We start from the raw sequence: 57,671 nt of genomic DNA, 5'->3' as shown, positions 1-57,671 counted from the left end.
AGATATTGGAGGATGTCGGGTTGTTGTAGCAAACGTAAGAGACCTTGATAAACTGACAAGGGTTTATACAAGTAGGTCGTCAAGAGGATTGAAACACGATCTATTTTCAGTTGATGACTATGTTTTTGTAAAGCCAAGGTTTACAGGCTATCGAAGTATTCATTTAGTTTATAAATACATAAGTGACAAAAATAAGGATTACAACAACCTTAAAATTGAAATTCAGCTAAGAACGCTTTTACAACACGCCTGGGCTACAGCAGTTGAAACAATTGATTCATTCACTAACCAGTCTCTAAAGTTAGGAGGTGGTGAGCAAGATTGGAGAAGGTTTTTTTCTTTAATAAGTTCAATCATTGCCCTCAAAGAGAATACTCCAATCGTACCAGACACTCCAGACCACTTTGATACACTTAGAAAAGAGATTATTCTCTTAGAAAAGAAACTCAAAGTAATAAATCTACTCGAGGGATTCAGTGCAGCTGTTCACTTTACGACAGATGTTGATTACCAAAAAGCAGGGTTTTTTCTTTTGGAGTTAGACCCATTGGAGAAAATAGTTAACATAATGTCATTTTCTTCTGGATCAAGAGGTCTTAATAAGGCATCTGAGCAATATTTAGAACTAGAAAAGAAGAATAAATTTAATCAAAAAAATATTGTACTTGTATCCTCAGACACTCTAGAAACTCTTAGGCTTACCTACCCAAATTACTATGCCGATACAAGTAGATTCATCTCCTTATTGCAAGAGACAATCGCCGGATCTAGACAGTTAAGCCTTTTTGATTGATAGGAGGCTGTATACTTAGCTTCTTGCTGTTAATAGTACTTTTCCAATATCGCATTAAATATGGGCCGAACGCAAGCAGATATAAAATATATTTAAAAGTCAAGAGTATGTGATATTTTTTTTACAAATTACTGTTTTACAGTGTGTTACAAAAAAAAACTTACATGCCTTTCATTTTAGCATAATAGCCTATTAGCCAATAAATTATAGATCATTAGTTAAACTATTACTTGATAGTAAAATGATTTTAACCAACTTTTAAGTCCTAATTTGTGGATAATTTATCGTAGCAATTCCATTACCTTTGCTTACGATGGATGGGAAAAAAGGGAGGGAGGTTACCTCCCTCCATACTAAGAATCATAAGACGTCAACAAGAGGTCAATCCATTGTCTCATCAGCATGCTTGAGATGGAGTTTAAAAAACTCTAACCCTTGTTTTTCCCTCCTAGCTACTGCCAATAGATACAGTCGCTAAGTTGTAAAAGTCCCGAGGCAACGGGCCAAACTGGGCTGGTTAACTTCATTGTTAGTCAGCTCTTTTGCATTTACTGACCAAAGGTAAGCATTTTTCCGTGTCCTACAATGCATGTCGGCGCCACCATATTCCCACTTTCCTACGTAGTATACACTGAGTTAAACAACACGTAATCTGTAGTTAGATCAGTACCCCAGCCGGTGGCTTCTGCCTTGCCTTCGTTCAAATCGAGATTAATATAGATATGGGACTCTCGTAGCACTCGCTTCATATAGTTGCGGTCGTAGTCGAGCGGCCTGCCTTTTTCCAGCACCTGTATCATCTCTTTGTCATCGCCCAGGTATAGGTCGGCTTTTTCGAAGTTGAATGGGACGTTGGCATTGCCTGCGGCGCACACAATTCGGCCCCAGTTTGGATCACGGCCGAACATGGCGGTTTTTACCAGCGTGGAGCTCGACACGGCCCGGCAGATTTTTCTGGCTGATACTTCATCTGTAGCATTTTTAACTGTGTACTCGAGAAACTTCGAAGACCCTTCACCATCCGAAACAATCAGCGTGCAGAGGTGCTTCATCATTTCTTCAAGCTTTTCTCTGAACACGTCATAGCCCTTGTCTTTTTCTGACTTCAGTATGTCGTTTTCAGCTTTGCCATTGGCCATTACTACCACCATGTCGTTGGTGGAAGTGTCGCCATCTACTGTGATCATATTGAAAGTACGATCCACTACCTCCTTCAGGGTTTTCTGCAATAGCTTCGACTCTATTGCTACGTCGGTGGCAATAAATGCCAGCATGGTGGCCATGTTGGGGTGGATCATTCCCGATCCTTTAGCAATGCCTCCCATATTGATCTCGTGACCATCGAGTTCAAACTCCAGAAAGCCTTCTTTGGGAAAAGTGTCGGTGGTAAGGATGGCGTTGGCGGCAAATGACCCAGCGTTTGACTTATTACTTAGTTTAGGGGCGGATTCGATAATGCCTTTTACCACATCCTCGGTTGGGAATGGTTCGCCGATAATGCCTGTAGAGGCTATGATGATGGTTTTTTCATCGATGCCAAGTGCTTCGGCTGCTGTTTTCAGCATAGCCTGGGCACCATCTGCACCTTGCTGACCTGTGCAGGCATTGGCGTTGCCGGCATTGATAACAATGGCTTGCACTATGCCTCCTTTAATGTTTTCCCGGGAAACTTTGATGGGTTCAGCCACTACTTTGTTTTGGGTGAATACGGCAGCTGCATTTGCTGGCACCACTGAGTAGATCAAAGCCAGGTCACGGCGCAGTGATTTGACACCGGAATGAGCGCCCCAGCATTTCATGCCTCTTACGTTGGTGATGTTTTTGATCATGATTATGGATTGACGGGTATTTGATTTAAACCTAAAGATTCTTCGAAGCCGAGCATAATGTTCATATTCTGAACAGCTTGCCCGGCGGCACCTTTCACCAGGTTGTCGATGGTGCTGACAAGGATGATATTGCCGGTTCGCTCGTCGAAGTCGGCGTATATATTGCAATAGTTGCTGCCCCGCACGTCTTTGATCGCCGGTGGCGTGTCGCAGATTCTTACGAAGGGCTTGTCTTTGTAAAAGTCCTGATAAAGCGCTTTCAGCTTGGCACCGCTTGTAGCACCCTTAGGCCTGGCGTAAGTCGTTGAAAGGATGCCACGATCTACCGGCAGCAGGTGAGGGGTGAATTGAAGTGTGACGCCAGCCGTTATCCCGCTGAGCACACCTTGAATCTCAATTGTATGGCGATGGTTCTTTAAACCATAAGCCCTGAAATTGTCGTTCACATTCGAAAAGTGCGTGGTAGCGCTGGCTTTAATACCAGCGCCGGTGATGCCAGACTTCGCATCGATGATGATGCCTTTGCTTTCAATGATACCATTTGCAAGCAACGGCGCCAGGGGCAAAATAGCGCTTGTGGGGTAGCAGCCAGGGTTAGCCACCAGGTCAGCGCCTTTGATTTTGTCGTAGAAAAGCTCCGGAAGCCCGTAAACAGCAGTATCGAAGCCTTCAACAAAAGTGTGTGGCTTGTTGTACCATTCCTCGTAAGTTTTCGGGGAGTCGAGACGGAAGTCACCTGAAAAGTCGACGATTTTGAAGCCTTTTCCTGCAAACTGCTTCACATACTCCATGGAGACGCCGTGCGGTAGTGCCAGGAAAACCAGGTCAAGGTCGAGCTCATTCACCTTATCTGCTTTGTGCAAAGGCTGGTCAACGATGTCTTTGAAAAACGGGTGGACGTCTGAAAATTTTTCACCCGCCCGGCTTTCTGATGTAATGACGGCAATCTCTATTTCCGGGTGGTTGGCCAGAATGCGAACAAGCTCTGAGCCTGTGTAACCAGTGGCGCCAACAACGCCTATCTTTTTCTTAGGCATGGGCTTTTATATTTATTAATGATTCTTTTAATACAGTAATGGCCTGCTCCATCTCGTCATAACCGATGGTGAGCGCTGGTACAAACCGCAGCACATTCCCTGCGGTGGCATTGGCTACCACGCCGTTTTTGAGCATTTCCACCACAAGGGGCTTGGTTTCAAAATCAAACTCAGCACCCAGCATAAGCCCCTTTCCCCTGACTTCCTTGAGTGAAGGCTCGTTCATGTCGATTAGCGCCTTTTTGAGCCAGGCACCTTTTTCTTTGGCCGCCGTCAGTAAGTTCTCTCCTTCAATCACTTCCAGTACCGCTAGCGAGGTTGCACAAACAAGCGGATTGCCCCCGAAGGTAGTGCCATGGTCGCCGGGTTTCATGACGGAGGCCATTTTCTCACTGCACAGGATGGCGCCGATGGGAATTCCGCCGCCGAGACCTTTGGCCAGGGTCATGATGTCGGGCTGCACACCGAAATGATCCTTAGCGAACCACTTGCCCGTGCGGCCGATGCCAGATTGGATTTCATCAAAAATCAGCACAATTTCTTCGTCGTCGCACAATTGACGCAGCGCTTTGAGGAATTCAAGATCAGCTACATTGATACCGCCTTCCCCCTGAATGGGCTCTACGATGATGGCGGATATTTGATGAGTGCCGCCTTTCGGATTATTGTCCTGCAAAGCCTTCTTCAGTGCGTCTATGTCGTTGAAGGGCACTTGCATAAAGCCCTGTGGAATGGGTTCGAAGCCATCTTGCATCGTTTTTTTGCCAGTGGCTATCGTGGCCAGCGTTCTGCCATGAAAGCAGTTTTTCATAGAGATGACGGTACCACCTTTTCCTTTGCTGTGGCCATACTTCCGGGCAATTTTTATGGCGCCTTCGGCCGACTCAGCTCCACTGTTGCTGAAAAACACTCTATCCATACCGGAGATTTCGCTGAGCTTCTTAGCCAGTAGCGCCTGGGGTTCGTTGAGGAAAAAGTTGGAGATGTGCATCAGCTTGCCTGCCTGCTCCCGTAGCGCTTTTACCACCGTGGGGTGACAATGGCCTACATTGCAAACAGCGATACCAGCCAGCATATCCACATACTCTTTGCCATCGGTATCCCAGAGCTTGGCACCTTTTCCCCGCTCGAAAGTAATGGGAAACCTGCCGAAGGTGGGGAGGTAGTGTTGTTTGTCAATGTCGTGAAGCTGCTGATTGTTGTATATACTCATGGGTAATAAATAGCTGCGACATGCTCTCCGGCATGTCAGATAATGTTAATAAAGTGAGTTGGTTAATGCTTATAAAAACAAGGAATCACCTCTGCGGCCTCGGGTAGTAAAGTGGAAGCGAGGGGCATGAAAAAAAACTGGCACTTGGGGTATTCTGATAATTCATTGTTTTTGGGGTATTAGAGGGAGATTCCTTCGAATACTTTTATTCTACTCACGTAAAGGTACACACTTCAGGCCGGAAATGTTCCATTTAAATCATTTAAAAGAGGGTTTTTGGTGTTGTTTGCGGAGGAAGGAGCTTATTTATTAACCGGCCATGCATTTATACCGCCGCTAACCTGTTCATACGGCCGCTTATTTCTTTTTCAGTAAGAATTCAAATGATGGAAGGAGGAAAATTGGGTAGGAGCGGTGAAAATAAGATTTGAATTACAACCGATACCATCAGCGATGATGGCCGGGTGCATCTCCGTTGTTACGTAATACTTTCTGCGCCGTCCCAATAATCCTCCTCTGACAGGTTTTGGAAATTCCCTATATTCGGCGCTTACCCAAACCAACCGTTTCAATGAAGAGATTTTTCTCACTTTTCCAGCTTTTAGTTTTGTTCATTTTCGTCACGAGCTGCCAGCCCGAACAGCCTAAGCAAGAGGTAGTCACCGCCGCTGCGCCGACCACCAAACGATACGAAGACCTGGTGGCGCTGTTCAAAGAGTGGAGGAGCTTCGAAACCCCACCCCTGAAGGATGGAGCGCCTGACTATACTGTAGCCACGTTCGAAAAGCGCTGGACGGAGTTTGAGCAGTTGCAGGGCCGGCTGATGGCTGTCGACACTGCGGGGTGGTCAGTTGAAGAAAAAGTTGACTGGACAGTTGTTTGGGCCGAAATGAACGGCTACGACTTCAATCATCACATATTGAAACCATGGGAAAGAGACCCGGCTTTCTACAAAGTGCTGTGGATGGATCGCAGCGACGTGCCTGCGCATGAAGGACCGACAAACCACGCCGCTTTGGATGTTTGGAAGTACAGTTTTCCGATTAACACAGAAGACAAGATTCAGTTCCTGGAAGAGCTGTCCGTCATTCCAGCTTTTAACGAACAGGCAAAAATCAACTTAACTGGTAATGCCAAAGACCTGTGGGTAGCGGGCATCAGGGATATCCGCACGCAAAGCGAAGACTTGAAGGGACTGCTGATGCTGCCTGGTGTAAAGGACGACGCTGGTCTGGTGCAAGTTATCAATGATGGTATTGCGTCTACTGAGGAATTGGTTGAATGGCTGGAAGAAAAGGCGGAGACTAAAACCGGGCCATCAGGTGTTGGGAAGGAAAACTACACCTGGTACCTGCAAAATGTTCATCTGGTACCCCTCACGTGGGACGATGAGGTGATGCTGCTGAAACGGGAACTGTCAAGGGCATGGGCTTCCCTTAAACTGGAAGAACACCGCAACCGTGACTTGCCTGAGCTCACTGCCGCCGACTCGCCCGAGGCATTCAAAAAGATGGCTGAGGAGGCCGCTGTCAGCATGATGAAATTTCTGGAGCAAGACGAAATCGTGACGGTGAAGCCGTATATGGAGCCAGCTTTGAGAGAGCACCTGGGCAGCTATGTGCCGAAGGAAAGGCGTAACTTTTTCCTGATCGGCATGCACTATGACCCACGGCCGCTGTACTCACATTTCTATCACTGGTTTGAGTTGGCCCGCATGGACAATGAACCACATGAAAGTGAAATTCGCAAAGGGCCTTTGTTGTACAATATCTTCGATTCCCGCAATGAGGGCACTGCCACAGCTGTGGAGGAGATGTTTATGCAGGCAGGCTTTTATGATGACGACCCAAGAGTAAGGGAAATTGTCTACATCATGATTGCGCAAAGGGCCGCCAGGGGACTGGGGTCACTTTACGCCCAGGCCAACGAAATGAACAGTGTAGAAGCCGGAGGCATTCACTCTGAATACACGCCAAGAGGCTGGATGAAAACTGAGAAAGAGCTACTCCTATTCGAACAGCATTTATACCTGCGCCAGCCGGGTTATGGCAGCAGCTACATCACCGGTAAGTATCTACTGGAAAATGCCATGGCGGAGTTTGCCAGAATGAAGGAGGCCAACAATGAACCTTTCAAGGTAAAAGACTTCTTTGACCAACTCAATGCCATAGGATGTATTCCAATTTCGTTGGGGCACTGGCAAATGACAGGTAATGATGATCATTTGAAGGCGATCAGGGAGTAATCCTCCAATTCCTCGGACAAGCATTTCCCGTTAAGCTTTTAATGGATTCTGACGAAGCGCCTAACGAAACTCCGTTAGGCGCTTAATGAGCACCCGCTAAGACCTTTTCAGAAATCGATCAAGCGCTTTACCGAAAACAAATATGCGCCTTACCAAAGTCAGCTGCTTTGATTACCAACTAAGCCCAATGCCAAAGGCAAGCATCACTGGAGGCGCACCGTTTCCCTTGAATACTTGCTTCTCAAATTCATCGTCGATGGACAGAATTTTTTGAATGCCAATTTGAGTGACGAGACCAAGGTCGCTGGATTTACTGAATACCAACCGACCTCCAAATTCCAAACCCAGGGTAGTGATTTGGCCAAAACCACCGTCTTTGTAGCTAAAGTTGAAAAAGGAGCTATTCTTTTCCGGGTTGGTGTGAATTTTCATTCCTGCGGTGAAGCCTGCCAGGCCACCTCCCAGGTGAACCCCAAAATAGTCGCTTGCTCTGATTTCATAGTCCACCCCTATCAGCGTTAGGCCGCCAATCTGATATCCTACCGCAGTAATATTTCTATTCTCCTTGTAGGTTTCAGTTGTTGCTTCTTCCTGTGATTCTGCAGGAACTTGTGCCGTCGAATTAGTCTTGCTTTCTGAGGCCTTGTAGTTAGGGTTGTCCCCGCTTACAGGTTGAGTGACTGAGTACAATGCGGCGTCGGATCCAGGCACTGTATTTCTGGAGGGTTGGGGCTTTTCTGTTTTGCCATGCATCACGGACACCCAATTGGAGTCGTCGAACGCAAAAAGGCTTTTTGCAATTGCTTCCCTTATGTTGGCTTCATGCAATTTGGTTACGTCGTTGCCAGTGACCTCTACATGCTGATCGGTGCTGAAGAGCTTAATTTCACCTGTGAAAAAGTCGACAGAAATGTCGGCGTACCCAACCTCGCCAACATTTGCCGGTTTTTCGGAAATCTCCAGTCGGTTAATCACCATCACTATAGGAATCTCCTGGGTTGTGGTTGGAAAAGCAGATTTCAAGTAGCCTTCCAGTGAGTTTTCCAGTCCGTACTCAAACTGGGCAAGGCGCTGGGTACCGTTGTGCACAATGCCAATCCTGCTTTTATCGGTTCGGTTGTCGACGACCTGGTCTATATAAAAACTTCTGTTGGGGACGTTGATATAGTCGGGATTCAGCTTTATCACGTAGGTTTTTTGAGCAAATGAGGTGCCTGAGAGCAGGCCAATAAAAAGAAGGCAGAGTAATAGCTGGTTTTTCATGGTGATAGGTTGGTGTTTCTTACCCAGCCTTTGCCGGAAAAAAATGTATTTAATTTACAATATCTGAAAATTAGTGTTTTATCTGCGGAGGCACGGGTGTAATCGTGTCAAAATTTTATACGCCTTTGAAAAAGACACACATTCGAATAATTCTGCTCTACCAGCTTAGACCAATGCCAATTGCCAACACAGCTGGTGGTGCATCTCTTCTTTTAAACAGCTTGTTTTCAAACTCTTCGTCAATGGAAAGGATTTTCTGAAGACCAATCTGACCCAAAAGACCAAAATCACTGGATTTACTAAGTATCAATCGCCCACCAAACTCAAGGCCTAAGGAACTCATCAAACCTAATCCAGCATCTTTATAGCTTAGATTGAAAAAAGGGCTGTTCTTCTTTGGGCCGGTATGGACTTTCATCCCCGCCGTGAAGCCTTTTATCCCTGCTCCCAAATGAACCCCAAAGTAGTTACTTACTCTGATCTCATAATCGAAGCCAATCAGCGTGTTACCGCCAATTTGATAACCCAAAGCCGTAATGTTTCTGTTTTTCTCGACCTCTTTTTTGTAGATGTCATCTCTATTTGCCGAGACCTCCGTGCTTTGCACAGGTTGCGTGAGTGAGTACAAATCTACATCTGAAGCGGGAACCAAATTTCCGGAGAGTTCGGACTTTTCATTTTGGTCACCCTTGGCGGCCACCCGATTGGATTCTTCAAACGAAACAAGACTTAGGGTTATCGCCTTTCGGATATTTGCCTCATGCAACTCAGTTACGTCAAGGCTGCTCACCCCAGTATACTGTTCGGTGCTAAACATTTTTATGTTGTCCTTAAAGAAGTCCACAGAAATGTCTGCGTACCCCATTTCGTTTGCTATTGTCATCTTTTCGGTGATCTCAAGTCGGTTAATTACCATTGTGATAGGTATCTGCCGAGTGTCGGTTTTTGATAACGAAATTCTGAGGTAGGTTATCATTGCGTTTTCCAGTCCGTACTCAAACTTCGCTTCGTGAGGGTCGTTGAATTTTCCGGTTTGAACAATTCCAATCCAATCTTTATCGGTGGCTCGGTTGTCGATCACTTCATCCACGTAAAAGCTCCTGTTGGGAATGTTTATTTTATCATTTCCCAGCTTTATGACATAGGTCTTTTGGGAATAGCAGGTGTTTGTGAATAGAGACAAAAGAAGTATACAGAGCAGAAGCTGATTTTTCATTTCGATTGATTACTGTTTTGTAACGTTGGTTCTCTGGGGTATTTCCGTTCTAAATATGTAGAAATAATTTCTTTCTAGGTATGTTTTTATAAGTAGATAAATAGGATTGGGTGAAAAAGGGTGTGGATGTATTATTTTAATATCAAATGATAGCTCCCTTAGTAGGGCTTCTGCAAGCTGCCACCTAGTTGTGGTAGCTACAGTAATAATTTGGCTATGGGGTATTTATAGTTTGGCTGCAACCTTTGATAGCTTTGCATTTATTCAAAACTTTAATATGTTTGCATCCCGTTTCGGAATGAGACACGAAACGTAGTTCCTTCACTTCAAGCCTGGGTGGCGAAATTGGTAGACGCAAAGGTCTCAAACACCTTCGGGGGCAACCCCATGCCGGTTCGAGTCCGGCCCCAGGTACTCTTTTCTTATTTCACTTCCCTAGTCTGCTATCGTAATAATTTCATTGGAAAACGCAATCGGCTTTTCCGCAAAAAGCACCCTTGTCTTCGCCCAGGTGGTTTTGAATAGCTCTGAATGCCTGTAGTTTTCAAGGTCCTCCGCAGTTTGCCAATGGCTGTAGGTGGTGAAAACGTTTGGTGTCTCTGTGCTTTGCCACAGCTCTAAATGCTGGCAGCCCTCAAAATGCCGGATTTTGCTTTTGGAATTGTTGAAGATCGTCAGGAACTCGCTGACTTTATCGGGATGAAAGGTCATGCGCACAATCCTAATAATCATAGCTACTCAGTTACAAAATTGATAAATACAGGAGAGTCGTAGTGGAGCCCCAGCAGGTCCGACCCATGGCCGTTGTTGATGCCAATTTCCAGCAAGCCCGATTGGTTGAAGATGAAGAAGCATTCGCCACCTTCTACAGAAAAGTAAGATTCATGGATTTCGGTAGAGCGCTCCCTTCCAAAAGATATTTCAAAACCTTTTTGCTGGTTCAGCTCCATGATGGTATCAAAGTCCTCTTTCGCAATATTGGTAATCAAATTGCCGTAATGGTCGATATGAATCACATGGCCGGTGATTTGTTTTTTAGTCGTTTTGCCCTTTTTCTTGATGAGGGTGTTGAGCTCCGGCACCATTTGCCCCAGGTCATGAATCGACTTGCCGCTGGCCAGGTAAGAGGCGGCTTGCGCATACATGTTTCTGGCCGGAAAAGTAGTTTTCTTTTTATTGATGAGGTCGAGCGTTACAATGGCCGTAGGCTTTTGCGTGGAAATCAGGCTAAAGATGCCATTGTCGGGCCCTACGAAGAAGTGATCCTCCAGCTTTACTGCCACTGGTTTGTCTTCTTTTTTTCCGGTCGAGTTCACAGCCACCATATGCACTGTGCCCTTGGGGAAATCACGAAAGACCGATTCCAGAAGGTAGGAAGCCTCAGCCAGGTTGCACGACGCCACCTCATGGGTGATGTCAACTATTTGCAGCCCGGGGTTAACGCTCATTATTGCTGCCTTCACTGCTGCCACGTAATGGTCTGACGTACCGAAATCTGACAGAAAAGTGATGAGAGCCATGTAGGAAGACGCAAATAATAGTTAGTTTTACAGGGGCAAAGTAAATAAAAATAAAGCACTTAGCTGATTACTAACAAAATCTAAAATAGATCATCATTTGATAGAAAAGGTCATCACACTGGAGAATATCTCCCTTCTCGATTTTCTTGGGATTGAGAACCAAAATATTAAGCAAATAGCTCAGGCATTTCCTCAAAGCAAGATCGTATCCAGAGGAAACGAGATTCGGATACAGGGAAGTACGCCCGAAATCATCAGGATCAACGATATCCTTAATTCGCTGATTCAGCACTACAACAAGTTTGGCATGGTAACAGAGGAGAACGTTACCAACTACCTGACGCAGGAAGACGAGACCGTGCTCGATGAGGACAAGGATGATGTGCTTATTTATGGCACCAAAGGGTTTAAGATCGTTCCGAAAACGCCCAATCAAAAAGCGCTTGTAACAGCCTCCCGAAAAAACGACCTGGTGTTTGCCATAGGGCCGGCAGGTACCGGCAAGACCTATATTTCGGTGGCGCTGGCCGTAAAGGCACTCAAGAACAGAGAGGTGAAAAAAATTATCATCACCCGCCCGGCAGTGGAAGCGGGGGAAAATCTGGGCTTTTTGCCGGGTGATTTGAAAGAAAAAATAGACCCCTATCTTCGTCCGATTTACGATGCGCTGGACGATATGGTTCCACCAGAAAAGCTGAAGTTTTATCAGGAAAACAGGGTAATAGAAATAGCGCCGCTGGCCTACATGCGGGGCCGTACCCTCAACCATGCATTTATTTTGCTGGATGAAGCGCAGAATACCTCAGCCATGCAGATCAAGATGTTTCTGACCAGGATGGGGCCAACCTCGAAAGTGATCATTACAGGCGATAAGTCGCAGGTGGATTTGCCCAAAAAGCAAAAGTCAGGCCTTATTGAAGCATTGAATGTGCTCAAGGACGTGAAAGGCATTGGCTTTGTGGAGCTGGATGGCAAGGATGTGGTAAGACATAAGCTGGTAAGAGAAATTATCAAGGCTTATGATCAGTTTGACGAAGGAGAAGAAGACCGCAAATGAGTGACATAGAGGTAATAAAGATCGCCTCGAACGAAGACCTGGAGCAAGCCTTTTACATTCGCCGCAAGGTATTTATGGAGGAGCAAAAGGTGAGTGAGGCGGACGAATATGACGGTTTGGATGAATCTTCAACCCATTTTCTGGCTTTTTATGGAAGTAAGCCTGCTGGCACCGCCAGGTGGAGATATGTAGAAAATAACGTAAAGCTCGAACGGTTTGCCGTACTTGTTAGTTTTAGGGGAAAGGGAGTTGGTAAAGAGCTCTTGAAAAAGGTAATGGGAGATGTGCTTGCGACCGTGCCGTTAGGAACCAGAGTCTTTCTTCATGCGCAAATCGATGTGGTGCCTTTGTATCAATCGCATGGGTTTGTGACCGTGGGAGAGGAGTTTGAAGAATGCAATATTCTTCACATTGAAATGGAATACGACCGCAATAGATGACTTTGGGAAAGTCGGCATTGAAATTGAGACCAGTTAAAGCTTAAACGATAGAGAATTGACAGCATTGGAAAGAATAACTCATTTTTTTGAGTTGGCAGGCGGCGATCTTCACCTTCTTAAGCACGATTATTTTGTTATTGGCAGCGCCGCCATGGTGCTGGCAGACTGTGAAATGTACAAGATAGGTGACATCAATCTGCTGACCTCCAGCGCTGACGCCAACTTTCTTAAAGAACAATGGAAAGACAGGGAAGTAAAAGACCATGTCTATTCCTATGACCGAATATTCAGGTCTAACTCAGGCAGGTTTCGCTTCAAAGGAGTTGACGCCGAGGTGATGGGAAACCTTGAAGTGAATGCTGGGCAACAATGGGTGCCGTTGCTTGTCAGGCAATTTATGAACGTGACAGTGGCGGGCATGCAGGTGAAAATACCCACCATCAAGGAACAGCATCGGATTTATCGTTTTTTTGGTAGGCCCAAAGATATCCAGAAGGCTGAACTGTTGTTGAAGCATTTATAAGAAGTTTTTCAGCATTATCTTTAGTACAATCTTTTCCAACTATAGCATCATAATTACTATTTTTAGAAAAATAGTAGCCGATTGATCCGCTGGAGTGCCATACCTTTTGTCAGAATTTTTCTTGCCTGTGCTGCTGGTATCGGCTGCCATGAGTTGTTTCTGAGAGGCACCTGGCTTCCGCCTTCGTATATAGCGCTTGTTTGGCTTGTGGTACTGCTTCTTTGGTTTTATTCCAGAAGAAACGCTGCACGAAGTCTGCGTTACCTTTTCGGTATAGTGTTTATGCTTTCGATCAGCTTCGTCGGCATCCTCAGAAAACGGTCGACAGAAGCCACATTTCAGGAGAATCATTTATATACCAGCAAGTTGCCGATAGATTTCTATAAAGGAATTCTGGTAGATGACCCTATAGAAAAGACAAATACCTGGGCGTTTGATATTCAGGTGGCTGCCATTAGGTCGGGTGATTCATTGCTGCGAAAGACCGGATTGGTGCAGGTTTACCTGAAAAAGGACTCCGCTAGCACGGCCAACCTGAGTGCACTGAAGTACGGCACGGTACTTTGGATCCACGGAAGCCCGGAAGAAATCAGACCGCTGCGTAACCCCGGTGGTTTTGACTTTAAGCAGTATATGGCCCGGAAAGGCGTTCATTTTCAGGATTATGTTGCCTTTCAAGATATACGCCTGGCCGGCTCAGCACCTCCTAATAGGTTAGTGGGCATTTCCATGAGCTGGAGGAGGGAGCTGTTACATGTGCTGAAGGAATACCTGCCCGATGTGCGGGAGCGGGGCATTGCCGATGCGCTGATCCTTGGCCAGAAGGATGAAATAGATATCGAACAACGCAGGGCTTATGCGGCCGCTGGTGCCATGCATATTCTGGCGGTGTCAGGTCTGCATGTGGGCATCATCTACATGATCCTGGCTTTCTTGCTGAAGCCACTCGAGAAGCGTAAATATGGCAAGCTGGTGCGATTTATCATTTTGTTTGCCAGCCTATGGGGCTTTGCGCTGATCACAGGCATGTCGGCTTCGGTGTTGAGAGCCGTTACCATGTTTTCTATTGTGATGGTAGCAGAAGGCTTGGGTAGAAAAACCAATATCTACAATTCGCTGGCGTTGGCTGCTTTTCTGCTGCTCCTTTACGATCCCAACTTCCTCTTTCATGTGGGCTACCAGCTTTCATTTCTGGCGGTGCTGGGCATTGTTTATCTTCAACCGTTTCTTTACCGCCAGTGGGCGGCACCTCATTGGCTGCTCGACAAAATATGGGCCATCACCTGTGTTTCCCTGGCTGCTCAGCTGGCCACAGGGCCATTGAGCATGTACTATTTCAATCAGTTTCCCAGTTGGTTTTTGTTGTCCAATTTGCTCGTCATCCCGGCGGCATTTCTGATCCTAAGCACCGGAGTGGCTTTATTTGTTGTTCATTATGTGTCATCATTTTTGGCGGGAGCAGTAGCCTTTATGCTGAAATGGATGGTGTTTGGCCTCAACTGGTTTGTGGAGTTTATAGAGCAGTTGCCAGCCAGCCAAATCTTCCCCATTTCCTTTTCGGCTGCACAAACCTGGCTGTTGTACGGCGCATTTCTGCTGATGCTGCTTTGGTGGCAGAGCCGTGAGTACCGGTGGTTTCAGTATATGGCGGCGTGTCTGCTACTCTTTGTTCTGTCGAAAGGACTTTTTGTAGCAGATAAACATCAGAAAAGGGAGCTGGTGATCTATGAAATGACCGGCTACACCGCCATGGACTACCAGGAAGGAGGGAAGGTGTTTCACTATTTTGATGAGGCCTTTAAGCAGGAGGAACGATTATTCAACCTCAATGTGAGACCCCACCTCATCCAGCAGGGCACAATGATCCCTTTTGTTTCCCATGCCGACAACTGGCTCCCCCAAACGGTTTTGATTAAAGACACCCTCGTTGCAATAAAAGTCGGCAGCTTGAAAGTACTTCATCTGCAGAACCCACTGCCGAAGCGTAAGGCTTTTTCCGAACCCCTGGCGGCTGATCTTTTGATTGTTTCCAACCAGAGTTTCTGGTCGACAGACCTTGGGAAGTACCTTGCTCCGCAGGAGGTCGTTTTTGACGGAACTAGCAGGTTCAACTACCTGAGCAGAACTTCGAAGGCGTTGCAGGGAACGGGCGTAAAAGTTTACATTATCCCATGGGAAGGTGCCTACGTAAGAGATTTGAGGCAGCGAGAATAGTAAAGCTCACTCGCTCGAGAGCAAGTGCATTTAGCCTGCAACCCTCCAAGGGTTCGCTTTTAGCTAGCCCCTCTCGGGCACATAACAACTGCCCTAAAAAGGACAAACCCTTGGAGGGTTTTACTACAAAACTTCCCTACGTGCATTTGTCTCAAGCGCACCTTCGCTGAATGCTTACCGCAAAAGAATCTCCCTGTCCACGTTTACTTGTTTCAGAAAATAGCTGTCGTGCGACACCACCAGCAGCGTGCCCTCATATTCGTTGATAGCCCCGGTCAAAATCTCTATGTTCTGAATGTCGAGGTTGTTGGTGGGTTCGTCAAGCACAATGATGTCGGGTGCCTGGTGGCTGATGGTAAGGCAGCAGAGCATCAGCCGCATTTTTTCGCCGCCGCTCAGCACGCCGCACGACTTGTCCCAGTCCTCTTTTGAAAACAGGAAGCGGGCCAGCCTTATTTTGACCTCGTGTTCCAGCAATGGTGGCTTCGAGGTGTTGAATAGCTGAGCTTGTTCATACACAGTGAGCTTGTTGTCGATCAGCGAGTAATCCTGGTCGATGTAGATGGCTGAGTTGTCCGCCCTGTAGATGGTGCCTGATTGGGGCTCTGTGTCGCCAAGTATTAGCTTAATCAAAGTAGTTTTTCCCGAGCCGTTCAGGCCTTTGATGGCTATTCTGTCGCCGCTGGTGATGCGGAAATCAATTCCCTGTGCCCAAAGTGCCTTTTCACCATACCCGTAGTTGAGGTTCTTTCCCTCCACCAACACCTTGCCTTTATGGAGGTTGGAGCTGTCGAAGCCAAACTTCATTGTGTCCCTGTCGGGCAGCTCTTTTCTAAGGGATGTCAGCGCTGTTGAAATGGTGCCGATTTTATCGGTGTGAACCCCCTTGAGGCGTGAGGTGCTTTTCTCCGCTTTGTCCTTCATGAGGTTCATCATCACTTTGGGCATCCCGGCTTTCTGCTGCTTTTTCTTTCCCCGGGCATCCTGCTTTTGCTTTCTTTCGGCGGCCTCTCTTTCTACTTCTTTCGCTTTGCGAAGGGCCTTCTCTTTGCTGTTCACGTCGTGCTGGAGTGCATGGCTTTCGATCTCCTTTTGCTCAGCGTAAAACTCGTAGTTCCCTCCGTACATGGTGATTTTGCCCCGGCTGAGCTCATAGACATTGTTAAGCAAGTTCAAAAGCTGCCTGTCGTGGCTTACAACAACCAGCGTTAGCGCATTTGACTGCACCAGCTGGTATAGCAGCTCCCGGCTGCCGGTGTCGAGGTGGTTGCTGGGCTCGTCGAGCAGTACGAGCGCCGGTTGATGGATGGCAATCCCTGCCAGAAACACCTTAGTCTTTTGGCCCCCACTCAGGGCGCTCATGCTGGTGTTTAAAGGCAAGTTGCCAAGCCCCCAATGAGCAAGGGCCTCGCTGCAGCGCTCCTCAATGCTCCAGTCGTCGTCGAGGATTGCCATGTTGACTTCCGTTACCTTACCTTCCAGTATTTGCTGAAGGGCTTCGATTTTGCCGTCAACTTTTAGCACCTGGGCAACAGTAAGGTCATTGAATTGCCCGAACAACTGGGGAACGTAGTAGGGTGCTGAGTCGGACTGCACTGCTCCGGCCGACGGCTCCAGCTCGCCTGCCATGATTTTCATAAGCACACTCTTTCCTTCACCATTGTTGCCAATCAGGGCAATTTTGTCGTGCCTGTTGACGGAAAGGTTAAGATGACTAAAGAGCACATCCTTGTTGGGATGCGTATAGGTAATATCTTGAAGAATAAGCATAATTTCTTTTCAGGTGGTGGAACAAATACAGCAAAGTCCCGGGGAGGGTGCTGTTTACTTTTTCTGAAAGAAATTAGATTTCACATGGAATATAACTGTCTGGATTTTTTTTGGTACGGAAGCAAAGACGATTTTGTTGCAATGGCCCGGCTTTCATCGAACCATTGCAACCAATCAAGAGCAAAATTATGTTGATTTCCACTTTAATCCGAATAGCGGCCTCAGGAATTTCACCCTTCTGATCACCTCATAAGTTGCAAAGCATCCCACGCCTGTGACCGCCAATACCATCAAAAACTGGAAAGGTGCCGCTACGTCGAGCTGGAAAATGTATTTCGAGCCGAGATAAAGAAACACCATGTGCAGGATGTATACAGGGTAAGCAGCCTGGCTCAGATAAGTCAGGGCTTTGCCGCCGTGATTCAGGTATTTGTAACCAAAGGCGAAAACTGAGAAGATCCAGAAGTTTGACTCTATCGACTGCAGGTAGTTAGGTGCTGCCTGATTGAAGACAACCATTCTGATAACGAACAGGGCAGTGGCAACAACAACAAACGCCCACCTCCACTTCAGGATCATGTCAAGAAAGGGCTGTCCGCTGAGCACGAAACAGAAGCCAAAGAAAAAGGCCAGCAGGCCGAGGTAGAATCCGTGCCATGTGGTGGCGTAAAGGGAGTAAATACCCGGATTCACCAGCCAGGCTTCAGCGGCGAAGACTACCAAAGTGACAAGGAGTCCAAGCGGCTTGCCAAATAGCCACTTTATCCCTTTGGCTAGTTTCCCTTCTTCGTGATGCTTCAGGTAGAAGAAGATGGGGGAGAGCACAAGCACATAAATAAAGATGTTGCCAAGAAACCACAAGTGACCCGGGTTGTACTCGTAGCCGGCTGTCATCTTGTAATAAGACTTCCACAGGTAGATATGGATAGGCACTATGGCGAACATCCCGAAAAGGAAAGGCACCAGTATGCGTCCTGTGCGCTCCATTAGCAGCTCTTTCCAGTTCCTGCGGCGCAGGGCAAAATAGACGCCCATACCCGAGACAAAGAAAAGCAACGGTATGCGCCACACGTTTAGCATCGACATGGGAATCCAAAGTGATTCCCATGTCTTCGTAGAGGCAATGAACCCAATCATCACGCCCCAGGTTTGGAAACCGATCGCCACGTGGTAGACCAGCAGTAAGCCGATGGCAATCACACGCAACCAGTCAATATCGTACCTTCTGTTTGTTGTTGTCATTTGAGTATTCTTTGATACCGGTTCTTATTTCAGCATTTCAGCCACCTCAGGTCTTGTTTTTTCTATATAGGCATAGTCCAGCTTAAGGCCCATAGGGGCAAGCATGGTGGCCATCATTTCGTAGCTGCTTTTTACGTCAGCGTACGGTACTGCTACACCGTCATAAGCAGTGGCGCCATATTTATTCTTAATAGTTTTGTCGGCACCCTTATCGAGCAACATCTGCACGATTGCGGGGCGGCAGAAGAAAGCAGCCGAGGTCAGTGCAGTAGAACCATCATTGTTTTGGAAATTGATGTCAGCACCTGCATCGATAAGAAGTTTGGCTGCTTCAGGTTTGCCGAATACTGCCGCTGAGATCAGTGGACTGGAGCCTCCGAATGGGTCTTTCTCATTCAGGTTGGAGCCGGCAGTGATATGCTGCTTTACTGCTTCAAGGTTTCCGGAAATTACCGCCGTGTGAATGTCGACATCCGGTGCTGCAACTGTTGTACTTTCGCTGGCCGATTCACTTTTCACCTTTTTGTCGGAGCAGGCTGCTGTCACTAAAAGAGCGGCTGCGAGCGCCAATGAAGTAGCTGTTTTCATTGTGTTTTTCATCATCGTTTTCATAGTTCTGTGTTTTAAGTTTTTGCAAGAATTTGTTTTTGATACAAAGGTGGGGCATACCGTGACGCAGCGTTAAACATGGATGACGCCAAAAGCATAAAGTTTGCTGAAGCATTAGCATTTATGACGATTCGATATAAAATATGACGCAAGCCGGTTAAAAAACTTTGAAAATGAAGTGATTACATGAGGTTGCTACTTCAAATGGGAATCGCCATTTTTGTTGAGTCAAAAGAAACCACCGCCACCTAACGATGGAGAACCAAACGTCTGCGGGCAATCCGGCAGAAAACGATTTTTTGAACCAACTGACAGTGATCATAGGCGACAATCTGTCGGACGAAAACTTTGGTGTGTCGGAGCTGGCCAGTGAGGTGAACATGAGCCGGTCGAACCTCCTGCGCAAAATCAGCAAGCTGACCAAGCTCTCTGCTAGTCAATTTATTCGCCAGGAGAGGCTTAAAAAGGGCATGGAGCTGCTCAGGCAAACTTCTATGAATGTGTCGGAGGTGTCGTATAAAGTTGGCTTTGGCAGCACATCGTACTTTATCAAATGCTTTCGGGAGTATTATGGCTATCCGCCGGGGGAGGTGGGGAAAAGACAGCATCACGAACCTGTGAGTTCGACGGTTGCTGAGAAAAGAAAATCGCTCATGGTTCCCGTATTAGCTGTGGGAGCCTTGCTGGCTATCGGAGCGATGGCCTGGTGGTTTTTCTACCAGCCGCAGGCGCCGGAAGCAGTGCAGGCTCCGCTCGATAAATCAATAGCCGTGCTGCCCTTCAAAAACGAAAGCAACGACTCCACGAACGTTTACCTTATTAATGGGCTAATGGAGTCGACCCTGACTAACCTGCAAAAGATGCGTGACGTCAGGGTGATCAGCCGCACATCTTCGGAAAAATATCGTAATACCAGCAAGTCAATTCCCGAAATGGCGAAGGAATTGAACGTTAGCTATTTCGTAGAAGGGAGTGGACAGAAAATTGGTGATAAAATATTGTTGAACATTCAGCTGATAGAAGCAGCTACCGACCGCCACCTTTGGGCCAAGCAGTACAGAAGAGAGGCGAAAGATATTTTTGAATTGCAGGAAGAAGTAGCTAAAAACATCGCCGAGGAGATACAGGTGTTCATTACACCGGAAGAGGAAGAACGAATTGGAAAGCGGCCGACAGAGAGCCTGGCAGCCTATGATTTTTACCTGAAAGGCACCGAGCTATTTTATCAAAGTACGGGAGAGAGCCTTAGGGCTTCTATTCCCTATTACAAGAATGCTATTGATATCGACGATCAATTTGCCCTGGCCTATGCCGATCTCACCATGGTGTATTTTTACCTGGATATCTATCGGTCAGATAAGCAGTACAAAGAGGAAATAAGCCAGGCTTCGGAAAAGGCATTCGCTACTGATCCGACGCTGGCGGAGAGCCTTGTGGCAAAAGCGCTGGCTTACATTTATGAGGGAAAAAACGAGCAGGCAGTGCCTTACCTTGAAAAAGCACTGGAGTACAACCCCAACTCGGGTGTGGTTCTTCACTTTCTTTCTGAATATTATTTTTCCCGCCAGCCGGATACGGGCAAGTACCTGGAGTATGCTTTAATGAAAGCGAGAGTGGACATTGCGGCCGACTCCGCCACCCAGAGTTACAACTACCTGCAAATAAGTAATGCGTTGGTGCAGGCAGGGTTCGTGGATGAAGCACTTTTTTACATCGACAAATCCCTTGCGTATGATCCAGGCGACGCTATAGCAAGGATGGTAAAAGTATTCACCCAGCTAGCCAAAACCAGAAGCTTTGTTAAGGCAAAAGACTTTCTACTAAAAGAGCTGGAAAGTGATCCCAACAATATGATGTTCTTACAAGAGTTGGGTAATACCTGCTTTGTGCTGAGGGACTATGAAAATTCTTACCGTTACTACAAAAAATTCGTCAGTTTAAAGGACAGCCTTCATCTTGATTTGTATGCCCACGCCAACCTTAAGATTGGAGCCGTGTATGAAAAGATGGGCTTCACTGAGCAGGCCCGGAAATTCGTCAGCCGCTATAAACAGTATGCCGACAACGACCCCACGATTTACATGCATGTGAACCAGGCCGCATACTTCGCCTATTTGAAAGATTGGCCAAAAGCCATCGAGGAGGTGACCTTGTTTTCAAAACAGGATAACTTTTACATTTGGGTGCTATTGCTGGATATGGATCCCATGTTTGAACCCATCAAAGATTGGCCTGAATTTCAAAAGGCATTTGGCGAGGTAACGGCCAAGTTTTGGAAGGATCATGAGGAGATTAAAGCCCACCTGAAAGAGAAGGGGCTGCTGCCGATGAAGCTTTAGTCCCTGATCAAGCTTGCCGGATTGGCATTCCACGTTTTCCCAATGCTTAGCACCACCGTGGCAACTCCAAGCGCAAGCACTCCCAGGCAAGCTGCCACAAACACCCATGGACTAATGCCATCCCTCAGCGCAAAAGACTGCAACCATCGGGTGATCAGCCAGAAGCAAACCGGAGCGATCACCACAAAAGCAACTCCGATCAGCAGCAGGTATTCTTTTGAAAACAACCGAACGATAGACCCGTAGCTGGCGCCGATAATTTTCCGCACACCCACTTCCTTTCTCCTTTGTGAAATGGTGAGCGAGCAGAGGCCGAAAAGTCCAAGGCACGACACCATAATGGTGAGTACGCTGAAGGAAGTAAACAGCATAAGGGCTCTGTCTTCCTGATCGTACTGAGCGGCCAGGGATTGATCCAGGAAATGGGCGCTAAAAGGGTCGTTCGGAAAAAGCTTTTTCCACTCTTGCTCCAGCAAAGGCATTTGATCAGCCACCGGATAGTCGGCCCTGAACCGCACCAGCATATGCACTGTAACGTCATCGCCGAACATGATGATTGTGGGCTCAACTCCTACATGAAGGGACTGAAAATAGTAGTCTTCCATTACACCCACCACTTTTACAGAACCATCAGCATGCACCTGCTCGCTCAAGGGGTCTTCCCATCCCCAAAGCTGAGCGAATGTTGTATTCACAATGGCGGTGGTATGCTTATCTCCCGGCCTGCTTGCATCAAAATTACGCCCTTCGAGCAGTGCCACGTCCAGTGTTGGCAGGTAGTCAGCATCAACGGTAAACACATTCACCAGCCTGCTCTCGCCATTGGGTTTTACGCCCAATGTGCCTTTTCGGGGTTCTTCGTCAGGAATAGCGCCATAGCCTGTGCCAGATGCCTTTTCTACGGCGCTGTTTTGTAGCAAAATCTGTTTGAACACATTCAGACCACCTGCCGCCAGGGAATCATCGGGGGTGTCGATCACCACGACGTTCTCTTTTCGGAAACCCATGTCGTAGTTGCTCATGAAACGCATTTGCTGGTGGATCAGCAACGTGCAAATGATCAGTCCCATGGCAATGGCAAACTGTACGAGTATCGACACCTTCCGGAACAATTGACCCCGGATGCCTGTGATTTTTCCTTTCAACGCCTGTAAAGGTTGGATGGAGGAAGTGAAAAAAGCAGGAAAGCTGCCTGCCAGCACACCCACCACTACCACCGTGATAAATGAGAAGGAGAGGAAGGTTAGATTGAATAACCGGATGGCTTCGAAGCTTTTCCCGGTAATTTCATTAAACAGGGGCGTGGCTACTGCGACTATTATCATAGCAATTAGAAAAGCCATCAGGGCGATCAGCGCCGACTCGCTGAGGTACTTAAAGACTAGCTGCGGGAAACGGGCACCAACAATTTTTCGTATGCCGACCTCCCGGCCACGCTCCAGCGATTGCACCAGCGAAAAGTTGATGAAATTGATGCTACCGATCACTAGCATCAGCAGGGCCACAGAACCAATGATGTAAATGAAGGCCATATTGCCCTTGGGGGTGTCATCGTACGTCGGCTCCCTGAAGTGGACGCCGCTAAGCGGCTCCACTGGCATGGCGATGGTGAGGTCAGCCTCGTCCAGCAACTCGTTGAGTGTGTTTTCAGCATCGCTCACCATTCGTTCCTTAAAGGAAGTGAGCAATGGGTCGGATTGAAGGTACTGTTCTTTGAGCAGCACGTAAGTATGGTATTCAAAGTCGAACCAGCCTTTTTCGGCCTGGCTGTCCATAGACACCAGGGCAGAAAATTTACGGTCGGTAGCTGTAGGAATGTCGTTCATGAGCCCCGTGACCTGGTAGGGCTGCTCATTGATAGCAAGCACTTTCCCCATAGGCTGCTCTGCGCCAAAGTACTTCTCAGCCAGGGTTTTTGTTAGCACGATGCTATTGGGAGCGGCGAGAGCGGTGCCGGGGTCTCCTTCAATGAGGGGAAAGGTAAGTACATGGAAGATTTCCGGATCGGCTTGGAGAATATCATTCTCCTGAAAGATGTTGGAGCCGTACTTGACTGACCGAACAGTCATAGTGGTGGTTCGCACTGCCTCCTCTACCTCAGGAAAGTCCTGCTTCAGCATGGGTGTCAGCGCTCCTGGTGCAGTAGACACCTTGGTGACCGATTCGCCCGAGTTAATCTGAGACGTGACTACGCAAATCCTGTCGAGCTTTTCGTGGTACTGGTCGTAGCTAAGCTCCTCAGTGATGTACAAGCCAATGAAAATGCAGGCCGCAAAGCCAATGGCCAGCCCAAAAACATTGATAAAACTGAGGGTTTTATGGCGGGAAAGGAAGCGAAGGTAGGCGGTTAGGTTTTGCATTGACGGGTGTTTGGTTGAACCTATAGTCGGGGCGATAGTGGCCGCTTGTTAGTACCCAGAGTCAATAAGGTACTTTTTGGTTGGAGAGTTGTTCAACGGAGTGCAGGAACAAAGGCTTCGGCTGCAAATTTGGCTGTATATGTTTTATCGCAGCCACAAACCTTAAAAGCTCTTATTCAACCAGTCTATCAGCACCGCCGACCAGGCGTAGAAGCAGATTGAGGTAATTTAGCGGTGGGCTTAGCGCAGGAAAGGAGAAATGCGGCTGAGAGGCTGCCTTTTTTGATGCTTTCAGCTGCCGAGGAAATTCCTGAGTGCGAATAAATTTGTATATTTGTTACTATGAAAGACGCAGTAAAAGACGCATTAAGAGCTGAAAAAGCAATGAATGAGGCTTTAAAGAGAGAAAAGGCATCCCGTGGAGGGAAAAAACAGTTAGTCGCTCCAAAAGGGATAGTTGTTGCAGAAAAAATCTGAATTCAGCTCGTCGCCATTTTTTATTGTCATTGCCGGACCCAATGGCGCTGGCAAGTCGACTACGAGTAAAGAAATACTTAGGCCGTATGAGATAGAAGCCTTTGATTGGGATAAGGAATTCCAATCCGTATGGAGAAAATTTGACTTTGATCCCCTGCTTACCGAAGGAATCAGGGAGTCTATCAACTCAAAATTTGAATCGTATTTGTCTCATTCTTTTTCTCAAGATAAGTCGGTAGCCTACGAAACAAATTTCCACTCAGAATACAATATCCAACTAGCAAAAAAAGCTAAGAAATTGGGTTATGCAACGATTCTATACTTCTTGGCGCTGACCGATCCTACCATTGCAATTCAGCGTGTCCAGGAAAGAGTCAGGAAAGGCGGCCATGCAGTGAGTGAGTCTACGATTAGAGAAAGATTTACCAGAGGCCTGCAAATATTCGACGATAAAGCTATATCGGCTTTTGACCGAATAGCATTGTATAACTCTTCTAATAGCTTTGAATTGCAATTTGTGATCGAAGATCAAATGCCGATATTCATCAAAGATGTAGACAACGATTTAATCACATTATTACCTAACCTGAAGGCTCTTTTAGGGTACGGATAATGTTTCGATACATCCTTTTTTTGAGAAATCGGCCCAACTCATCTGAGCGGCAAAGCTCGGCAATAGCAGCAAGCGCTGGTGCGATACCCGATTGGGGAGCCTGACCCGGACGGAGTCTCGTACTATTAGCCCTAGGGAAATACTGTTGGAGATTGATTTGACTTAACTGGATACGAGCCGCAGGCTCGCACCAGCGGGGATCGTGCCAGATAGTGCTGGATATCTAGGCAATACCCAATTATCTATACTACTTTTTTCAGAAGAAATTTTGCAGTTTCATTATATTGGAAGCTTTTAGTAACCCAACTGCTATGAGTAAGAGGATTGAAATAAGAAATATTAAGCATATTCGAAATCTTGAGTTTAAACTTCCTTCTCCAGGTGTACATGTCTTAACTGGGAGCAATGGCTGTGGTAAAACTACATTGCTGGCCTGCATTTTGAGAATTAGGTACCATAGGTCATTTCAAGACAATTTCAAGACGAGTAGTGATAGTCGATTGGATAACTTCAATTCAGGCTACATCAAATATATCGTAAATGATAGGTCAGTTTCATATCAACATGCGGGCGTTAGATGGCCACCTCACCCTCGGACGAACTATTCAATATTAAGTCAATTTGGTTACCCAGAAGTAAGATTTCTGCCCGCTACCGGCAACCGGCTTTACATACATGATAGTGAGCTGAATCCAAGTGATTTTAGGCCAGTTAGTCAATGGATAAAAGACGACCTAAACCGCTTGCTTGAAACTAGTAAATTTGGTAATTTAAGGTACGTTCAAACTGGAAGTCAAAGAGGGCCAGGAAGTGGGTCACAAAGGTGGAAAAGGGCTTACGTAATAAAGATTGGAGGCACAAATAATACTACCTACTATTCAGAGAAAAATTTTAGCCTTGGGGAAATTTTAATTCTAAATACCTTGTTGTTAATAGGTGATGTCCCCGATCAGTCAATGCTGCTGATTGACGAATTAGAAATGGCTCTTCATCCTCGAGTCCAAGTTAGATTACTTCGGTATTTGGAAGAGAAGGCTGCTGAAAAGCGCTTGACTATTCTCATTTCAACCCATTCTAGCAGCTTGATTAAATGCGCCAAAAGCCTCATATATCTAGAAAATCCGAGTGACGATTTAGGTAACATAAAGGTTCATTACGGCGCATACCCAGCACAAATACTCAAGGAAATAGCAGTTGAAGAGGATATTCAACCAGACTATGTTTTTGCGGTTGAGGATGAAATGGCAGAACTACTTCTTAGAGAAACTGTAGACTATTATTTTAGGCTTTACCCTGATCGAATTCGACCAGTTTGTAAATTCTTACCTATCGGTGGCTATCCAGAAGTTATGAGGTATTCGAGAAATACTTTCAATTACCTTCATTCGTCAAAGATTGGCCAATATGCTTTTTTGGATGCAGACGTGTTTGATACAAGAAACGCTTTAGACGCTCTTGGTAATGGTCGAACGCCAGCACAACAAAACGAATGGGAGTTGTTCAATTCGCTAGGGGAACGGCTTAAATTTTTACCAATCACGCCTGAACTAGGAATTTGGCGATGGTTAGTCGGATCGGTGGCTTCTATCCAAATTAGATTAAATACTCATTTTATGGATGTCACCTTTAATCTAGCAGATTTGGTCGATTCAGCGGCAAACGAATTTCCGGACAATGCGGACAATCCAAGGGATCCTGCCAAAAAGAGGCTGAGGAAATTAGTTCAAGAGCTTCAAACACGGACAAATGAAGATTCAAAAAGGATAAATAGGTATCTTTTTGGATTATACGTCGAGGAATATTACTGCCACCAGAATGAACAGAATAGCCTAAGAGGTTTGTTGGGTCCGGTATTCAATACTAGAGGAAATAGAACTTAGCCAGATATTTGCTTGAACACTTGTTTAAATAGCGAGTGGGGGCTTGGGCTTAGGGCGAAATGGAGTGGCCGATTTCGGCATTAGCTTAAATCAAACGACTGAGAATATCGCCGACACAATACAAAAGTAGCGGCTCGGTTCGCTCAAATTGACTGAAATACAATGGTTATGTTATGTGGTATTCATAATTGAAGATGTCGAACCAAAGGTTGGATAGAAGCAGTCAGTTGAGACTACCATAAATTTAATACTAGTTGCGTACATTTTCCTTCAAATATTTTTGAAATGATCTCGATAAAAGATACAATCAACATATCAGCTCTTAATCACCTCTACTCTGAATTAGATCAACAGAACGCAGCTTCGAGATTGGATTTATCTATGGGGCTAAATCTCAAGTTTAACACATTTTCGGCATTCGTTTGCTTTATTCAATTCATTTTTACCTGGAAACGAAAGGCTAACGCAGGGTCTATCATATTGCAGAAAAGGGCAGTCACTTATCTTGATGTGGAAAAGACCGTGAGAGAGCATACAGGTTTTGTTATTTCCGTTGTTGGCTGGAAAAATGGCATTTTTGACGCCGATGGAAACGACCTTAAGCCACATTTCAAGAAGGCAAATGCTATACTTTTGAAATTGTTCCAAGAATCTAAATGGACAAAGAGCTCTTACCGAGCAGCCGTATTATTTCCTGCAATCGATCACGTTCCACCTGAACAAGGCTTGTTTGACTTGTTTTATATCCATTCAAGAAGTACCAACACCTATAACTTAGCACCAGAAAGTGCTTACGAGTTGCTTACCTTGAACCTGATTGAGTCAACTACAGAAAATAACGAAGCCCTAAAAGTGTATTACTCGAAAATTGCGGGGGAATTAAAAGGGGTTTTATTTGAATTATTTGAAAATACACACAAATTCGCCAGAAAGTCGTCAAGTGGAGACTCCTTAACTCCTGGTTTAAGGGGTGTTTATTCCAAGCTTTTCAATTTCGAATACAAACGACTTAGAAACTTCACTGATAACTCCCCTGCATTAGAGAGGTATTTCAGCGAAATCCACTTACGAAATCCAGAGTCGATTACAGGGTTTAGAAACGTATCTTTTCTAGAAATTTCTGTTTTTGATTCCGGCTCAGGGATTGTGAGAGTCTACAAGAAAAAGGAATTGATCGGAAAAAGTATTGATGATATCCCGATAGGAGACGAATTTACTTACCTGATCGAGGCTCTTAAGAAAAACAATACCTCACATAAGGGGATTCTTGGAAAGGAAAGTAGAGGTGTCGGGCTCTATAGAATGATGGAGATTGTCAGCAAAGCGAACGGATTTCTTCGAATTAGAACAGGTAGACTGGATCTGTTTCGAAATTTTCTAAGCGTACCTTTTTATGAGCCCAGAAACGATACCTTCAACTATTCACTTTTTAATTGGGATAGTCAATCTGTTATAGCCACTCAGCTGCAGGACGTAAGTGGAACATCCATTTCTATCATCATGCCTTGCATAAACCCTCGCTGAGACTATGGATAATTACTTTATATATCAATACTCGGTTCAAAGTTCTAGGGCCAATGATCGAGTCCTTGTAATTTTTTGTTCCGGAGAATCATATGACGATTCATATCTAAGGATTAAATTGAGAGATTTTTTCGCTGAAAATATCCCACCAAAAGAGGCTTTCCTGATAATTGGTGACTATGTTTTACCCGACATCAAAGAGAGACTAGAGAGCTATCATGGAGTGCTGTTTGAATCCATTCCAAGCTATTTGACCTCAGCGAAGAGATTGAGAATTCTTTACTTCAATGCTAATGGAAGCTTACATGAGAATGGACATAAAATTGATGACAAACTAGAGAGAGACATATATCAGTCTGGACTTCTAAAGATTTTTAAGGATCGAGGAGGTCTAATTGAGTCGCCATCTGAGACATTTCATTACATTTTTCCATCAGGAAAGCATAGTTCTAAGTTTATCAGAACCGGAAACGTCTTAGTCAATAGCTCCGAGATTTTTTTTATTGCTTCAAGACTTCTTTCGTTTATGGAGAGCACGATTGACGTAATTTATTGCGACACTTCCTCTATAAACTCCCTTGCATTCGCACTTAGCGAATTGGATAGACGATTTAACCCGACAAGAAGCTTCTGTACGGTTCAAAGTTTTGGTTCGTATGAGAAGTTTGAAAACCACAATTTCAGTACTTCAGATTGTTTGATACTAATTTCGGCATCAACATCGGGCAATATCATCAGAAGACTAATCGAAGTTCACAAGAGTCTGAGGTTAGATAAAATTGCGATCATTTTCTACCTATCTGATGATCTAGACTTTATGCAAAATGTAATATGTGACCTTGCATTCGAAAGTGAAAATAACCCGAACGGTATTTCCCTTGATACATATAACGCTGGATCTGATGGAAAATGTCGGCTATGCGAGGGGGGGTCTTATACAGTAAAGGTTTCCGGCGACATATTTCTTTTGGAGAAACCAAAGGTGAAACAGATATCTATAACCAAGTCTGATGCGCCAATATGGTTAAGTGGCTTTATGGAGAGATACTTAACTCAGGGAGGTAAGAGCCTTATTAGATGCTTTTACGGGGATGAACCCTACCAACGAACCTTTGAAAGCTATTTGTTCTTGGAAGAACTTAGCATTAAAGGCGAGCAGCTGTTCTTCTATAAATTCAATAAGTTGCTCGATCAATACGCTTCTGCAAGTTTGAAATATTTGATTTTTCTTGAGGATTCGTCGTCAGACTGGCTAGCGGTCAAGGCCATGGAGTTCTTGTCAAGAATTGGTAAAGTTGATGTTATAAAAATTTCCATCGAAGAGCTAGCGAAAAACCCCGGCGCTGTCAACAACGATGAACGAGGCGCAATTTTAATTATTTCATCATGTTTAGTATCAGGAACAAGTTTGCTATACGTAAACAAGTTTTTAAGGAGATTCGACAACCTGACAAAAACCTATTTAGTTGGCATCGCTAGAACAGAATCAATGGAGGCCTTGAACTTTATAAAGAAAAATATTGGGCAAGGGGAGTTTGGTGTCAATACCAATCAATTGGAGTTTGTAGAAACTATAAACACCTCAAGTTCAAATGAGTCAAAGGAGAAACTGGTCTGGAGCTCTGAGATTGACGTAATTCGACGCATTTTGGACATTAATGAGGAAGAGTTTCATTCATCGATTGCGACAGAGTATTTTAGTAAAAGGTTAGAGGACCTAGAGAGTGCTCAAGCTGATAGGAATAAAGGTCTTGTAAATAATGTTTTTTTGGTAAACCCAATCACTAATCTGCCCCTGAAAATTAATAAGAATTTTGCGTTCTACAATTTCAATGACTACCACGATAAAGTTTCGCAGGCTGACATATTTTTCACCGTCAGCTGTATTTTAAACAACCTTAGATGTCTCGATGGTACACATAAGAGGTCTATTGTGCAAGAAGAGCAAGTTAGGACAGTTCTAAGTCCAAATAATTTTCAGCGATTTGATGACGGAATAATACAAGGATCCCTTTTGCGGGCAGCAACTTCACAGGAACTGAATTACTCCTTTGATAGCTCGATTAGTGAAGAGTTTAAAGAAACATTTCTTAAAATTATTGATAATTATGAGGACGATATTGTTTCGGAGGGATTCGCAGAGTTCCTTTTAGCTATGTCAATAAAGAAGATTCGGTGTCGGCCAAACGACATGGTTGAAATAATGGATCGACTAAATAAAAAAGTTAAGAATGATGTGCTACGTCTATTCGCAAAGTATATTGGTTTGAACGTCGTAAACAAATAGAGGCCGACTGAAATTGTGAATGCTGGCTGCGGGCTCCCTGTTAGTCTGATCAGCTAAGCCACCAATAGCAAACAATACTAGTTCGTACCCAGTTGGGAAAACAGAGATATCTTGCTATCTCATGCCCACCAGCACCCTCCATACCCACATCGCTGCACCCGCAGCCCATTGTGTCTACCTGTCCACGAGCCATATGAAGGTAGAGGCTGGAAGACCAGGAACTTTACCTGTTCGCCTATTTCCACCAATTTTCACCTGCTACCAAATATTTCTCTTTGATAAGCTTCTCATTGAGTTCGATCCCAAAGCCAGGCCGCTCGCTGAGCTGGATGTGGCCGTTCTTAATCACGTCCTTATCGTAGCCAAGCACATCGGGGTCACCATTGATGCCATTGCCTGCCTTGTTCTTCGGGTGGAAGATAAACGCTTCATGGGCAACGAACTCCCGCACTGATGCAGCAAAATTAGCTGATGCAATGGTGGCAATAGGGCCGGCGACATTGTGCGTACATACTGGAATATAATAGGTCTCGGCCAGGTCGGCAATTTTCTTGGCTTCCAGGAGCCCTCCCGCCATCGACACGTCTATCTCAATCAAGTTGACGCCCTGGTTGACGATGAAGGGCCTGAAGTCGTCACGGGTATAGAGATTCTCTCCGGTAAGGATCGGAACGGGCGACTTTTCCGTCAGCTTGACCCATTGTTCGTTGTAGGCAATGGGAAGGGGGTCTTCCATCCAGATGGGACGTATAGGTGCTACTGCATTGGCCAGCCTTAATGCACTATCAAAGTCAAACTCCCAGTGGCAGTGAACGGCAATATCAAATTCAAGCCCGAGAGCTTCCCTCATATTAGCATAGCCTGTTCCATTGCGGTCTGCTTCTACATTGGACAGCCGGCGGTTGTCAAGCTTGTTCCACTCCTGGTCTCTTAGGATATTGGTTTTGCAGGCAGTCCATCCCTGGCTTTTCATCAGCGCTGCGAATTCTGCACAGGAGTCTTTGCTTAACATGTCCTGCGGGCCCGACGAGGCATAGGCCCTCACTTCCTTCACATGACTGCCACCGCCTAATATTTTGTGCACCGGCTGTTCGGTGATTTTGCCAATCAGGTCCCACATGGCAAACTCCACACCGGTGATGGCGTGGGTGGCCAGTCCGTGGTTGCCGCCATAGTACGAGGTGCGGGTGCTCATTTTGAATACGAGGTACTCCAGGTCCAGCGGATCCTGATCCATCAAAATAGGCTTGCAAACATTTTGGATGATGTCTTTGGCTCCATACCCCGTTTCGTCGTGATGACACTCGCCAATGCCTACCAGCCCCACATTGGTACTGATCTTGACGAGTGGGCTCACCCTAAAGCCGATTTTGGTTAGTACACACTGCACATCGGTTATCTTTACTTTCCCTGAAAGTGAGTGGCCCAGCAGGTCGAGGTAGGGCATAAAGGCCAGTGCGGGAGTGGCCAGGGCCAGGTTTCGGACAAAGGTTCTTCTCTTCATGTAGGTAGTGCGGTTGGGTGTTTTATAAAAATAGGGAATTAAATCTTTTACCATCAAACAGCCAGGAGAAACGACTCCCTTGCTTTCTTTACACCGGACTTTTCAACCTGTATCTGATGAAGCGATGCTGGCCTATATACACCTCGCTTTCTTCTGTGAAGCCGAGACGCAGCAGGCCTTTCACCCTGGTTCGGCTGGGGGGAAACAGCACGGTGACGGACTCCAGCCCCATTTCTGTAAACGCCCGGCCAATGATTTTCTGGTAAAGCTTTTTTCCAAGGCCCCAGTAACTGGGATGAAAAACAAGGGCCAAATCAGCCTCGCCGTCCTCAGGCTGCAAGCCACCCCAGCCGGCAAATTCATTGTTCACCACGAATGCCCACGGGCCGTATCCATGATCATTCCACAGTTTCATTTTAGATGCAACGAAGGTTTCGCAGGCATTTTCGTCGAAATGATCTTTCAGCAGGGGCATCTGTCGCCTGACGAGTGGGTGGTTCATTAATGCCATGATAGCTGGCTTACTTATTTCCGAGAGCTTTCTGAACTCAATATTCATTGTTAGTTGTCAACAGGGGTAATACGATAGATTGCAGCGTGGGTAGCACATCCTCCCTAAACCAGCTGTTTTTCTTTTGCCATATATTGTTGCGGGGCGAAGGGTGTGGCAGAGGCAGATATTCTGGTAAATACGTTTGATAACTCTTCACCGTCTCAGTGAGTGTGCTTTTGCGTCGGTTTTTCAAATAGTAGGCCTGCGCATATTGCCCGATCAGCAGCGTGACCCGCACCTCAGGCATTGATTCCAACACAGGTGGATGCCACAACGGAGCGCATTCCGGCCTTGGTGGCAAGTCGCCACTTTTTCCGGCGCCAGGATAGCAAAAACCCATGGGCATAAGTGCGAGGAGCTTGTCATTGTAGAAAGTTTCCCTGCTTACACCCAACCAGCTTCTCAGGTTGTCGCCGCTGGCATCGTCCCAGGGGATGCCACTTTGCTGCACTTTGAGTCCCGGGGCCTGTCCTATCACCACCACTTTGGCTGCCCGGCTGGCCTGAATGATGGGCCTGGGTGCATACGGCAAATGCTCTTTGCACACACTGCAATGTCTGATCTCGTTGAGAAGCTTGTCCATCTCCTAATGGTATAAAGCCACCTGAGGCGCTGTGCTACAGGTGGCGTGAAGTTGACTGCTTGTTGGCTACTATTCTTTGCTCAGCTTTTTCCAGTTAGCGTCGGCTTTCGAGGTCAACTGGTTGTGATTGCCCTCCAGCCATAACTGCTGGGCATCTACTTCCATGTTGTAAAGAAATAAGTAGTATTTTCCGTCTTTCACAACAAATTTATTAGGATCAACCCTGAATTTTGCGCCAACGGACACACCAAAGGCACAGTAGCCTCCGTATTGTGGCAAATACCTCTGAGGGTTGGCGTCAAAGGCCTTTTTCTGTTTAGCGTCAGTGAAGTAGAAAGCCACGCCGTCGTGGGTAGCCTTGAACTCCTTCTGGCCTTTTTGGGCACTCCCTAAATCAAGGTACGACACGGGGCTGTAGCCTTGCAAAGCGATTTTGCTGTCGTCAATATTGTAGCTGGCTTTGATGTCCTGCGAAAAGCCGATGGTTGAAATAAGCAATGCTGCTAGTATGAATGAAAATGTTTTCATTGTTTGTCTGTTTGTATGGTTTTAAAAATGTTTAAATGATAGTTCCTGGTTATGACTTTGAACTGACCGCTTCGGGTTTGTGCATACTTACTACTGCTAACACAGCCACGCCGTTGATCAGGTAGTAATAGGTGTCTAGTCCTTTGAAGGAGAGGACAAAGGGAGCCAGCACGAACGTCGCCCCAACCAGGGCGTCTACGATGAGGTGAACCCGGTAGGGAATCACCCGCATCACGCCGAGGTGGTGGTCAGTAAGCAGCGTGAGAACAAAGGCAGCCACCCCTGTGGCCACGGAGAGCTGTAGAGCGAACGTATGCGACCTACCCAGCCCCAGCACAAAAGGCAGAGCCATCAATGCCACCGCCACAGGATAGTCCAGGTAAGCGTGGATTCTTTTGGTTACAAATTTCATCGTTAGCGTTGTTTAAGCTTTGAAATACTGTTCCTCCACGATCTGGCCATTTTTCCAGGAAGTTTTGAGGATTTCATGCCACAGAATTTTGCTACCATCCTTCATGTCGAAATCGAAAGTGAATTCGGCAAAAGAGGTGTCTCCGTTGAGGGCGGCGTGGTGCAGCTCAATGCCATTGACTTTTGCTATGGCGCCGGCAAACCCCTGCATTTTGGCAACCATTTCCGATTTGTTGTGGGTTACTGTACCGTCAAAGTCGATGGTTTTGGCATTGGGGGCAAAATACTTTTCGGTTGCCTCCACGATCTGCCCTTTCTTGACCATCTCGTTTTTGGCCGAGAAGATTTCGTTCAGCGATTGTTCCATTTTTTTCTTTTTTAGATCATTTGTCAAAATTGACAGCACAAAAGTGCGGCGATCAAAAGGCAGTAAAAATGAAGCAGATCAAGAAAAAAGGTTGATGTAGTTCAACTTCTCCTGTGCGCTTTTTTGTTGCGAATCCGTGACAGAAACTCGGTGGTCATACCCAGATAAGAAGCCAGGGCGTATTGCGGCACCCGCTGAATAAAATTGGGGAAGTTCAGGATGAAATTTTCGTAACGGGCTTCGGCAGAGTGGCAAAGGTTGAAGATGATCCTCCTGTGTTCAAACGCCAGCCCCTTCTCGGCCATAATTCTGAAGAAGGTCTCAAATTTATGATTGGCCTTTTTCAATTCCTGCTCTTTGGCGTGTTCAATCTGGAGAAGGATGCTGTCTTCCAGGGCCACAACAAAGAGCGTTGCCGGATGCTGGTAGATGTAACTGTTGAAATCCGACACCCACCAATTTTCGATGGCAAACTGAAGGGTGTGTTCCTGCCCGTCGTGCACGGCATAGCTTCTGAAGGCACCCTTTACTACAAAAGCCCGGTGCCTGCTGGTGAAATTGGGCTGAACAATGAATTGCCGCTTTTTTACATGAACCTCCTCAAAAGGAGCTGCAAACTGCTCTGCCTCTTCGTTGGTGAGCGAAACAAAGCTGCGAACATACTGCAGAAGTTGGGCTTTGCTCATTATTCACAGTGATCAAGTTGATGGTGGCATGTCCCCGCATTGGCTTGCGCATAACCACGATTTGGCCTACAATTTATTTGATCTCAGCTGGATTGGAGCAAAGTCTTTGCTTCTAATTCACAATATGTCTGCTGGCAGGCAATTTTTGCAATGCCAACTGATTCCATCGGCTAAGCCGCCGACGGTGTCACATGGCTGAGAATAGGTGCTCCGTCGGAATATTAAACGACTTTCTGAGTTAGTTACCGGCCAGTTTATTTTTGAAATCGGCGAATCTCGCACTCACATTCACTGTATCGGAGTCAAACGGAAAGTAGTCGAGCACGTCGTACTTCCAGATATTAGTTGGGAATATCACTACAAGGTTGGCAGTTTTCTCCCCAATATTTTTGAAAGCATGAGGAACGCCAGCCTGGATATTGACCATGTATGGTGCTTTCATAGTAAATACGGTGTCCCCTAAAGCGTACAAAATTTCGCCCTCTAACAACACATGGGATTCTTCGCCCTCATGTGAGTGCATCGGAGGCGCTCCACCAGGAAATGTCTCCGTTATTCCAATGGTAAGATTTTGATAGCCAGCCCGCTGACCTTCCATCACGTGCACATATTCACCGGGCCCTGGATTAATAACTGGTAAGTCATTGACATCAATGGCATATTCAGCATAGTGCTTCATTGCCGGGGCAGTAAATGGCCCAGGTACCGTCCTTCGTTCAAGCACTTTGAGCTGGTGGTGCATAGCATTCAAAGCTTTAATAATTGAATCGGGAGCAGTTTTCTCTTCCGGTACTAATTCATTTAACGAAAAGGTTTCTTTCTTCTCCCCGTCAGCACGACCTTCTGTATTAGTGCTTGAACACGAATCGAAAAACAAGGACAGGCAAAGCATGCCTGCAACAGCGATTGGACTTTTCATAGCAAGTGTGGTTAGGTTGAATGAGTATAGTCTTCCTCTTTTTGGATAAGAAATATAAGCATTGGTGCCTAAAATTCAAAACCAAATTTTGACTTAACTATTTGGTTGTGTGCACCTTGTAAAGATATAATCAAAGAAATCAACACCAATATGGGGGTGTGGGAATACTGGAAGTGAATGGCGGAAGTAGTGTAAAGTGTTAGTGGAGAATGTATATTTATCTTGTTTTTGATACTTTGGCATGCCAAAAATACCCTGATGAAATAGCCATAAGGAATACCATACCCAACGGAAATGAATAAGTGGATCGAAAAGCTAAATATTCATTCTAATTGGTAAAAGCTATTCCATGTGGCCGCTGAGAAATAAATTATATACACATGAAATCTTACCAACATAAACTTCTGTCAATAGCGATCATTTTTTCAGTTTTTAACTCTTTAAAAGCTCAAGACTTTAACTCGCAAAATGGATACTTGATCACCCTGGATGGTGATACCATACATGGTCAGATAAAAATGAAACAAGACCTTTATGGAAGTGTTTCATTTAAATCAAAAAATAGCGTACAGTATGATAATTATTCGCCGTCGCAGTTGAATGCTTATTATTATGAGGGTGGATATTATTTTGAGTCTATTAAGGATGAACATCAAGAAACGAGCTTCTTTCTCCGATATTTTGATGGGGTACTTAGCCTCTATGAAAAAAGCAATGTCTTTTATGTGAGAAAGGACGGAGGGGAGTTGATAGAGCTAATTCATGAAGAGGATAAAAGTATCGACTTCAAGATTATTGAAGACAAGAGGTATGTAAGAACGCTTGTTTATCTGACGGCTGACTGTCCCGGAGTAAAAAGTAAAATTGAAAGAGCTCATTATAACGCCAACGAACTTACAAAAGCAATCAAAGAATATGAGTTTTGCGTGAACCCAGATGCAAAACTTTCAGATGCAGACATTAGTAGCACCAAATTTACTCTTGGGATTAGGGCAGGAGTATCGATTAACAGACTTAATTATTTTGTCAAGGGTGCCAACAGATATAACAACGAATTTAACGACGGAGTTTTCAGCACGGAATTAGGTGCCGTGGTGGGTGTTTTGGGCAGTATGTCGCTTGGGCGGAATATTTCGCTGCAGCCGGAGCTGATATTTGGCAACAGGACATCTCGGTTTTCTGGCGTTATTGCTGAGTATGTTGGGGGTCAATACGTTGATACGACAGTGATAAAGGTATCGTACATAGAAATCCCAATTTCGATATATTACCTATTTCCTACCCCGAAAATTCAGCCATTTGTTTCATTGGGGGGGAGTTTTGGTTTACGCACAAGTAACAAATCAACCAGATATTTCAATGACCTCGATAGGGAGGCTGAGGTCTCCGGTGATATTCTTGGCATTAGTGCAAGCGTGGGTGTTGAAAAGGCAATTAGCGATAGCAGGAAAATTCGAGTTGAATACTTTTTGTCTTCTGATTTGATGAATCGGTCTTATACTGACTTAAAAGCAAGGTGGTTGTCACATCAACTAAGTTTGAGTTATCTCTTTCCTTTATGAATGCCGGGTGGTCCGAGCCTCGTATAACACTTTTGGGTTCGACCGCTCAATTTAAAAACCGGATCAATTTTTTCGAACATGGCAAAGCCATAAATCAATTTATGTAAGTAACTGGGTTCGCCATCAACGATAAACAGCATTGGCGACATTTCATGGATAGGTCAGAATGCCGCCAAATGGAAGTCGAAAGGCAAGCGGCACAAAAATATTATGCCTCCTCCAAAATATACCCGCTCCCGTGCATGTTCTGGATCTTGACGGCGTCGTCGGAGCTCAGGTACTTTCGGAGTTTGGAGATGTACACGTCCATGCTGCGGCGGGTAAAGTAGGTGTTTTCGCCCCACACCTCACGGAGAATTTTGTCGCTTTCCACCAGCTGGCCCTTGGCTTCGCACAGCATTTGAAGTACCCGGGCCTCTTTCTTTGTCAGGTGGAGGGTGTTGCCATCGAGCAGCAGCTGCCGATTCTTGAGTTGATAGGTATAGCTCCCAATCTGGTAGCTTTCGGTAGCCGTGCCTGAGCTGGCTTTGCCGCTGCGCCGCAGCACCGCCTGAATCCGCATGATGAGCTCCTCTTCATCTACCGGCTTCACAATATAGTCGTCGGCACCGGCCTTGAAGCCCTTCAGTTTATCGATCTTCATCGACTTGGCAGTAAGAAAGATCAGGGGGATGGTGGCATCAAGGTCTTTCAGTTTATCGGCCAGGGCAAAGCCGTCCATTTTGGGCATCATTACGTCCAGGATGCAGATGTCGAACTTACCCGGTTGGAACGCTTGCAGCCCTTCTTCGCCGTCTTTCGTCCATTCCACTGTAAAGTCGTGCATTTGCAGGTACTCTTTCAGAATATAGCCAAGGCTGTGGTCGTCTTCTACAAGTAAAATGCTGCTCATGATACCTGGGGTAAAAAGATGCTGAATTCGCTGCCAGTGCCTGGTTGGCTCTTGAGGCTGATGGTGCCCATATGAAATTCCACAATGCGCTTGACATAGCTGAGGCCCAGCCCAAAGCCTTTCACCGTGTGGATATCGCCCTGCTGAGCCCGGTAAAACTGATCGAAGATGTATTTCTGTACCCGCTCGTCGATGCCAATGCCCTCGTCTTTTACCAGTAGCAGGATGCCATTCTGTGCTGTGTCGGAAGTGCTGATGTTGATTTTGGGCGCCCCGTTGGTGTATTTCTGTGCATTGTCGATCAGGTTGTACAGCACGTTTTTGATGTGCGTTTCATCGGCGGTGATCAGGTGCCTCTTTGCCGACAAGCTGAGCTTTATTTCACCTTGCTTTTCAGCAATGATCATGGTAAAGCTGTCCGCCACTTGCCGGATCACCTCATGGAGATCAAATGTCTTTTTTTCGAGGTGGAGGTTGCCCGAGTCGAGCATAGCCATCTGCAGAATCTTGTCGACCTGTGTTTGCAGCCTTTTGCTCTCTGCGCCAATGAGGTTCACGTAGGAAGTCATCTTTTCCGAAGTCTTGATCTCTTCTCTTTCATTCAGCGACTTGGCAGCCAGTGAAATGGAGAAGATGGGTGTTTTGAATTCGTGGGTGAGGTTGTTGATGAAGTCCCGCTTGAGGTCGGAGAGCTTTTTCTGCTTGTTGATCGTGTAAATGGTGTAGCCAAAGGCCCCGAGGATTACGACAATGAGGATCAGACTGGTACGGATGATGTCGGCCGACTCGCCCAGCACCGCCGCTTCTTTGTTGGTGTAGGTCATGGCAATGTCAAGTGTATTGTCGTAGATCATGCAAAAGCACAGGTGGCTGTCGGCGTCGAGCACATTCCTGGCCTTTGGCAGCTCTGGCCTGTGGTTGCGGTGGATCATACAGCCGTATTCGTCCGACATGAATCCGTCGACCCGGTACTCGAATGCCGGGTAATTGAGGGCAAGCACCTTGTCGATCTCTGCTTTTAGCACCACTTGCAGCGGGTCGGTGAGCTCCGAGGTGTTGGTGAATTCGAAGGAGTCCGTTCCCCTGATCCGTCGTGCCAGGTTAGCCAGTTCCTCGTTGTACATTGAGTTGTCATACAGATCCGACAGGATGTCCGGGACCGACATGCTCATGGTGATTTTGTTGGTGTCAATGTCCAGCTGAAGAATCCGGTATTGATTGTACAGCAGCATCCCCAGCGAGGTTACTACCACGAGGAAGAGGAGGATGAAGGTGTACTTTGATAGTTTCATCTGTATAAAATTTACTTTTTAGCGGCCAGATGGAATAGCAAAAACCTTTTGGAAGCGATAGTCGACTATTCTCCGACTTTATTCATTTCGCTGGGTATGGACTTTCCTTATGGCTATTTCATGTTACAATATGCAAAAATGAAATCCTTCGGCTCCCTTTAGGGTTGGGGTAAAACGAAGGATTTCATTATCGCTTTTTATTTCGACGTCATTGCGAGGCTGTGCCAATTGTTTGTTGATTGTGTGCATAATTCTGTCACTGCTGCGGCAATCTTTTCATTCCGGAGCGATGTCCTAACAGACAGATTGCTTCAGTCGCTTGATGATCTTCAACATAGATTGCATGTTGTTTCGCTCCATCGCAATAACCGTCAGGTGGTGATTCCCCTCCTCAAATGTCGCAGATCTCTTTCAAAAATTAGCTATATTTAACCAAACCCGCCCCTTTTTAACCTTTCTTTAACACTTTTAACTTTTGCTTAAGTGAGTTTAACGCTTCGTTAACCCAAACAGAAAAGATGAAGCCCTAAACTGCATGAAAAACTCAAAGTCATGCATAAACTCAGATTCATCGGACTCCCCCTTTTACTGCTATCCTGTCAACTGTTGGCCCAGAAGTCCAATATCCTTGTGGATGCCAATTGGCTGAAAAACAGAATGAAACAAGACAACCTCGTGATCCTGCACATAGGGCAAGAAAACAACTACAAGCAAGAGCATATCCCCGGCGCTGTTTTCATTGCGGGGGATGAGTACACCGTCGATGACGACCCCCATGTTTTTGACCTTCCGTCGGATGCCACACTAAAAAGCACCCTGGAAGGCAAAGGAGTCAGCTCGTCAACAGACGTGGTGATCTACACTGGTGAAAACTGGATTCCGATGGTAACCCGGCTCTACTTCACCTTCGATTACCTCGGCCATGCCAGCAAAACCTATATCCTGAATGGGGGCTTAAAGGCCTGGAAAGACGGTGGAGGGGCTCTGTCTTCCGAAACACCCACCCCTGCAAAAGGAGCTTTCAGCATTAAGCCTAACACTGGGCTTGTGGCCGACCAGGCCTATGTGCTGAAAAGTATCAAAGACGCCAATACCAATATCGTCGACTGCAGGGCAGCGGTTTTCTACAATGGCATCGAGCCCACCCACGGGGCCAGAAAGGGCAGGATACCAGGCGCCAAAACCATCCCCTACACAAGCCTGTACGAAAAAACCAGCACAGGCGCCTACGAGTTCAAGTCGCTGGAAGACCTCGGGGCTATTTTTGCGGCACAGGGGCTGTCCAAAGACAAGCAGCTGGTGCTTTACTGCCACATTGGTATGCAGCTGACGGTCGTTTACACGTCGGCCAAACTGCTTGGGTATACCGATATCAAAATCTACGATGGCTCCTTCCACGAATGGGGTCCCGATGAAAAACTCCCGATAGAAATAGACTGATATGTCAAAAGAACTAAAGGTGCCGCAGCCGTATTGGAATCCTTACGTCTGCGGGGTAGGCCTCGGCCTGGTGCTGCTGGCGGCGTTTGTGGTGATGGGGCGTGGCATTGGCGCTTCAGGCGCCATGACCTCCGTGGTGGCCACGGGCGTTAATGCGGTTTCGGCCTCGCATGCCGAAGCCAGCACTTTTTACATGGGTTACCTCGGCGACGGCACCGTGAGCCCGCTGAAAGACTGGCTGGTGTTTGAAGTGCTGGGTGTGCTCATTGGCGGGTTTATCTCAGGCGAGCTGGCCCATCGGTTCAAATTCAAGGTAGAAAAAGGGACGTTGCTGTCGAACAATAGCCGCTTCCTGTACGCCTTTGTCGGTGGCATCATCATGGCCTTTGGCACCAAGCTGGCCCGGGGCTGCACCAGCGGACAGGCCCTCACCGGTGGTGCCATGATGAACGTGGGGAGCTGGACTTTTATGATTGCATTATTCATCGGCGCCTATGCCATGGCAGGCGCTGTTAAACGACTTTGGGTATGAACGGACCTTTTTACGAATTTGGATGGATAGGAGAGGAGGCCAGCCTTGCTTTTGCGCTCATCACTGGCGTGGCCTTCGGTTTTTTTCTGGAACGTGCCGGGCTCGGCAGCGCCAAAAAGCTGGCAGGACAGTTTTACTTCCGTGACATGACTGTCTTCAAAATGATGTTCACAGCCATCATCACGGCCATGCTGGGTGTGTTCTGGCTCAGCTGGGCGGGACTGCTGCAGGCCGATATGATTTACCTCACGCCGACCTTTGTGTGGCCCCAGCTCATCGGCGGACTGGTGTTTGGCGTGGGTTTTATTGTGGGCGGCTACTGCCCTGGCACCTCCTGCGTGGCGTCGTCAACTGGCAGCCTGGATGGATTAGTGAACGTTGCTGGCTTGCTTTTCGGCATCTTTTTGTTTGGCGAGCTATACCCCTGGCTGGAAGATTTCTACACCGCCGGGCCACTTGGGCAGGTGACAATGGACGACTACTTCGGCATCCCCGAAGGCATCATGGTGTTTCTGCTCGTAAGCATGGCGCTGGCTGGTTTTTGGGCTTCGGAGCAACTTGAAAAGAAGTACTCAGCTCAATGATGAAACTAACACTCAACCAGAAGCTGGCGGCCATGGCCCTTTTGCTGGCTGTGGCGTCTTTGATAGTGGCGCTGGCCTTTCCCAACGGCCCGAAAAGCGTGAGCCAGGAGCCCCGGTTTGTGTCGGTGCTGTCGCTGGCGGAGCAAATCAAGAACAGGGAGCCTTTGGTGCTGATCGACCTCAGAGAGCCCGACCTGTACGAAGAGTTTCACCTGCCAACGGCGGTAAACATGTCGTTGAATGAAATACAGACGAATGGGCTGGAACCCGGTGTTACTTACGTGTTTTATTCTGCCGACGACCTGCTCACCCGTCATCTCTGGATTTCACTACCTCCGGGTATTAAAAAGCGATCATCCATTCTCTATGGCGGCGTGCACGACTGGTACGACCGTTTGCTTTACCCAACGCTTCCGTTGGTGGCCAGCGGCGAAGACTCTGTGGTGGCCGAAAAAGTCAATGCCCTTACTCGGTTCTACGGCGGACAGGCTGAGTTTGAAAACGACAGCACGGGGCTTGCTTACTACACCAAAGACATGGGCAAGGCTTCCTGGCCAGTAGTGAAAAGGGTGGGAAAGCTGATGAGAAAGGGCTGCTGAGCGTGATGCAACTGGGACGCACTCTGGTTCAAGCGTCCGCTTGGACCTATCTTATCCGAGCGTCCCGCTTTTTTAGTAGCCAAATGGTATTAACGAGCAATCGGCGAGACGCCGAAAAGAGTGCTTCCACAAGCCTGCGGCCCAGCGGCCGCTTGCGGGATAAAAGTTAATCATGGAAAAACATCAACAAACACTGAATCTGGAAGCCAATATCGCTTCCTACAGGAAAAACATTATCGGTATTGACCAGCAAATAGCCACGGCCAGGCATCCTTCCATCCGCATGCTTTATGCTGACTGGACGGCCAGCGGGCGGTGCTACTGGCCCATTGAAGGCAAGCTGCTGCAGGAGATCATGCCGCTGATGGCCAACACGCATACCGAAACCAGCCATTCCGGGGCCTTCATGACAAAGGCATACAAGGAAGCCCGGCAATTGATAAAAGCCCATGTGCATGCCTCGGCCGACGATGTGCTTATTGCGACGGGTTCTGGCACGACTGAGGTGGTGAACAAACTGCAGCGCATCCTGGGCCTGCGGGTGCCTGAGCAGTTTAAAAAGTATGTTCACCTGGCTGAGGAAGAAAGGCCTGTCGTTTTTGTTACGCATATGGAGCACCACAGCAACCACACCAGCTGGCTGGAGACCATCGCCGATGTGGTGGTAGTGGAGCCAGGCCCAAACGGGCTCGTTGAGCCGGTTCATTTCGACCAGGCATTTGGCAGGTACGCCAGCAGAAAGCTGAAGATTGCTGCCATTACCGCCTGCTCCAACGTGACGGGCATCACAACTCCTTACTACGACATTGCCAGGCTGGTACATCGCCATGGAGGCTACTGTTTTGTTGATTTTGCCTGCTCAGCACCCTACGTCAACATTAATATGCATCCCGAAGACAAAGAAGCCGGCCTGGATGGCATTTACTTTTCTCCCCACAAGTTCCTGGGCGGGCCGGGCGCTTCTGGTGTGCTGGTCTTTAACAGAAATCTCTACTATAACGACGTGCCTGACAACAGCGGCGGCGGCACCGTCGACTGGACCAATCCCTGGGGTGGCCGGAAGTATGTGAACGACATTGAGGCCAGGGAAGATGGGGGAACACCGGCCATCCTCCAAACGATCAAAGCAGCGCTGTGCATTGAACTGAAAGAAAAAATGGGCGTAGAACAAATGGCGAGGAGGGAAGAAGAGCTGCTGGCTATTTTATGGGAGGGGTTGTCCGGCATTCCCGGTGTGCGCATTCTGGCCCCTGAGCATAGCAACAGGCTGCCGATTGTGTCTTTCTATATAGAGGGCCAGCACTTCAACACCACCGTGCAGCTACTCAACGACCACTTTGGCATCCAGTGCCGGGGTGGCTGCTCTTGTGCGGGTACTTATGGACACTACCTGCTGGGCATCGATCAATATCGATCACGGCAAATCACCGACCTGATCGATCAGGGCGATACGTCAGCCAAGCCCGGCTGGGTACGGATTTCCCTGCATCCGACGATGACCGAGGAGGAGGTGAGGTTGATTGTGGAAGGAGTGGAAGCGGTGAGTGGGATGAGGTGAGTACGATTTTTACGAGGCAATGCCATCGCCTGTCTCGTTACATCCTTCCGGGCCGACAGCCCTTCTCCCGATAATTATCGGGACTCAAATGAGGACGATTGAAGGATTTGTTACCTGTTCGCCTTCTTGTGCTTGGCCTTCAGTTGTGCAAGTTGTTCGGATAAATAGGCTCGTTCCTCAGCTAATGACATATTCATAATGTCTAGACTGACTTGATTGCGAATTTCCCTCAAATGTTGAACCATCGATGGTGTTCTAGTTGCCGTCTTCATCTCTAAATATTTCGTTCGGTGTTCGGATTTCAGTCATCTGATAACCTTCCCTAAAGTTAATGGAATTATAACCTCTTATTCGTTCAAGGTTCACAATATGTTTAAAGTTCCAGCTGGCTAACACATCTGCCTTGTTGATGGTTGCCAATGCAATATGTTGACAATCCGCTATGCTAGTCCGTCCAACAACCTTTTCAGTAATGTACATTTCAGCAAGTTGCTTCACTTCACCCGTAAGTTCGACCCTCTCGATATTAGAGAGTGATTCGAAGAGTTCAATAATGTGATCAGGAGCTTTGTAAATTTCGAGTTCGAGGATTTGAGATACGAGAATAGTCGTATTTTGAGTATTCAGGGTCTTAAAGAAAATCTTAGTTGGATTATCAAATTCCGAGTCGAAATATCCTCCAAATACAGACGTGTCGATGTAAACTCGTTTGATCATCTTCAAAGTTCGCTAATTGCTCAAGAGTTCGCAAGTCGCTCAAGCGCTTGGGTGAAATCTCTGCATCCAACAATGACGGACGAGGAAGTGAGGTTGATTGTGGAGAGTGTGGTGGCGGTGAGTAGGATTTCCTGTTGATGGCGCTGAAGCTCACCCCTAAGCCGGGCGCCCCTTGAAATGCTGCGCATTTCGTTCCCCTCTCCTATAAGGAGAAGGAGGGCTGCCTTGCACTGACCTTTCCACGAAGCCATTCCGTCGGGAGGCAGCGAATTGACAGGGGCGTGATCCAACGTTCAGCAACCAGAGGAATCTACGGCTTCCGTCGCAGAAAGCCTCAAAATCCACAGCAACTCAATTGAGAAGTAATATTTACCGCAGAGGGAACAGAGAGGCGTGTCTGAAGCAAATCACCGACGTGATGGTCTCACCTCACTACTTCACTCACGAGAATCACGGGAGCCACATTCGTGTAATTGGCGAAATCTGCTCTTATGGTGGCGATGTTTGGGCCGATGGCCGCCTGGTATTCGCTCAGGTCTTTTACATAGAACGTGCCGATGGCCATATAGGGTAATGGTGTGTTGGGAATGCCGCTGGCCATGCCCTTTTCGATGGTGTATTTCACCAAATTATCTCCTAAATACCCTGCCACCATGGGCATGTGTTTGGTTTCATAATAGTCGATGTCAAAGGTCTTTCCTTCTTCAAAGGGGTACATGATCGACACCTTGATGAGCCCTTTTTCTACTACGGTCTGTTTTTGCTTCCTGGCTTTGCCAGGCTGCTTTTCCTGACCAAATGCGGCCACGCATGCGAACAGAAGCAATACCGACAGGACGAGTTTAATTTTCATAGGTGAATTTTTTAGTAGCAAAATTTACGTGAAAAATATCATAACCATGGCAGTGGCTCGTGTCTCACGGGCCAAGGGAGCGACTATTGAGGTATTAGATGTCAACCAAGTTTTCATAACCGTATTTTTTAAACTTTTCAGTGGCCTTTTTATCTCTTCTCAATGCGGATAACTCATTTTTTATTTGGATAGCAAACCATTGCTCGGGTTGTGTGTGCGAAAATGAGCTTAATTTCATCGCAATTTCTGCGTTTAATTTTCGCTCCCCGGACAAGTACTTATGGAGATTTCCATCCTGCATTTCAAAGTATTGCGCCAAACTTCGCTTGGAAATATTTAGCACTTCCAGGTACATTTTCACGAAATCAAGAATTCGTAATTCAGGTTGGGGTTCAGGATTATTGGCATAGTCTTCAAGTTGATATTGAATAGACAGCAGCTTGTTTCTCACGAGCCTTTCTTTTGGCTGCTTTTTAGACTGCTCTGATATAAAACTGCCTAGCCTGGTCTTCTTCTCCTTATTCCAAATATCTTTCGGTTCTATCTCCTTTGCTTTCATCATTAATTGTTTAAAAATTCATCAATCAATTGTTCACCACCTTCCGGAGGAATCACCATTGTGGTTGTGCCACCTAGTCTTAGCGCTTTGTATTTGGATGAGTATAAAGCCATTAGTTTCGCTTCGTCTTCCTTCCTTTCTTTCTTCAAATACGTCAAATGCAAGCCATCCTAAATAATCGCCCTTTCCATTGACAAAGCTCAGTCTGCAGGCGAATGCAATCAGGCATTCCGCAACATTTCTCAACTTACCTTTCTCGTGTCTATTGTGCGGAGCTATTTCAATGTAAGCCATGTAAGGCTCAACAGTATTCTTCATTTCGAAAATCAAGCAACCCTCAATTATTTCCGGTGAATGCGAGCAATAGAGAACATAAGTTTGACGATTTTTCCTTTTAGCGTGCTTGTTGAAATTAAATCTCCATCCGTCGGTAACGGAAGGCAAACCCGTTCGTACCTGATAATTTGAGGCAATTTTTGCGCTGAGTATCTTATCACTTTCTGCTTCAATTACCTTGACATTCATCCATAGCAATTTACGAAGATAGGATTGAAATGTTATACAAAATGTATAATACTTTCAAAGGGGGGGATTTTTCCACTGACGTCCGGGAACGAACCGATCCATATTCACCACCGCAATGGCTCGTGTCTTCACCATAGCCGTCAACCTAAGCGAAAAAGGGCTAGGAAAAGAAACTGAACTCGATTTTGTGCCGAAAAATCAGGAATTTCTCAAAATACCTCTCAAAATTTGTTTCTGATGAGCGTATTGAGGCCATTGCAAAAGCATCGTCATTCAAAAAGCGTAAGTCGGTCATTTCGCCAAAGGCATTTCTGGACGTGGTTTTTTTTAGCAATAATGGCAAATGCCCTTCTCTATCTGAATACAGTATAGATCTTGCACATCATCATGGCGTGAGTGTTTCTAAACAAGCTCTTGATAAGCGTTTCAATAAAAACACAAAACAGATGCTTGCAGGACTTCTCCAAGAGGTATTGACACAGCAAATGGCCCATAATTCAGAAGAAAGCATTCCCTCCAGTTGGTTTACTGATATCCGTATCATGGATAGTTCAGAATTTAAAGTATCCAAAAAGGTAGCAGATACTTTTCCTGGGTATGGAGGAGAGGGAAGGGAAGCCAGTGTTCAAATCCAATTTGAGTATCAGTTGCTAGGCTCTAAGGTAACCGAGATTTCCATTGGCTCATCACGAGATTCTGATAGCATTGAGGGGATGAAGAATATTGAGAAGGTACCTCCCAAAACATTATTGCTAAGAGATTTAGGGTATTTTTCTCCTAAGGCATTTAAAGAGCTAAGCAGCAAAGACATCTACTTTATCAGCAGGGCAAAGTCACAATGGAATTTCTATATCCTCAAGGAGGGAGAATACTCATTACTTCCAACAGCCTCTATTATCAGCTTATTAAAGGAAAAGAAAGAAAGGTATCTGGACATGGATGTATATGTTGGCGAAAAAACTCGTACTAAGGTACGGCTTGTGGCTAATTTGCTCACAAAAGAACAAAAGCAGAAACGCTTAAGGAAGAAATCAGCGAATAGAAAATTAGGGACTGACGTGTTAGAGGCCATTGGCTTGAATCTATTTGTAACCAACGTGGAAAGGGAAAAATGTACCGCCTCTCAGATTTATGATCTCTACACATTGAGATGGCAGGTAGAACTTGTCTTTAAAACCTGGAAAAGTGTGATGAGATTACATAAAATACACCCAGTGAATGCGACCCGTTTAGAATGCATCATTCTCATCAAGCTGCTGTGGGTAATGTTAAACTGGACTTTTCTTAATCACTTAAAGAATTTAACCCAAAAGGATTTGAGCTTTCATAAGCTAGTCAGTACGCTACAAGGGCGATCTAAAGTGTTAACATTACCTGTGCTGCAAAACAGTCACCGACTCATCGAATGGCTGACGGATTTGTATCGAATCAGCAACGCATTTCATGAAAAAGAGTATAAAAAAGGGCAAAAAAAAGTATCAGATATTCTTACCAAAACATACTTAAATGTAGTCTTAAACCAGTAAATTAGATCAACAAAAACGGTCGGCCATTCCGATAAATGGCTTTCAAAAAACATGGAAAATAAAACTCGGCCATGCGGAATGGCCTTGCCATATCCACCAATTATTTCTTAGGTTGACGGCTATGGTGGGACACGAACCAAGGGGTTGGAGTGGGGCAGTCATTTCTTCACCGCCTCATAGTAAAGCACCAGTTGACCGGCTTTGAGGGCTTTTGTTTTGATGAGCTTGAGCGTAGCCATGTCGTCGATGTCTTTGAACAGCCGCAGTCCTTTTCCGGCGATGATCGGGTGCACACAAAGATGGTATTCGTCGATTAAACCATGTCTCGTAAGGGCAGAAATTAAGCTCGGGCTACCCAAATAAATGTCTTTGCCGGGTTGCTGCTTCAGGGCCAGCACTTCGTCCTGAAGGTCGCCTTTGGCTAGTGTGACATTGGTCCAGTCCACACTTTTCAGCGTGCGGGAAAAAAGGATTTTTGGGATGTTCTCCAGCAGCACAGCAAATTCATCGATTGGCTGGTTGCCGGTGGGGTTTTTCACCACGGTGGGCCAGTAGCTCTCCATCAGCTGGTAGGTGGTTCTGCCATAAAGCAGGACGCCGGCGCTGCGCAATGCATCGTTGAAATGCGCATGTAATTCGTCGTCTGCAATTGCGGACGTGTGGTCGCAGAACCCGTCCAGGGTCATATTGATGGAGGCAATTACTTTTCTCATGGCATGATGTTTAGGCCGGTGTCTTTACTTGTGTGTTGAAGGTCGAAGGCCTGAGCTAATAAAGTTAATTTTTGTGTCGGAGATTGCAAGCGTTTTCCCGGGCATTTCCAAAAGGTTTTCGAGGCGTTGAACAACTTTTTCTATTGCGGAAAGACGCCGAAAGAGTGAAACTACAGGCCTGTGCGACCCGGTGGCCGCTGGCAGCAGAGGGCGGTACTCTCTCGGCAGTGGTTTGTGTTTCACCATAGCCGTCAACCTAAGCGAAAAAGGGCTAGGAAAAGAAACTGAACTCGATTTTGTGCCGAAAAATCAGGAATTTCTCAAAATACCTCTCAAAATTTGTTTCTGATGAGCGTATTGAGGCCATTGCAAAAGCATCGTCATTCAAAAAGCGTAAGTCGGTCATTTCGCCAAAGGCATTTCTGGACGTGGTTTTTTTTAGCAATAATGGCAAATGCCCTTCTCTATCTGAATACAGTATAGATCTTGCACATCATCATGGCGTGAGTGTTTCTAAACAAGCTCTTGATAAGCGTTTCAATAAAAACACAAAACAGATGCTTGCAGGACTTCTCCAAGAGGTATTGACACAGCAAATGGCCCATAATTCAGAAGAAAGCATTCCCTCCAGTTGGTTTACTGATATCCGTATCATGGATAGTTCAGAATTTAAAGTATCCAAAAAGGTAGCAGATACTTTTCCTGGGTATGGAGGAGAGGGAAGGGAAGCCAGTGTTCAAATCCAATTTGAGTATCAGTTGCTAGGCTCTAAGGTAACCGAGATTTCCATTGGCTCATCACGAGATTCTGATAGCATTGAGGGGATGAAGAATATTGAGAAGGTACCTCCCAAAACATTATTGCTAAGAGATTTAGGGTATTTTTCTCCTAAGGCATTTAAAGAGCTAAGCAGCAAAGACATCTACTTTATCAGCAGGGCAAAGTCACAATGGAATTTCTATATCCTCAAGGAGGGAGAATACTCATTACTTCCAACAGCCTCTATTATCAGCTTATTAAAGGAAAAGAAAGAAAGGTATCTGGACATGGATGTATATGTTGGCGAAAAAACTCGTACTAAGGTACGGCTTGTGGCTAATTTGCTCACAAAAGAACAAAAGCAGAAACGCTTAAGGAAGAAATCAGCGAATAGAAAATTAGGGACTGACGTGTTAGAGGCCATTGGCTTGAATCTATTTGTAACCAACGTGGAAAGGGAAAAATGTACCGCCTCTCAGATTTATGATCTCTACACATTGAGATGGCAGGTAGAACTTGTCTTTAAAACCTGGAAAAGTGTGATGAGATTACATAAAATACACCCAGTGAATGCGACCCGTTTAGAATGCATCATTCTCATCAAGCTGCTGTGGGTAATGTTAAACTGGACTTTTCTTAATCACTTAAAGAATTTAACCCAAAAGGATTTGAGCTTTCATAAGCTAGTCAGTACGCTACAAGGGCGATCTAAAGTGTTAACATTACCTGTGCTGCAAAACAGTCACCGACTCATCGAATGGCTGACGGATTTGTATCGAATCAGCAACGCATTTCATGAAAAAGAGTATAAAAAAGGGCAAAAAAAAGTATCAGATATTCTTACCAAAACATACTTAAATGTAGTCTTAAACCAGTAAATTAGATCAACAAAAACGGTCGGCCATTCCGATAAATGGCTTTCAAAAAACATGGAAAATAAAACTCGGCCATGCGGAATGGCCTTGCCATATCCACCAATTATTTCTTAGGTTGACGGCTATGGTGTTTCACGAACGCAGGGGTAGAGACATTGTAATTTCTGCCCCCATTATTTGCCTACTACCTTCCTCTCCTTAAATTCACACCAAAGAGAAGCGACATGGACCTGATAAAATATGAGACCGGTGAGCGGCTGGCGTGGATCACACTGAATCGCCCCGAGAAACGTAATGCGCTGAGCTATGAATTGGTGGCTGAGCTAAAGGAAGCCTTTCAAAAAGCAACCTACGACCCAAAAGTGAAGGTGATCATCCTGAAGGCCGAAGGGACTTCTTTTTGTGCCGGTGCCGACATCGCCTATTTGCAGCAATTGCAAAGCAATACCTACGAAGAAAACCTGGAGGACAGCATCCACCTGAAGGAGTTGTTTGAAATGATCTACACCATCCCCAAAGTGGTGATTGCCCAGGTGCAGGGGCCTGCCATTGCAGGTGGCTGTGGCCTGGCCACCGTTTGCGACATGGTCTACGCCGTGCCCGAAGCCCAGTTTGGCTACACGGAGGTGAAGATTGGCTTCATCCCAGCCATTGTGATGGTGTTTCTGGTGCGGAAGCTGGGAGATGCAAAGGCAAGGGAGCTACTGCTGACAGGCCAGCTGATAGATGCAAAAAAGGCGTGGGAGTTGGGTATTGTAAATGAGGTAGTTGAAGCGGACAGGCTGGCAGCCAGGGTGGAGGAAATGGCAGCGAGACTCATTAGCAGCAACTCCGAGCAGTCGATGGGCATGACCAAACAAATGATGGCCGAGGTGCAGCAGATGTCCATTGTGGATGCTTTGCAGTATGCCGCCGAACAAAACGCCGTTGCCCGCTCGACCAAAGACTGCAAGAGAGGGATGGCAGCCTTTTTGAACAAGGAGAAGATCAGCTGGTAGGGCCAAAAGCCCAAATTTCAAATAGCAAAAGACAAATAAATCTCAATTCTCTAAATTCAAAGCCAGAAACCTGGGTCTTCGTAAGCCTGGTTTGAGATTTTACTCTTTTGTGTTGGTGCTTATTTGTTTTTTGAGCTTTGTTTTTTGATGCTTGCTCTCTTTTTGAACAAGGAGAAGATCAGTTGGTAGGGCCAAAAGCCCAAATTTCAAATAGCAAAAGACAAATAAATCTCAATTCTCTAAATTCAAAGCCAGAAACCTGGGTCTTCGTAAGCCTGTTTTGAGATTTTACTCTTTTGTGTTGGTGCTTATTTGTTTTTTGAGCTTTGTTTTTTGATGCTTGCTCTCTTTTTGAACAAGGAGAAGATCAGTTGGTAGGGCCAAAAGCCCAAATTTCAAATAGCAAAAGACAAATAAATCTCAATTCTCTAAATTCAAAGCCAGAAACCTGGGTCTTCGTAAGCCTGGTTTGAGATTTTACTCTTTTGTGTTTGGTGCTTATTTGTTTTTTGAGCTTTGTCTTTTGATGCTTGCTCTTGCTATTTGATTATTTGCAGCGGCTATTGTTGGTTCTTCTACCTTCCCGTCCTTAGTTTTAGATTTACTCATACTTACTACTCATTCGTAGCATCATGAAACGTTTTTTCTTCCTTCTCCTGGCCATTCTTTTTAGTCTTTCCGGTAGCATAGCGCAAAACGCCATTGCCCCGCTTTTCCCGGTAACAATCACCCACGATTTCAGCAATCCGGACAAGACTTTTAACGACGTGAGAGAGCTGATCCTGAACAACTATTACTCTGCCGAAATCACAGAACAAGCGCTCTACTGGGCTGCTATCGAAGGCATGCTGCGCCACATTTCACCACCTGAAAACCCCGGGCTGGCAAAAATATGGACGCCGGAGGAGTACGAAAACATTCTGAACTCACTCAAGGGCGTAAAGGTGTCGCTTGGTTTCAACAGCACCTTCAATACCAATGATGGTAGCCTTACAGTGACAGAAGTGCTGGAAGACTCACCTGCCGTGGGCAAGCTGCAGTTATATGATCGCATCGTGCGCATCAACGGCGAGGTGCTGAAGGGCAAAACACTGGCCTTTGTCAACGACCTGCTCGATGGGCCAGCCGACTCAGAGGCCACACTGAAGGTGATCCGGGACGTCAGCGTGATGGACGTAAAGCTGAAAAGAGCTGCCTTTCCTTCCAACGACCTGAAAGTGACTGTACTTCCGGGGAGGCCAGCGGCCCTGGTAGAAATTAAAAATGTGTCGCAGGGGCTTACACAGCAGCTGGCTGCCGACTTGCAAAAACTAAAAGAGCAGGGGGTAAAGAAAATGCTGCTCGACCTGCGCAACAACCCTGGCGGGGTGCTGAATGAAGGGGTGAACATAGCCAACCTGTTTTTAAGCAAGAACAATATCATTGTGCGCACAGTGGCCCGCAGCGACAAGGCTACACCCATTGTGGCTGACAGAGAGGCACCTTTCGATTTTGAAATGGTGGTGCTCGTGAATAAGAGCACCGCTTCTGCTGCTGAGATCATCGCTTCTGCTTTGCAGGATCACAAACGGGCGACCATTATAGGCACCAAGACATTTGGCAAAGGGGTAATTGAAACCACCTACACGCTCGAAAACCAGTACCGGGTCAAATTCATCAGCAGTGCTATGTACTCACCTGCCGGGCGGTCGTGGCAGGCCAGCGGTGTGCTGCCCGATTTTCTTGTGCAACAGGATCCTTCAGTGAGTGAGTCGATGGCGAAGCTGCCCATCGACCAGCGGGTAAGTAACGATATTTACATCATTACAGCTATCAAGCTTTTGCAATAGATATCTTCGAATAGTGAAAGCACCAGCCGACATATTAAAGCAATATTGGGGATACGAGGCCTTCCGGCCCTTGCAGGAAGACATTATCCAAAGCGTGCTCGACGGTAAGGACACACTGGCCCTCCTGCCCACGGGTGGCGGCAAATCCATTTGCTTTCAGGTGCCTGCCCTTTGCATGGAAGGGATTTGCATAGTGGTGTCGCCGCTAATTGCCCTGATGAAAGACCAGGTGTTCCAGCTGCAAAAGCGGGAAATTGAAGCCGAGGCCATCTACTCAGGGATGAGCAAAAGAGAAATAGACATCATTCTCGACAACTGCATCTATGGTAACATTAAGTTCCTGTACGTTTCACCGGAGCGGCTGCTGACGGAGATTTTCATCGAGCGGGCGGCCAAAATGAAGGTGTCGATATTGGCCATCGACGAGGCACACTGCATTTCCCAATGGGGTTACGACTTCAGACCGCCTTATCTGCAAATAGCCGATTTCAGGGAAAAGATTCCCGACGCCAAACTCATTGCTCTCACCGCCTCAGCCACGCTGAAAGTGCAGCAGGACATACAGGACAAGCTGAGGATGAAAGCAGCAGCTGTTTTCATGAAGAGTTACGCCAGAAAGAACCTGTCGTACTCGGTGTTTAAGGTCGAAGACAAGGGCAGGAAGCTGCTGGAGGTACTCACCAATGTTCCTGGATCGGCCGTAGTGTATGTGAGGAGCCGCAAGCGCACCGAAGAACTCGCCAAATGGCTCATGTCGAACCGCATTTCTGCCTCCTACTATCATGCAGGGCTGAACGCCATGGAGCGGGCCAACCGGCAAACTCACTGGATTGATAACAAAGTGCGGGTGATGGTGGCTACCAACGCTTTTGGCATGGGCATCGACAAACCCGATGTGCGGGTGGTGGTCCATGTCGATATTCCTGACAGCCTCGAGGCCTACTATCAGGAAGCGGGTAGGGGAGGCCGTGACGAGAAGCTCGCCTATGCAGTCATGATTTATCTGGCAGCGGACGTAAAGGAATTGAAGGAACGCACCCTTCGCTCCTTGCCAGAGGTGGAGTACCTCAAAAAGGTATACCAGGCACTGGCCAACTACTTCAAACTGGCGGTGGGCAGTTCACAATTTGTGTCGTTCGACTTTGATTATGAACAGTTCATCAAAACCTATCAGCTGAATCCGTTTGAAGCCTTTGCTGCGTTGAAAAAATTAGAAGAGGAAGGCCTGATCCAGCTGACTGAGAGTTTTTACCAACCATCGAGGCTGTTTGCTCAGGTCGACAAGCAGGAGCTTTATAAAATACAGGTGGCCAACGCTAATCTGGATCCTGTGATCAAGGCTACGCTCCGCCTTTTCGGTGGTGAGGTGTTCGCTCATTTGACCACAATTTCCGAAAGTGACATTGCCAGGCTGGCCAATTGCACGAGGGCTGAAGTGGTAAAGCAGTTGACGTATTTGGACACACAGGGGGCCTTTGTGTACGAAAAAATGAAAGACTCGCCCCAGGTGCAGTTCCTCACTCCCCGCCAGGATGCCGCCAAGCTTTCCATCGATAAGCAACGCCTGGCACAGCGAAGAGAAGAGTTGATTGACAAGGTAGACGCCATGGTAAAATACCTTCAGCAGGAAGTGAGGTGCAGGACGCAGGTCATTCAGGAATACTTTGGCGAAGAAAACGACATCCCCTGCGGGATGTGCGACTACTGCATCAGGCAAAAGAAGATCCTTCAGTCGGAAAATGACTTCAATAAACTGCTAACACAGCTGACGGATGAAATTGGAAAGAATCAGGTGTCGCTGGAGCAACTAATGAAGGGGTATTCTGGCAAGACAAAGGAAGCGAGAATGTACGGGATCAGACACTTGCTGGATGAAGAAAAGGTGCGATACAATGAAGTAGGGAAGCTGATGCTCACCTGAGTTTGACACGATTTTGAGTTAAGTATCTGATATATAAGTAATTAAAAAATTGCTTTCGATATACAGGATTTTATAAGTATTTGATTGTCTGATCCTTAGAAAAAAGGTCAGGCAGGTTCTTTTCAGCCACTGCTTGTAGTAATTGCTGTGAGATTTCAGAGGTCTTGGAGCGCAGGTAGAAGTATTGATCGGCTTGTTTGACAAGGCTGACTTGCATTTTGGACAAGTGGGTTCGGATGGTTTGCTCTGTAAGTGGGGTGCCTTGTTTGGTTAGCCGAAGTTGTAAATGGTTTAGCATGCTATAGGCGATATAGCACAGACAAATGTGACCCTGGATACGCTTATTGGTCCAGTGGAACATCGGGCGGGTTTCCAGATAGCCTTTGAAGGTACGGAAGCTATGCTCTATCTGGTATAGATGGTGGTAGTGATCCAGCACCTGTTCATGGGAGAGTCCTTTGGCGTGGTAGGCGATGGCAAGGAAGCCGTCATACTTTTCGCTTCGTTTGATTTTTTCAGTATCAACCACATACTTTTCCCCTTCGGTATTTTTGAGGTAGTAGTGATGGGCCTTCTTTTTGAGTTGCGTTGGGTTTTTGAGCAACAATTCAGCCTTACGAAGCTTTTCTTCTCTTTCTTGTCGATCTTTTTCAGCTCGCTTTTCGCTGTAGGTAGCTATGATCTTTCGCTCATTGTATTCCAGGACAGTGTAGCGCACTTTGACCGGCTCACGCTCCGAACCTACTGAAGAACTCATCCATTGATGGTGATAGTTATCCAGATCGATCAACCGGGCCTGGATGGGTTTGGGGAGTACCTTGAGCCGCTCTCCCATGATGAACTCATAGCCTTTGTCAACAGTGACTTGCAGGTTGTCAGTATTGAGCATGCCTCGGTCGGCTACCAAGACGATGTTTTCGATCTGGTATTCTTTCTTGAGGCTTTCCACCATTTCTGTGTAGGTGTATCCTTCCCACAGGTCTCCGCTATAGAGTTTGTAACCGATGGGTTGCTTGTATCTGTCAATGAGCATGGCAAAAACCACTTGTGTGCTTCCTATTTTGCCATCTTTGCTAAAGCCTTTCTGACGCAATGCTCCTTCCTGTTCTATTTCTGATTCAAAATAGAAGGTGGTCACGTCATAGAACACCACATCTAATTTCTGGTTGAACAGGTCTCTACCCGTTTGGAAAATGGTTTGCTGGATCAGTTGGCTATGGTCAGCCAGGTAGTCCAGACTCCTGTAGAGGTGTTGCAAGGACACCTGAGCCAGTCCCAGGTATTCTTCCTGGTGGAAAAAGCTACCCAGCTTGCTACAAGGATCATTGAGGCGCTCAATGAGCAGTAGTAAAACCACTTCAGTAAGAGAGAAGGTCAGCTTTTTCTTTTTGGTGATCCGCTGAAATATGCGATCAAGGCCGTAATAGTGGAGTATTTTACGGTAAACCAACAGAAAGCCGTAGTTATATCTACCTTCTTCGCTGACCTGCTCACCGAGTAAATCCTTCAGATTTCCACCACCTAATTCATAGAGCCGCTGGCCCATTCGTTTCAGAGACTCGGGCGAAAAACTGTCTACCCGCCCCAGGCTGTAAAGCGTTTTGGTGCGTGGCTTGCCATCCTGGTCACGATAAGACTCAACGATGCGGATATAATCACCTGATGGCTTCTTGTCGATAATGATACTAGGCACTCAAAATCTGTTTGAGGCAAATCAAGCCACTATCTGAAAGAAAATCAAGCGAGTTTTCGATATACAAATTTCTGAAAAGTAGTCTAAAAAGTGCCCATACACATCGCAATGGCACTTTTTCAATTTCAGCGTGTCAAACTCAGGAAGAAGATCCTTCAGTCGGAAAATGACTTCAATAAACTGCTAACACAGCTGACGGATGAAATTGGAAAGAATCAGGTGTCGCTGGAGCAACTAATGAA

At 46.3% G+C, this 57,671-nt stretch carries 52 protein-coding genes and 1 tRNA gene (2 of these 53 cut by a window edge); 25 read left to right on the top strand and 28 right to left on the bottom strand.

The annotated features are described in order from the left end of the window. Positions 1-793 carry the 3' portion of a RelA/SpoT domain-containing protein gene (locus tag ACMVP2_RS03385; protein WP_416866713.1) on the top strand. It extends 281 nt beyond the left edge of the window, so the window shows 793 of its 1,074 coding nt (coding positions 282-1,074); its start codon lies beyond the left edge, outside the window; it ends in the stop codon at positions 791-793. A 617-nt stretch (positions 794-1,410) separates the two neighbouring features. On the opposite strand, the gene argJ is transcribed toward ACMVP2_RS03385, so the two are convergent. Genes argJ through ACMVP2_RS03370 form a run of 3 tightly spaced genes read right to left on the bottom strand, consistent with a single transcriptional unit; the run spans position 1,411 to position 4,872 of the window. After that, a complete protein-coding gene (argJ, locus tag ACMVP2_RS03380; protein ID WP_416866712.1) occupies positions 1,411-2,622 on the bottom strand; it encodes a bifunctional glutamate N-acetyltransferase/amino-acid acetyltransferase ArgJ in 1,212 nt (403 codons plus the stop codon). Between the two features lie 2 nt (positions 2,623-2,624). Beyond that, entirely contained in the window at positions 2,625-3,659 is a 1,035-nt protein-coding gene (gene argC, locus ACMVP2_RS03375) for an N-acetyl-gamma-glutamyl-phosphate reductase (protein ID WP_416866711.1), read from the bottom strand. Beyond that, positions 3,652-4,872 (bottom strand): aspartate aminotransferase family protein, encoded by a 1,221-nt coding sequence (locus ACMVP2_RS03370; RefSeq protein WP_416866710.1) that lies wholly within the window; start codon positions 4,870-4,872, stop codon positions 3,652-3,654. The genes argC and ACMVP2_RS03370 overlap by 8 nt, the downstream gene beginning before the upstream one ends. A gap of 571 nt (positions 4,873-5,443) precedes the next feature. On the opposite strand from ACMVP2_RS03370, the gene ACMVP2_RS03365 reads away from it, so the two are divergent. Beyond that, on the top strand, positions 5,444-7,117 hold the full coding sequence (locus ACMVP2_RS03365) for a hypothetical protein (RefSeq protein WP_416866709.1): 1,674 nt from the start codon (positions 5,444-5,446) through the stop codon (positions 7,115-7,117). Between the two features lie 171 nt (positions 7,118-7,288). Here ACMVP2_RS03365 and ACMVP2_RS03360 read toward each other — a convergent pair whose 3' ends face one another. Next, positions 7,289-8,380 (bottom strand): hypothetical protein, encoded by a 1,092-nt coding sequence (locus ACMVP2_RS03360; RefSeq protein WP_416866708.1) that lies wholly within the window; start codon positions 8,378-8,380, stop codon positions 7,289-7,291. Between the two features lie 157 nt (positions 8,381-8,537). After that, on the bottom strand, positions 8,538-9,596 hold the full coding sequence (locus tag ACMVP2_RS03355; RefSeq protein ID WP_416866707.1) for a hypothetical protein: 1,059 nt from the start codon (positions 9,594-9,596) through the stop codon (positions 8,538-8,540). Positions 9,597-9,926: 330 nt separating this feature from the next. On the opposite strand from ACMVP2_RS03355, the gene ACMVP2_RS03350 reads away from it, so the two are divergent. After that, positions 9,927-10,010: transfer RNA gene (locus ACMVP2_RS03350), tRNA-Leu, on the top strand. 21 nt (positions 10,011-10,031) lie between these two features. Here ACMVP2_RS03350 and ACMVP2_RS03345 read toward each other — a convergent pair. After that, a complete protein-coding gene (locus ACMVP2_RS03345) occupies positions 10,032-10,328 on the bottom strand; it encodes a putative quinol monooxygenase (protein ID WP_416866706.1) in 297 nt (98 codons plus the stop codon). 2 nt (positions 10,329-10,330) lie between these two features. Continuing rightward, positions 10,331-11,116, bottom strand: coding sequence for an SAM hydrolase/SAM-dependent halogenase family protein (locus tag ACMVP2_RS03340; protein ID WP_416866705.1), 786 nt, complete (start codon positions 11,114-11,116; stop codon positions 10,331-10,333). Positions 11,117-11,213: 97 nt separating this feature from the next. On the opposite strand from ACMVP2_RS03340, the gene ACMVP2_RS03335 reads away from it, so the two are divergent. The 4 genes from ACMVP2_RS03335 (at position 11,214) to ACMVP2_RS03320 (ending at position 15,350) form a co-directional block, all read left to right on the top strand. Continuing rightward, positions 11,214-12,173: a PhoH family protein gene (locus ACMVP2_RS03335; RefSeq protein WP_339793425.1), complete on the top strand. Its 960-nt coding sequence runs from the start codon at positions 11,214-11,216 to the stop codon at positions 12,171-12,173. Beyond that, entirely contained in the window at positions 12,170-12,613 is a 444-nt protein-coding gene (locus ACMVP2_RS03330; protein ID WP_416866704.1) for a GNAT family N-acetyltransferase, read from the top strand. The genes ACMVP2_RS03335 and ACMVP2_RS03330 overlap by 4 nt, the downstream gene beginning before the upstream one ends. Positions 12,614-12,668: 55 nt before the next feature. Beyond that, positions 12,669-13,136: a hypothetical protein gene (locus ACMVP2_RS03325; RefSeq protein ID WP_339793427.1), complete on the top strand. Its 468-nt coding sequence runs from the start codon at positions 12,669-12,671 to the stop codon at positions 13,134-13,136. A gap of 81 nt (positions 13,137-13,217) precedes the next feature. After that, complete coding sequence (locus ACMVP2_RS03320; RefSeq protein WP_416866703.1) at positions 13,218-15,350, top strand: ComEC/Rec2 family competence protein; 2,133 nt, start codon at positions 13,218-13,220, stop codon at positions 15,348-15,350. A gap of 174 nt (positions 15,351-15,524) precedes the next feature. On the opposite strand, the gene abc-f is transcribed toward ACMVP2_RS03320, so the two are convergent. The 3 genes from abc-f to ACMVP2_RS03305 all read right to left on the bottom strand — a co-directional run bounded on the left by abc-f (position 15,525) and on the right by ACMVP2_RS03305 (position 18,974). Next, on the bottom strand, positions 15,525-17,120 hold the full coding sequence (abc-f, locus tag ACMVP2_RS03315) for a ribosomal protection-like ABC-F family protein (protein ID WP_416866702.1): 1,596 nt from the start codon (positions 17,118-17,120) through the stop codon (positions 15,525-15,527). A 186-nt stretch (positions 17,121-17,306) separates the two neighbouring features. Beyond that, the gene (locus ACMVP2_RS03310; RefSeq protein ID WP_416866701.1) at positions 17,307-18,362 is read right to left on the bottom strand and encodes an acyltransferase family protein; all 1,056 of its coding nucleotides are present in this window, start codon (positions 18,360-18,362) and stop codon (positions 17,307-17,309) included. A 24-nt stretch (positions 18,363-18,386) separates the two neighbouring features. Next, positions 18,387-18,974, bottom strand: a complete 588-nt coding sequence (locus tag ACMVP2_RS03305; protein WP_416866700.1) for an ankyrin repeat domain-containing protein — start codon at positions 18,972-18,974, stop codon at positions 18,387-18,389. Between the two features lie 251 nt (positions 18,975-19,225). Between ACMVP2_RS03305 and ACMVP2_RS03300 the strand changes: the two genes are divergently transcribed. After that, entirely contained in the window at positions 19,226-21,310 is a 2,085-nt protein-coding gene (locus ACMVP2_RS03300; protein WP_416866699.1) for a helix-turn-helix domain-containing protein, read from the top strand. On the opposite strand, the gene ACMVP2_RS03295 is transcribed toward ACMVP2_RS03300, so the two are convergent. Then, the gene (locus ACMVP2_RS03295; protein WP_416866698.1) at positions 21,307-23,670 is read right to left on the bottom strand and encodes an ABC transporter permease; all 2,364 of its coding nucleotides are present in this window, start codon (positions 23,668-23,670) and stop codon (positions 21,307-21,309) included. The two genes, ACMVP2_RS03300 and ACMVP2_RS03295, sit on opposite strands and share 4 nt — an antisense overlap. A 342-nt stretch (positions 23,671-24,012) precedes the next feature. Here ACMVP2_RS03295 and ACMVP2_RS03290 point away from each other — a divergent pair, with 342 nt between their 5' ends. The 5 genes from ACMVP2_RS03290 to ACMVP2_RS03270 all read left to right on the top strand — a co-directional run bounded on the left by ACMVP2_RS03290 (position 24,013) and on the right by ACMVP2_RS03270 (position 30,451). Next, positions 24,013-24,147: a hypothetical protein gene (locus tag ACMVP2_RS03290; protein ID WP_416866697.1), complete on the top strand. Its 135-nt coding sequence runs from the start codon at positions 24,013-24,015 to the stop codon at positions 24,145-24,147. Further along, positions 24,131-24,760 carry a zeta toxin family protein gene (locus ACMVP2_RS03285; RefSeq protein WP_416866696.1) on the top strand — a complete coding sequence of 210 codons (630 nt, stop codon included), beginning with the start codon at positions 24,131-24,133 and terminating at the stop codon, positions 24,758-24,760. Before ACMVP2_RS03290 ends, ACMVP2_RS03285 begins: the two co-directional genes overlap by 17 nt. A gap of 311 nt (positions 24,761-25,071) precedes the next feature. After that, positions 25,072-26,640: an AAA family ATPase gene (locus tag ACMVP2_RS03280; RefSeq protein ID WP_416866695.1), complete on the top strand. Its 1,569-nt coding sequence runs from the start codon at positions 25,072-25,074 to the stop codon at positions 26,638-26,640. Positions 26,641-26,925: 285 nt separating this feature from the next. After that, positions 26,926-28,164, top strand: coding sequence for a hypothetical protein (locus tag ACMVP2_RS03275; protein ID WP_416866694.1), 1,239 nt, complete (start codon positions 26,926-26,928; stop codon positions 28,162-28,164). Positions 28,165-28,168: 4 nt separating this feature from the next. Continuing rightward, a complete protein-coding gene (locus ACMVP2_RS03270) occupies positions 28,169-30,451 on the top strand; it encodes a hypothetical protein (RefSeq protein ID WP_416866693.1) in 2,283 nt (760 codons plus the stop codon). Between the two features lie 235 nt (positions 30,452-30,686). Here the strand turns inward: ACMVP2_RS03270 and ACMVP2_RS03265 are convergent, their stop codons facing one another. The 8 genes from ACMVP2_RS03265 to ACMVP2_RS03230 form a co-directional block, all read right to left on the bottom strand. Beyond that, positions 30,687-31,955: a mandelate racemase/muconate lactonizing enzyme family protein gene (locus tag ACMVP2_RS03265; RefSeq protein ID WP_416866692.1), complete on the bottom strand. Its 1,269-nt coding sequence runs from the start codon at positions 31,953-31,955 to the stop codon at positions 30,687-30,689. An 88-nt stretch (positions 31,956-32,043) separates the two neighbouring features. Continuing rightward, complete coding sequence (locus tag ACMVP2_RS03260) at positions 32,044-32,514, bottom strand: GNAT family N-acetyltransferase (protein WP_416866691.1); 471 nt, start codon at positions 32,512-32,514, stop codon at positions 32,044-32,046. Then, a complete protein-coding gene (locus tag ACMVP2_RS03255; RefSeq protein ID WP_416866690.1) occupies positions 32,504-33,091 on the bottom strand; it encodes a uracil-DNA glycosylase family protein in 588 nt (195 codons plus the stop codon). The genes ACMVP2_RS03260 and ACMVP2_RS03255 overlap by 11 nt, the downstream gene beginning before the upstream one ends. A gap of 69 nt (positions 33,092-33,160) precedes the next feature. Continuing rightward, the gene (locus ACMVP2_RS03250) at positions 33,161-33,619 is read right to left on the bottom strand and encodes a YHS domain-containing (seleno)protein (protein ID WP_416866689.1); all 459 of its coding nucleotides are present in this window, start codon (positions 33,617-33,619) and stop codon (positions 33,161-33,163) included. A gap of 49 nt (positions 33,620-33,668) precedes the next feature. Continuing rightward, entirely contained in the window at positions 33,669-34,031 is a 363-nt protein-coding gene (locus ACMVP2_RS03245) for an SPW repeat domain-containing protein (protein WP_151999498.1), read from the bottom strand. Between the two features lie 12 nt (positions 34,032-34,043). Then, on the bottom strand, positions 34,044-34,397 hold the full coding sequence (locus ACMVP2_RS03240; protein WP_416866688.1) for a hypothetical protein: 354 nt from the start codon (positions 34,395-34,397) through the stop codon (positions 34,044-34,046). Between the two features lie 101 nt (positions 34,398-34,498). Beyond that, entirely contained in the window at positions 34,499-35,083 is a 585-nt protein-coding gene (locus tag ACMVP2_RS03235; RefSeq protein WP_339793442.1) for a Crp/Fnr family transcriptional regulator, read from the bottom strand. Positions 35,084-35,321: 238 nt separating this feature from the next. Continuing rightward, positions 35,322-36,002: a cupin domain-containing protein gene (locus ACMVP2_RS03230; RefSeq protein WP_416866687.1), complete on the bottom strand. Its 681-nt coding sequence runs from the start codon at positions 36,000-36,002 to the stop codon at positions 35,322-35,324. Positions 36,003-36,382: 380 nt separating this feature from the next. Here ACMVP2_RS03230 and ACMVP2_RS03225 point away from each other — a divergent pair, with 380 nt between their 5' ends. Beyond that, positions 36,383-37,564, top strand: coding sequence for a porin family protein (locus tag ACMVP2_RS03225; RefSeq protein WP_416866686.1), 1,182 nt, complete (start codon positions 36,383-36,385; stop codon positions 37,562-37,564). A 208-nt stretch (positions 37,565-37,772) separates the two neighbouring features. Here ACMVP2_RS03225 and ACMVP2_RS03220 read toward each other — a convergent pair whose 3' ends face one another. Both ACMVP2_RS03220 and ACMVP2_RS03215 read right to left on the bottom strand, forming a co-directional pair. Further along, the gene (locus tag ACMVP2_RS03220) at positions 37,773-38,456 is read right to left on the bottom strand and encodes a response regulator transcription factor (protein ID WP_416866685.1); all 684 of its coding nucleotides are present in this window, start codon (positions 38,454-38,456) and stop codon (positions 37,773-37,775) included. Continuing rightward, positions 38,453-39,748: a sensor histidine kinase gene (locus ACMVP2_RS03215; RefSeq protein WP_416866684.1), complete on the bottom strand. Its 1,296-nt coding sequence runs from the start codon at positions 39,746-39,748 to the stop codon at positions 38,453-38,455. The genes ACMVP2_RS03220 and ACMVP2_RS03215 overlap by 4 nt, the downstream gene beginning before the upstream one ends. A 552-nt stretch (positions 39,749-40,300) precedes the next feature. Here ACMVP2_RS03215 and ACMVP2_RS03210 point away from each other — a divergent pair. From ACMVP2_RS03210 to ACMVP2_RS03190, 5 genes are all read left to right on the top strand, one after another. Continuing rightward, on the top strand, positions 40,301-41,188 hold the full coding sequence (locus ACMVP2_RS03210; RefSeq protein ID WP_416866683.1) for a sulfurtransferase: 888 nt from the start codon (positions 40,301-40,303) through the stop codon (positions 41,186-41,188). 1 nt (position 41,189) lies between these two features. Next, the gene (locus ACMVP2_RS03205; protein WP_416866682.1) at positions 41,190-41,720 is read left to right on the top strand and encodes a YeeE/YedE thiosulfate transporter family protein; all 531 of its coding nucleotides are present in this window, start codon (positions 41,190-41,192) and stop codon (positions 41,718-41,720) included. Next, entirely contained in the window at positions 41,717-42,304 is a 588-nt protein-coding gene (locus tag ACMVP2_RS03200; protein WP_416866681.1) for a YeeE/YedE thiosulfate transporter family protein, read from the top strand. Before ACMVP2_RS03205 ends, ACMVP2_RS03200 begins: the two co-directional genes overlap by 4 nt. Beyond that, positions 42,301-42,903, top strand: coding sequence for a rhodanese-like domain-containing protein (locus tag ACMVP2_RS03195; protein ID WP_416866680.1), 603 nt, complete (start codon positions 42,301-42,303; stop codon positions 42,901-42,903). Before ACMVP2_RS03200 ends, ACMVP2_RS03195 begins: the two co-directional genes overlap by 4 nt. 172 nt (positions 42,904-43,075) lie before the next feature. Continuing rightward, positions 43,076-44,461, top strand: coding sequence for an aminotransferase class V-fold PLP-dependent enzyme (locus ACMVP2_RS03190; RefSeq protein WP_416866679.1), 1,386 nt, complete (start codon positions 43,076-43,078; stop codon positions 44,459-44,461). A 255-nt stretch (positions 44,462-44,716) separates the two neighbouring features. On the opposite strand, the gene ACMVP2_RS03185 is transcribed toward ACMVP2_RS03190, so the two are convergent. From ACMVP2_RS03185 to ACMVP2_RS03165, 5 genes are all read right to left on the bottom strand, one after another. Then, positions 44,717-45,178 (bottom strand): PIN domain-containing protein, encoded by a 462-nt coding sequence (locus tag ACMVP2_RS03185; protein ID WP_317487618.1) that lies wholly within the window; start codon positions 45,176-45,178, stop codon positions 44,717-44,719. A gap of 20 nt (positions 45,179-45,198) precedes the next feature. Beyond that, positions 45,199-45,468 carry a hypothetical protein gene (locus ACMVP2_RS03180; protein WP_416866678.1) on the bottom strand — a complete coding sequence of 90 codons (270 nt, stop codon included), beginning with the start codon at positions 45,466-45,468 and terminating at the stop codon, positions 45,199-45,201. A gap of 134 nt (positions 45,469-45,602) precedes the next feature. Next, positions 45,603-46,031 carry an EthD family reductase gene (locus ACMVP2_RS03175; protein WP_416866677.1) on the bottom strand — a complete coding sequence of 143 codons (429 nt, stop codon included), beginning with the start codon at positions 46,029-46,031 and terminating at the stop codon, positions 45,603-45,605. Between the two features lie 94 nt (positions 46,032-46,125). Continuing rightward, positions 46,126-46,593 (bottom strand): helix-turn-helix transcriptional regulator, encoded by a 468-nt coding sequence (locus ACMVP2_RS03170; RefSeq protein WP_416866676.1) that lies wholly within the window; start codon positions 46,591-46,593, stop codon positions 46,126-46,128. A gap of 30 nt (positions 46,594-46,623) precedes the next feature. After that, entirely contained in the window at positions 46,624-47,115 is a 492-nt protein-coding gene (locus tag ACMVP2_RS03165; protein WP_416866675.1) for a hypothetical protein, read from the bottom strand. 185 nt (positions 47,116-47,300) lie between these two features. On the opposite strand from ACMVP2_RS03165, the gene ACMVP2_RS03160 reads away from it, so the two are divergent. After that, positions 47,301-48,641: an IS4 family transposase gene (locus ACMVP2_RS03160; protein WP_416864363.1), complete on the top strand. Its 1,341-nt coding sequence runs from the start codon at positions 47,301-47,303 to the stop codon at positions 48,639-48,641. Between the two features lie 158 nt (positions 48,642-48,799). Here ACMVP2_RS03160 and ACMVP2_RS03155 read toward each other — a convergent pair whose 3' ends face one another. Beyond that, the gene (locus ACMVP2_RS03155) at positions 48,800-49,354 is read right to left on the bottom strand and encodes a dihydrofolate reductase family protein (RefSeq protein ID WP_416866674.1); all 555 of its coding nucleotides are present in this window, start codon (positions 49,352-49,354) and stop codon (positions 48,800-48,802) included. A 296-nt stretch (positions 49,355-49,650) separates the two neighbouring features. On the opposite strand from ACMVP2_RS03155, the gene ACMVP2_RS03150 reads away from it, so the two are divergent. The 4 genes from ACMVP2_RS03150 (at position 49,651) to ACMVP2_RS03135 (ending at position 55,736) form a co-directional block, all read left to right on the top strand. Further along, a complete protein-coding gene (locus ACMVP2_RS03150; protein WP_416864363.1) occupies positions 49,651-50,991 on the top strand; it encodes an IS4 family transposase in 1,341 nt (446 codons plus the stop codon). 221 nt (positions 50,992-51,212) lie between these two features. Continuing rightward, positions 51,213-51,986 carry an enoyl-CoA hydratase/isomerase family protein gene (locus ACMVP2_RS03145; RefSeq protein ID WP_416866673.1) on the top strand — a complete coding sequence of 258 codons (774 nt, stop codon included), beginning with the start codon at positions 51,213-51,215 and terminating at the stop codon, positions 51,984-51,986. Between the two features lie 632 nt (positions 51,987-52,618). Next, the gene (locus tag ACMVP2_RS03140) at positions 52,619-53,815 is read left to right on the top strand and encodes a S41 family peptidase (protein WP_416866672.1); all 1,197 of its coding nucleotides are present in this window, start codon (positions 52,619-52,621) and stop codon (positions 53,813-53,815) included. 13 nt (positions 53,816-53,828) lie between these two features. Further along, entirely contained in the window at positions 53,829-55,736 is a 1,908-nt protein-coding gene (locus tag ACMVP2_RS03135) for a RecQ family ATP-dependent DNA helicase (protein ID WP_416866671.1), read from the top strand. Between the two features lie 70 nt (positions 55,737-55,806). Here the strand turns inward: ACMVP2_RS03135 and ACMVP2_RS03130 are convergent, their stop codons facing one another. Further along, positions 55,807-57,429 carry an IS1634 family transposase gene (locus ACMVP2_RS03130; RefSeq protein ID WP_416866670.1) on the bottom strand — a complete coding sequence of 541 codons (1,623 nt, stop codon included), beginning with the start codon at positions 57,427-57,429 and terminating at the stop codon, positions 55,807-55,809. Between the two features lie 108 nt (positions 57,430-57,537). Here ACMVP2_RS03130 and ACMVP2_RS03125 point away from each other — a divergent pair, with 108 nt between their 5' ends. Continuing rightward, a protein-coding gene (locus ACMVP2_RS03125) for a hypothetical protein (RefSeq protein WP_416866669.1) crosses the window boundary here: on the top strand, positions 57,538-57,671 show its 5' portion. The gene runs 106 nt beyond the window's last position; the window shows 134 of its 240 coding nt (coding positions 1-134); it begins with the start codon at positions 57,538-57,540; its stop codon lies beyond the right edge, outside the window.

It is taken from the genome of Imperialibacter sp. (assembly GCF_048007035.1).
Lineage (GTDB): Bacteria > Bacteroidota > Bacteroidia > Cytophagales > Cyclobacteriaceae > Imperialibacter.
This window is presented reverse-complemented; position numbering and strand designations above follow the sequence as displayed.

Bases quoted from the DNA above. Each gene is read 5' to 3' on its own strand.
- argJ (WP_416866712.1), bottom strand. From the start codon at position 2,622: ATGATCAAAAACATCACCAACGTAAGAGGCATGAAATGCTGGGGCGCT.
- argC (WP_416866711.1), bottom strand. From the start codon at position 3,659: ATGCCTAAGAAAAAGATAGGCGTTGTTGGCGCCACTGGTTACACAGGC.
- ACMVP2_RS03370 (WP_416866710.1), bottom strand. From the start codon at position 4,872: ATGAGTATATACAACAATCAGCAGCTTCACGACATTGACAAACAACAC.
- ACMVP2_RS03365 (WP_416866709.1), top strand. From the start codon at position 5,444: ATGAAGAGATTTTTCTCACTTTTCCAGCTTTTAGTTTTGTTCATTTTC.
- ACMVP2_RS03360 (WP_416866708.1), bottom strand. From the start codon at position 8,380: ATGAAAAACCAGCTATTACTCTGCCTTCTTTTTATTGGCCTGCTCTCA.
- ACMVP2_RS03355 (WP_416866707.1), bottom strand. From the start codon at position 9,596: ATGAAAAATCAGCTTCTGCTCTGTATACTTCTTTTGTCTCTATTCACA.
- ACMVP2_RS03345 (WP_416866706.1), bottom strand. From the start codon at position 10,328: ATGATTATTAGGATTGTGCGCATGACCTTTCATCCCGATAAAGTCAGC.
- ACMVP2_RS03340 (WP_416866705.1), bottom strand. From the start codon at position 11,116: ATGGCTCTCATCACTTTTCTGTCAGATTTCGGTACGTCAGACCATTAC.
- ACMVP2_RS03330 (WP_416866704.1), top strand. From the start codon at position 12,170: ATGAGTGACATAGAGGTAATAAAGATCGCCTCGAACGAAGACCTGGAG.
- abc-f (WP_416866702.1), bottom strand. From the start codon at position 17,120: ATGCTTATTCTTCAAGATATTACCTATACGCATCCCAACAAGGATGTG.
- ACMVP2_RS03310 (WP_416866701.1), bottom strand. From the start codon at position 18,362: ATGACAACAACAAACAGAAGGTACGATATTGACTGGTTGCGTGTGATT.
- ACMVP2_RS03305 (WP_416866700.1), bottom strand. From the start codon at position 18,974: ATGAAAACGATGATGAAAAACACAATGAAAACAGCTACTTCATTGGCG.
- ACMVP2_RS03300 (WP_416866699.1), top strand. From the start codon at position 19,226: ATGGAGAACCAAACGTCTGCGGGCAATCCGGCAGAAAACGATTTTTTG.
- ACMVP2_RS03295 (WP_416866698.1), bottom strand. From the start codon at position 23,670: ATGCAAAACCTAACCGCCTACCTTCGCTTCCTTTCCCGCCATAAAACC.
- ACMVP2_RS03290 (WP_416866697.1), top strand. From the start codon at position 24,013: ATGAAAGACGCAGTAAAAGACGCATTAAGAGCTGAAAAAGCAATGAAT.
- ACMVP2_RS03280 (WP_416866695.1), top strand. From the start codon at position 25,072: ATGAGTAAGAGGATTGAAATAAGAAATATTAAGCATATTCGAAATCTT.
- ACMVP2_RS03275 (WP_416866694.1), top strand. From the start codon at position 26,926: ATGATCTCGATAAAAGATACAATCAACATATCAGCTCTTAATCACCTC.
- ACMVP2_RS03270 (WP_416866693.1), top strand. From the start codon at position 28,169: ATGGATAATTACTTTATATATCAATACTCGGTTCAAAGTTCTAGGGCC.
- ACMVP2_RS03265 (WP_416866692.1), bottom strand. From the start codon at position 31,955: ATGAAGAGAAGAACCTTTGTCCGAAACCTGGCCCTGGCCACTCCCGCA.
- ACMVP2_RS03260 (WP_416866691.1), bottom strand. From the start codon at position 32,514: ATGAATATTGAGTTCAGAAAGCTCTCGGAAATAAGTAAGCCAGCTATC.
- ACMVP2_RS03255 (WP_416866690.1), bottom strand. From the start codon at position 33,091: ATGGACAAGCTTCTCAACGAGATCAGACATTGCAGTGTGTGCAAAGAG.
- ACMVP2_RS03250 (WP_416866689.1), bottom strand. From the start codon at position 33,619: ATGAAAACATTTTCATTCATACTAGCAGCATTGCTTATTTCAACCATC.
- ACMVP2_RS03245 (WP_151999498.1), bottom strand. From the start codon at position 34,031: ATGAAATTTGTAACCAAAAGAATCCACGCTTACCTGGACTATCCTGTG.
- ACMVP2_RS03240 (WP_416866688.1), bottom strand. From the start codon at position 34,397: ATGGAACAATCGCTGAACGAAATCTTCTCGGCCAAAAACGAGATGGTC.
- ACMVP2_RS03235 (WP_339793442.1), bottom strand. From the start codon at position 35,083: ATGAGCAAAGCCCAACTTCTGCAGTATGTTCGCAGCTTTGTTTCGCTC.
- ACMVP2_RS03230 (WP_416866687.1), bottom strand. From the start codon at position 36,002: ATGAAAAGTCCAATCGCTGTTGCAGGCATGCTTTGCCTGTCCTTGTTT.
- ACMVP2_RS03225 (WP_416866686.1), top strand. From the start codon at position 36,383: ATGAAATCTTACCAACATAAACTTCTGTCAATAGCGATCATTTTTTCA.
- ACMVP2_RS03220 (WP_416866685.1), bottom strand. From the start codon at position 38,456: ATGAGCAGCATTTTACTTGTAGAAGACGACCACAGCCTTGGCTATATT.
- ACMVP2_RS03215 (WP_416866684.1), bottom strand. From the start codon at position 39,748: ATGAAACTATCAAAGTACACCTTCATCCTCCTCTTCCTCGTGGTAGTA.
- ACMVP2_RS03210 (WP_416866683.1), top strand. From the start codon at position 40,301: ATGCATAAACTCAGATTCATCGGACTCCCCCTTTTACTGCTATCCTGT.
- ACMVP2_RS03205 (WP_416866682.1), top strand. From the start codon at position 41,190: ATGTCAAAAGAACTAAAGGTGCCGCAGCCGTATTGGAATCCTTACGTC.
- ACMVP2_RS03200 (WP_416866681.1), top strand. From the start codon at position 41,717: ATGAACGGACCTTTTTACGAATTTGGATGGATAGGAGAGGAGGCCAGC.
- ACMVP2_RS03195 (WP_416866680.1), top strand. From the start codon at position 42,301: ATGATGAAACTAACACTCAACCAGAAGCTGGCGGCCATGGCCCTTTTG.
- ACMVP2_RS03190 (WP_416866679.1), top strand. From the start codon at position 43,076: ATGGAAAAACATCAACAAACACTGAATCTGGAAGCCAATATCGCTTCC.
- ACMVP2_RS03185 (WP_317487618.1), bottom strand. From the start codon at position 45,178: ATGATCAAACGAGTTTACATCGACACGTCTGTATTTGGAGGATATTTC.
- ACMVP2_RS03175 (WP_416866677.1), bottom strand. From the start codon at position 46,031: ATGAAAATTAAACTCGTCCTGTCGGTATTGCTTCTGTTCGCATGCGTG.
- ACMVP2_RS03170 (WP_416866676.1), bottom strand. From the start codon at position 46,593: ATGATGAAAGCAAAGGAGATAGAACCGAAAGATATTTGGAATAAGGAG.
- ACMVP2_RS03165 (WP_416866675.1), bottom strand. From the start codon at position 47,115: ATGAATGTCAAGGTAATTGAAGCAGAAAGTGATAAGATACTCAGCGCA.
- ACMVP2_RS03155 (WP_416866674.1), bottom strand. From the start codon at position 49,354: ATGAGAAAAGTAATTGCCTCCATCAATATGACCCTGGACGGGTTCTGC.
- ACMVP2_RS03145 (WP_416866673.1), top strand. From the start codon at position 51,213: ATGGACCTGATAAAATATGAGACCGGTGAGCGGCTGGCGTGGATCACA.
- ACMVP2_RS03140 (WP_416866672.1), top strand. From the start codon at position 52,619: ATGAAACGTTTTTTCTTCCTTCTCCTGGCCATTCTTTTTAGTCTTTCC.